The sequence below is a fragment of the Pseudomonas sp. R38(2017) genome, assembly GCF_002112395.1.
Classification (GTDB): Bacteria; Pseudomonadota; Gammaproteobacteria; order Pseudomonadales; family Pseudomonadaceae; genus Aquipseudomonas.
Genome location: NZ_NEHN01000015.1, coordinates 1 through 55,426, shown reverse-complemented (window position 1 = coordinate 55,426; position 55,426 = coordinate 1). Strand labels below are relative to the sequence as shown.

General features: G+C 61.6%; 57 protein-coding genes and 1 tRNA gene (1 of these 58 cut by a window edge). 26 read left to right on the top strand and 32 right to left on the bottom strand.

The features are described 5' to 3' along the window. The 3 genes in view from CAF87_RS28170 to CAF87_RS28160 are tightly spaced (each overlapping or abutting the next) and all read left to right on the top strand, a layout consistent with a single transcriptional unit that may run on beyond the window. Window positions 1-470, top strand: partial view of a MetQ/NlpA family ABC transporter substrate-binding protein gene (locus CAF87_RS28170; RefSeq protein WP_085733992.1) — the 3' portion only. It extends 340 nt beyond the left edge of the window; the window shows 470 of its 810 coding nt (coding positions 341-810); the start codon falls outside the window, past its left edge; its stop codon occupies window positions 468-470. Next, a complete protein-coding gene (locus CAF87_RS28165) occupies window positions 467-1,267 on the top strand; it encodes a methionine ABC transporter ATP-binding protein (RefSeq protein ID WP_085733993.1) in 801 nt (266 codons plus the stop codon). Before CAF87_RS28170 ends, CAF87_RS28165 begins: the two co-directional genes overlap by 4 nt. Further along, window positions 1,264-1,935: a methionine ABC transporter permease gene (locus CAF87_RS28160; protein WP_085733994.1), complete on the top strand. Its 672-nt coding sequence runs from the start codon at window positions 1,264-1,266 to the stop codon at window positions 1,933-1,935. The genes CAF87_RS28165 and CAF87_RS28160 overlap by 4 nt, the downstream gene beginning before the upstream one ends. A 15-nt stretch (window positions 1,936-1,950) precedes the next feature. On the opposite strand, the gene CAF87_RS28155 is transcribed toward CAF87_RS28160, so the two are convergent. After that, the gene (locus tag CAF87_RS28155) at window positions 1,951-2,364 is read right to left on the bottom strand and encodes a cupin domain-containing protein (protein WP_085733995.1); all 414 of its coding nucleotides are present in this window, start codon (window positions 2,362-2,364) and stop codon (window positions 1,951-1,953) included. Window positions 2,365-2,407: 43 nt separating this feature from the next. Continuing rightward, window positions 2,408-3,160, bottom strand: a complete 753-nt coding sequence (locus tag CAF87_RS28150) for an SDR family oxidoreductase (protein WP_085733996.1) — start codon at window positions 3,158-3,160, stop codon at window positions 2,408-2,410. Between the two features lie 242 nt (window positions 3,161-3,402). Between CAF87_RS28150 and CAF87_RS28145 the strand changes: the two genes are divergently transcribed. The 7 genes from CAF87_RS28145 (at window position 3,403) to CAF87_RS28115 (ending at window position 13,750) form a co-directional block, all read left to right on the top strand. Further along, a complete protein-coding gene (locus tag CAF87_RS28145) occupies window positions 3,403-4,971 on the top strand; it encodes a winged helix-turn-helix domain-containing protein (RefSeq protein WP_085734041.1) in 1,569 nt (522 codons plus the stop codon). Between the two features lie 242 nt (window positions 4,972-5,213). Then, complete coding sequence (locus CAF87_RS28140) at window positions 5,214-6,770, top strand: sugar ABC transporter ATP-binding protein (RefSeq protein ID WP_085733997.1); 1,557 nt, start codon at window positions 5,214-5,216, stop codon at window positions 6,768-6,770. Further along, window positions 6,763-7,788, top strand: a complete 1,026-nt coding sequence (locus tag CAF87_RS28135; RefSeq protein ID WP_085733998.1) for an ABC transporter permease — start codon at window positions 6,763-6,765, stop codon at window positions 7,786-7,788. The genes CAF87_RS28140 and CAF87_RS28135 overlap by 8 nt, the downstream gene beginning before the upstream one ends. A gap of 31 nt (window positions 7,789-7,819) precedes the next feature. Next, complete coding sequence (locus tag CAF87_RS28130) at window positions 7,820-8,875, top strand: substrate-binding domain-containing protein (RefSeq protein WP_085733999.1); 1,056 nt, start codon at window positions 7,820-7,822, stop codon at window positions 8,873-8,875. 9 nt (window positions 8,876-8,884) lie between these two features. Further along, window positions 8,885-9,550: a sulfite oxidase-like oxidoreductase gene (locus tag CAF87_RS28125; protein WP_085734000.1), complete on the top strand. Its 666-nt coding sequence runs from the start codon at window positions 8,885-8,887 to the stop codon at window positions 9,548-9,550. Between the two features lie 390 nt (window positions 9,551-9,940). Further along, a complete protein-coding gene (locus tag CAF87_RS28120) occupies window positions 9,941-12,328 on the top strand; it encodes a TonB-dependent siderophore receptor (protein WP_085734001.1) in 2,388 nt (795 codons plus the stop codon). A gap of 57 nt (window positions 12,329-12,385) precedes the next feature. Next, window positions 12,386-13,750 carry an APC family permease gene (locus CAF87_RS28115; RefSeq protein ID WP_085734002.1) on the top strand — a complete coding sequence of 455 codons (1,365 nt, stop codon included), beginning with the start codon at window positions 12,386-12,388 and terminating at the stop codon, window positions 13,748-13,750. Here CAF87_RS28115 and CAF87_RS28110 read toward each other — a convergent pair. Further along, window positions 13,747-14,208 carry a DUF3574 domain-containing protein gene (locus CAF87_RS28110; RefSeq protein WP_085734003.1) on the bottom strand — a complete coding sequence of 154 codons (462 nt, stop codon included), beginning with the start codon at window positions 14,206-14,208 and terminating at the stop codon, window positions 13,747-13,749. The two genes, CAF87_RS28115 and CAF87_RS28110, sit on opposite strands and share 4 nt — an antisense overlap. A 391-nt stretch (window positions 14,209-14,599) precedes the next feature. On the opposite strand from CAF87_RS28110, the gene CAF87_RS29580 reads away from it, so the two are divergent. Then, window positions 14,600-15,109, top strand: a complete 510-nt coding sequence (locus CAF87_RS29580; protein WP_085734004.1) for a hypothetical protein — start codon at window positions 14,600-14,602, stop codon at window positions 15,107-15,109. Window positions 15,110-15,175: 66 nt separating this feature from the next. Here CAF87_RS29580 and CAF87_RS28100 read toward each other — a convergent pair whose 3' ends face one another. The 3 genes from CAF87_RS28100 to CAF87_RS28095 form a co-directional block, all read right to left on the bottom strand. Beyond that, entirely contained in the window at window positions 15,176-15,766 is a 591-nt protein-coding gene (locus CAF87_RS28100) for a helix-turn-helix domain-containing protein (protein WP_170929571.1), read from the bottom strand. A 53-nt stretch (window positions 15,767-15,819) separates the two neighbouring features. Continuing rightward, entirely contained in the window at window positions 15,820-15,981 is a 162-nt protein-coding gene (locus CAF87_RS29370; RefSeq protein WP_170929559.1) for a hypothetical protein, read from the bottom strand. Between the two features lie 105 nt (window positions 15,982-16,086). Beyond that, on the bottom strand, window positions 16,087-16,998 hold the full coding sequence (locus CAF87_RS28095) for an AraC family transcriptional regulator (RefSeq protein ID WP_085734006.1): 912 nt from the start codon (window positions 16,996-16,998) through the stop codon (window positions 16,087-16,089). Window positions 16,999-17,102: 104 nt separating this feature from the next. Between CAF87_RS28095 and CAF87_RS28090 the strand changes: the two genes are divergently transcribed. The 5 genes from CAF87_RS28090 to CAF87_RS28070 all read left to right on the top strand — a co-directional run bounded on the left by CAF87_RS28090 (window position 17,103) and on the right by CAF87_RS28070 (window position 21,549). Continuing rightward, window positions 17,103-17,648, top strand: a complete 546-nt coding sequence (locus CAF87_RS28090) for a carboxymuconolactone decarboxylase family protein (RefSeq protein ID WP_085734007.1) — start codon at window positions 17,103-17,105, stop codon at window positions 17,646-17,648. A gap of 62 nt (window positions 17,649-17,710) precedes the next feature. After that, the gene (locus CAF87_RS28085) at window positions 17,711-18,781 is read left to right on the top strand and encodes an acyl-CoA dehydrogenase family protein (protein ID WP_085734008.1); all 1,071 of its coding nucleotides are present in this window, start codon (window positions 17,711-17,713) and stop codon (window positions 18,779-18,781) included. Further along, window positions 18,778-19,620 carry an ABC transporter ATP-binding protein gene (locus CAF87_RS28080; protein WP_085734009.1) on the top strand — a complete coding sequence of 281 codons (843 nt, stop codon included), beginning with the start codon at window positions 18,778-18,780 and terminating at the stop codon, window positions 19,618-19,620. The genes CAF87_RS28085 and CAF87_RS28080 overlap by 4 nt, the downstream gene beginning before the upstream one ends. Then, window positions 19,586-20,788, top strand: a complete 1,203-nt coding sequence (locus CAF87_RS28075) for an ABC transporter substrate-binding protein (protein WP_085734010.1) — start codon at window positions 19,586-19,588, stop codon at window positions 20,786-20,788. The genes CAF87_RS28080 and CAF87_RS28075 overlap by 35 nt, the downstream gene beginning before the upstream one ends. Beyond that, a complete protein-coding gene (locus CAF87_RS28070) occupies window positions 20,785-21,549 on the top strand; it encodes an ABC transporter permease (protein WP_085734011.1) in 765 nt (254 codons plus the stop codon). The genes CAF87_RS28075 and CAF87_RS28070 overlap by 4 nt, the downstream gene beginning before the upstream one ends. 2 nt (window positions 21,550-21,551) lie before the next feature. Here CAF87_RS28070 and CAF87_RS28065 read toward each other — a convergent pair whose 3' ends face one another. From CAF87_RS28065 to CAF87_RS28050, 4 genes are all read right to left on the bottom strand, one after another. Continuing rightward, entirely contained in the window at window positions 21,552-22,439 is an 888-nt protein-coding gene (locus CAF87_RS28065) for a LysR family transcriptional regulator (RefSeq protein WP_085734012.1), read from the bottom strand. 103 nt (window positions 22,440-22,542) lie between these two features. Continuing rightward, window positions 22,543-23,730 (bottom strand): MFS transporter, encoded by a 1,188-nt coding sequence (locus CAF87_RS28060; RefSeq protein WP_085734013.1) that lies wholly within the window; start codon window positions 23,728-23,730, stop codon window positions 22,543-22,545. 150 nt (window positions 23,731-23,880) lie between these two features. Beyond that, window positions 23,881-24,912: an NAD(P)-dependent alcohol dehydrogenase gene (locus CAF87_RS28055; protein ID WP_085734014.1), complete on the bottom strand. Its 1,032-nt coding sequence runs from the start codon at window positions 24,910-24,912 to the stop codon at window positions 23,881-23,883. A gap of 51 nt (window positions 24,913-24,963) precedes the next feature. Next, on the bottom strand, window positions 24,964-25,209 hold the full coding sequence (locus tag CAF87_RS28050) for a hypothetical protein (RefSeq protein WP_085734015.1): 246 nt from the start codon (window positions 25,207-25,209) through the stop codon (window positions 24,964-24,966). Between the two features lie 163 nt (window positions 25,210-25,372). Between CAF87_RS28050 and CAF87_RS28045 the strand changes: the two genes are divergently transcribed. The 3 genes from CAF87_RS28045 to CAF87_RS28035 all read left to right on the top strand — a co-directional run bounded on the left by CAF87_RS28045 (window position 25,373) and on the right by CAF87_RS28035 (window position 26,991). Then, on the top strand, window positions 25,373-26,017 hold the full coding sequence (locus CAF87_RS28045; protein ID WP_085734016.1) for an ATPase: 645 nt from the start codon (window positions 25,373-25,375) through the stop codon (window positions 26,015-26,017). An 85-nt stretch (window positions 26,018-26,102) separates the two neighbouring features. Further along, window positions 26,103-26,444 carry a hypothetical protein gene (locus CAF87_RS28040; RefSeq protein ID WP_085734017.1) on the top strand — a complete coding sequence of 114 codons (342 nt, stop codon included), beginning with the start codon at window positions 26,103-26,105 and terminating at the stop codon, window positions 26,442-26,444. Window positions 26,445-26,598: 154 nt separating this feature from the next. Continuing rightward, window positions 26,599-26,991, top strand: coding sequence for a DUF1801 domain-containing protein (locus CAF87_RS28035; protein WP_085734018.1), 393 nt, complete (start codon window positions 26,599-26,601; stop codon window positions 26,989-26,991). A gap of 50 nt (window positions 26,992-27,041) precedes the next feature. Here the strand turns inward: CAF87_RS28035 and CAF87_RS28030 are convergent. The 5 genes from CAF87_RS28030 to CAF87_RS28010 form a co-directional block, all read right to left on the bottom strand. After that, window positions 27,042-27,116: transfer RNA gene (locus CAF87_RS28030), tRNA-Gln, on the bottom strand. Window positions 27,117-27,317: 201 nt separating this feature from the next. After that, window positions 27,318-28,781, bottom strand: coding sequence for a GDL motif peptide-associated radical SAM/SPASM maturase (locus tag CAF87_RS28025; protein ID WP_085734019.1), 1,464 nt, complete (start codon window positions 28,779-28,781; stop codon window positions 27,318-27,320). A gap of 102 nt (window positions 28,782-28,883) precedes the next feature. Further along, entirely contained in the window at window positions 28,884-29,462 is a 579-nt protein-coding gene (locus CAF87_RS28020) for a DUF1842 domain-containing protein (protein WP_085734020.1), read from the bottom strand. 42 nt (window positions 29,463-29,504) lie between these two features. Then, window positions 29,505-30,137 carry a DUF1842 domain-containing protein gene (locus CAF87_RS28015; RefSeq protein ID WP_085708430.1) on the bottom strand — a complete coding sequence of 211 codons (633 nt, stop codon included), beginning with the start codon at window positions 30,135-30,137 and terminating at the stop codon, window positions 29,505-29,507. A gap of 34 nt (window positions 30,138-30,171) precedes the next feature. Further along, window positions 30,172-30,357 carry a DUF1843 domain-containing protein gene (locus CAF87_RS28010; RefSeq protein ID WP_085708738.1) on the bottom strand — a complete coding sequence of 62 codons (186 nt, stop codon included), beginning with the start codon at window positions 30,355-30,357 and terminating at the stop codon, window positions 30,172-30,174. Window positions 30,358-30,916: 559 nt separating this feature from the next. Here CAF87_RS28010 and CAF87_RS28005 point away from each other — a divergent pair. Further along, window positions 30,917-31,834, top strand: a complete 918-nt coding sequence (locus CAF87_RS28005; RefSeq protein WP_085734021.1) for a LysR substrate-binding domain-containing protein — start codon at window positions 30,917-30,919, stop codon at window positions 31,832-31,834. 39 nt (window positions 31,835-31,873) lie between these two features. On the opposite strand, the gene leuD is transcribed toward CAF87_RS28005, so the two are convergent. The 10 genes from leuD to CAF87_RS27960 all read right to left on the bottom strand — a co-directional run bounded on the left by leuD (window position 31,874) and on the right by CAF87_RS27960 (window position 41,696). Continuing rightward, the gene (leuD, locus tag CAF87_RS28000) at window positions 31,874-32,482 is read right to left on the bottom strand and encodes a 3-isopropylmalate dehydratase small subunit (protein ID WP_085734022.1); all 609 of its coding nucleotides are present in this window, start codon (window positions 32,480-32,482) and stop codon (window positions 31,874-31,876) included. A gap of 3 nt (window positions 32,483-32,485) precedes the next feature. Continuing rightward, entirely contained in the window at window positions 32,486-33,907 is a 1,422-nt protein-coding gene (gene leuC / locus CAF87_RS27995) for a 3-isopropylmalate dehydratase large subunit (protein ID WP_085734023.1), read from the bottom strand. Window positions 33,908-34,023: 116 nt separating this feature from the next. Beyond that, a complete protein-coding gene (locus CAF87_RS29145) occupies window positions 34,024-34,149 on the bottom strand; it encodes a hypothetical protein (RefSeq protein WP_256576072.1) in 126 nt (41 codons plus the stop codon). A gap of 136 nt (window positions 34,150-34,285) precedes the next feature. Further along, window positions 34,286-35,926 (bottom strand): BatD family protein, encoded by a 1,641-nt coding sequence (locus CAF87_RS27990; RefSeq protein WP_085734024.1) that lies wholly within the window; start codon window positions 35,924-35,926, stop codon window positions 34,286-34,288. Then, window positions 35,923-37,659, bottom strand: a complete 1,737-nt coding sequence (locus CAF87_RS27985) for a tetratricopeptide repeat protein (RefSeq protein WP_085734025.1) — start codon at window positions 37,657-37,659, stop codon at window positions 35,923-35,925. The genes CAF87_RS27990 and CAF87_RS27985 overlap by 4 nt, the downstream gene beginning before the upstream one ends. Continuing rightward, window positions 37,656-38,735 carry a VWA domain-containing protein gene (locus tag CAF87_RS27980; protein WP_085734026.1) on the bottom strand — a complete coding sequence of 360 codons (1,080 nt, stop codon included), beginning with the start codon at window positions 38,733-38,735 and terminating at the stop codon, window positions 37,656-37,658. Before CAF87_RS27980 ends, CAF87_RS27985 begins: the two co-directional genes overlap by 4 nt. Then, complete coding sequence (locus tag CAF87_RS27975; RefSeq protein WP_085734027.1) at window positions 38,728-39,225, bottom strand: DUF4381 domain-containing protein; 498 nt, start codon at window positions 39,223-39,225, stop codon at window positions 38,728-38,730. Before CAF87_RS27975 ends, CAF87_RS27980 begins: the two co-directional genes overlap by 8 nt. Further along, the gene (locus tag CAF87_RS27970) at window positions 39,222-40,166 is read right to left on the bottom strand and encodes a DUF58 domain-containing protein (protein ID WP_085734028.1); all 945 of its coding nucleotides are present in this window, start codon (window positions 40,164-40,166) and stop codon (window positions 39,222-39,224) included. Before CAF87_RS27970 ends, CAF87_RS27975 begins: the two co-directional genes overlap by 4 nt. Before the next feature lie 5 nt (window positions 40,167-40,171). Then, window positions 40,172-41,131, bottom strand: a complete 960-nt coding sequence (locus CAF87_RS27965) for a MoxR family ATPase (RefSeq protein ID WP_007913915.1) — start codon at window positions 41,129-41,131, stop codon at window positions 40,172-40,174. Between the two features lie 211 nt (window positions 41,132-41,342). Beyond that, a complete protein-coding gene (locus tag CAF87_RS27960) occupies window positions 41,343-41,696 on the bottom strand; it encodes a hypothetical protein (protein ID WP_085711311.1) in 354 nt (117 codons plus the stop codon). 504 nt (window positions 41,697-42,200) lie between these two features. On the opposite strand from CAF87_RS27960, the gene CAF87_RS27955 reads away from it, so the two are divergent. After that, entirely contained in the window at window positions 42,201-47,087 is a 4,887-nt protein-coding gene (locus tag CAF87_RS27955) for an NAD-glutamate dehydrogenase (protein WP_085734029.1), read from the top strand. 70 nt (window positions 47,088-47,157) lie between these two features. On the opposite strand, the gene CAF87_RS27950 is transcribed toward CAF87_RS27955, so the two are convergent. The 4 genes from CAF87_RS27950 to CAF87_RS27935 form a co-directional block, all read right to left on the bottom strand. After that, window positions 47,158-47,871: an ATPase gene (locus tag CAF87_RS27950; protein ID WP_085734030.1), complete on the bottom strand. Its 714-nt coding sequence runs from the start codon at window positions 47,869-47,871 to the stop codon at window positions 47,158-47,160. A gap of 241 nt (window positions 47,872-48,112) precedes the next feature. Further along, a complete protein-coding gene (locus CAF87_RS27945) occupies window positions 48,113-48,514 on the bottom strand; it encodes a cupin domain-containing protein (protein WP_085734031.1) in 402 nt (133 codons plus the stop codon). 184 nt (window positions 48,515-48,698) lie between these two features. Next, a complete protein-coding gene (locus tag CAF87_RS27940; RefSeq protein WP_085711307.1) occupies window positions 48,699-48,992 on the bottom strand; it encodes a putative quinol monooxygenase in 294 nt (97 codons plus the stop codon). Window positions 48,993-49,115: 123 nt separating this feature from the next. Next, complete coding sequence (locus CAF87_RS27935) at window positions 49,116-50,549, bottom strand: PLP-dependent aminotransferase family protein (protein ID WP_085734032.1); 1,434 nt, start codon at window positions 50,547-50,549, stop codon at window positions 49,116-49,118. Between the two features lie 205 nt (window positions 50,550-50,754). Between CAF87_RS27935 and CAF87_RS27930 the strand changes: the two genes are divergently transcribed. After that, window positions 50,755-51,195 carry a carboxymuconolactone decarboxylase family protein gene (locus CAF87_RS27930; protein WP_085734033.1) on the top strand — a complete coding sequence of 147 codons (441 nt, stop codon included), beginning with the start codon at window positions 50,755-50,757 and terminating at the stop codon, window positions 51,193-51,195. A gap of 9 nt (window positions 51,196-51,204) precedes the next feature. On the opposite strand, the gene CAF87_RS27925 is transcribed toward CAF87_RS27930, so the two are convergent. Next, window positions 51,205-51,519, bottom strand: a complete 315-nt coding sequence (locus CAF87_RS27925; protein ID WP_085734034.1) for a hypothetical protein — start codon at window positions 51,517-51,519, stop codon at window positions 51,205-51,207. Between the two features lie 123 nt (window positions 51,520-51,642). Between CAF87_RS27925 and CAF87_RS27920 the strand changes: the two genes are divergently transcribed. From CAF87_RS27920 to CAF87_RS27910, 3 genes are read left to right on the top strand one after another with little or no spacing between them, the layout of a single operon-like run. Further along, complete coding sequence (locus CAF87_RS27920; protein ID WP_170929560.1) at window positions 51,643-52,389, top strand: STN domain-containing protein; 747 nt, start codon at window positions 51,643-51,645, stop codon at window positions 52,387-52,389. Beyond that, on the top strand, window positions 52,386-52,937 hold the full coding sequence (locus tag CAF87_RS27915; RefSeq protein ID WP_065260555.1) for an RNA polymerase sigma factor: 552 nt from the start codon (window positions 52,386-52,388) through the stop codon (window positions 52,935-52,937). The genes CAF87_RS27920 and CAF87_RS27915 overlap by 4 nt, the downstream gene beginning before the upstream one ends. Window positions 52,938-52,970: 33 nt before the next feature. After that, window positions 52,971-53,909 (top strand): DUF4880 domain-containing protein, encoded by a 939-nt coding sequence (locus CAF87_RS27910; RefSeq protein WP_085734042.1) that lies wholly within the window; start codon window positions 52,971-52,973, stop codon window positions 53,907-53,909. Here CAF87_RS27910 and CAF87_RS27905 read toward each other — a convergent pair whose 3' ends face one another. Continuing rightward, window positions 53,910-54,518 (bottom strand): prepilin-type N-terminal cleavage/methylation domain-containing protein, encoded by a 609-nt coding sequence (locus CAF87_RS27905; RefSeq protein ID WP_085734036.1) that lies wholly within the window; start codon window positions 54,516-54,518, stop codon window positions 53,910-53,912. After that, window positions 54,515-54,967, bottom strand: a complete 453-nt coding sequence (gene gspH / locus CAF87_RS27900; RefSeq protein WP_085734037.1) for a type II secretion system minor pseudopilin GspH — start codon at window positions 54,965-54,967, stop codon at window positions 54,515-54,517. Before gspH ends, CAF87_RS27905 begins: the two co-directional genes overlap by 4 nt. Window positions 54,968-55,100: 133 nt before the next feature. Between gspH and CAF87_RS27895 the strand changes: the two genes are divergently transcribed. Beyond that, window positions 55,101-55,426 (top strand): general secretion pathway protein GspC (locus CAF87_RS27895; RefSeq protein ID WP_085748634.1); only part of this gene is annotated, 326 nt, incomplete at its 3' end.

The following is a 55,426-nucleotide window of genomic DNA, read 5'->3' as shown; positions in this document are numbered from 1 at the left end:
CCTTCGCCCAAGTGCCGGACAAAGGCACCGTCGCCGTGCCGAACAACGTCACCAACCTGAGCCGCGCGTTGTACCTGTTGCAGGACAACGGCCTGATTAAACTCAAGCCCGGCTTCAATGACCCGGCGGCCGATCAGGCAACGCCCAAGGACATCGCCGAAAACCCGAAACACCTGAAGATCCTTGAAATCGAATCGCCGCAACTGCCCCGCGCACTGGATGACGTGGACCTGGCGGTGATCAACGGCAACTACGCGCTGGAAGCCGGGCTGGTGCCGGCCAGGGATGCGCTGGGGCTGGAGAAGGCTGAGCACAACCCTTATGCCAACATTCTGGTGACGACGCCGAAACTGGAGAGCGATCCGCGTATCCAGCAACTGGCCAAGGACCTGACTTCGCCGCAAGTGGCCAAGTACATCGCCGAGAACTTCAAGGGCTCGGTTATTCCGGTAGCGGACGCCAAGCCATGATCGTCGTCGAGCAGTTGAGCAAAACCTATCTGTCATCGCCAACACCGGCGTTGGATCGGGTGTCGCTGAGTATTCCCGATGGAGCGATCTACGGGATTCTCGGGCGTAGCGGCGCGGGGAAATCGACGCTGCTTCGCTGCCTCAATCTGCTCGAACGCCCGGACTCCGGGCGGATAATGCTGGACGGCGAAGACCTCACCGCGCTGTCCGATAGCGAACTGCGTCGTCAGCGTCAGCGCATCGGCATGATCTTCCAAGGCTTCAATCTGCTGCATTCGCGCAACGTGTTCGACAACGTTGCGGTACCGCTGGAAATCGCCAAAGTTGCCAAACCACAGCGTCATGAAAGGGTTCGGGAACTGCTTGATCTGGTGGGTCTGAGCGACAAGGCCGAAGCCTTTCCTTCGCAATTGTCTGGTGGGCAGAAACAGCGGGTGGGCATCGCCCGGGCCTTGGCGGCGCGTCCGGCGTATCTACTGTCGGACGAAGCGACCAGCGCCCTCGACCCGGAAACTACGGCTTCGATTCTGGAGCTGCTGCGTGACATCAATCGCCAGCTCGGACTGACCATCGTACTGATCACTCATGAACTCGACGTGGTGCGTTCGATCTGCGATCACGCCGCGTCGTTGGCCAATGGACGATTGGTGGAGGCGGGATCGGTCACCAGATTGCTGGCGACTCCGGATTCCGCGCTCGGTGCCTCGCTGAGGCCCAGTTGCGGATTGCCGTTGGGACACGACGCACCGGGTCTGAGTTTTCTACGGCAATACGGCGTACGGGCGGCCCACTCATGAACCGCGTGATCGACTGGAATGAAATCCTGCAACTGGTGCTCAACGCCACCGGCGAAACCCTGTACATGGTGCTGCTCGCCGGGCTGTTCACGCTGTTGATCGGCCTGCCGCTGGGGGTGTTGCTGTTCATCAGTCGCCGTCAGGGTCTGTACCCGTTGCCCCGGATCAATCAGGCACTGGGCGCGATCATCAACCTCGGGCGTTCGCTGCCGTTTGTGGTGATGCTGATTGCCCTGATCCCGCTGACCCGTCTGGTGGTTGGCACCACGTTGGGCAGCACCGCCGCCGTGGTACCGATCACCATCGGTGCCTTTCCGTTTTTTGCACGGATCGTCGAGAACGCCCTGGACGAAGTGGAAAAGGGTCGCATCGAAGCGATCCTCGCCATGGGCGGCGACATCCGTCATGTGATTTTCAAAGTGCTATTGCCCGAAGCGCTGCCGGCCCTGCTGGCGGGCGTGACCCTGACGCTGGTGATGCTGATCGGTTTTTCCTCCATGGCCGGGGTCATCGGTGGCGGCGGGCTCGGCGATCTGGCCATCCGTTACGGCTATCAGCGGTTCAACAATGAAGTGATGGTCGCCACTGTGGTGGTGCTGGTCATCCTCGTCCAGGGCGTGCAGAGCCTGGGCGATCGGCTGGTGCGATCGCTGGCTCATCGACGCTGAGTGTCGGTTGCTGGTTTACTTTTTGAGGGGCGTGACGAGCACCGTTTCGTCGGTGTCGAGCACGAACACCGCCAGCAGGCGCGCGGGCTGGGTGTCGCTGGCGTTGGCACTCACCAGATGCACGGAGCCCGGCTCCTCGACGAAGTTTTCGCCGACGTGGTAGATCTTCTCCGGCTCGCCTTTTACTTTTATGCGGAATGAGCCTTCCAGAACCGTGGCGTAGATGAAGGCGGTTTTCGGATGGGTGTGGGACGGTGATGCCGCTCCCGGCCCGTATTCGACGACCACGCCTCTCATGCTTTTGCCGGGGATGTTGGGAATCGGCCGATCAAAGACTACCGAGACCTTGCCGGCGGGTGGCTCGGCGGCCGACACGGCGCTGATCGACAGCGCTGCGAATAGGGCAGTCAGCAAAAATCGGATAACCATGATTTGTCTCCTTGGCAGACAGGGAAGGGAATGGCGCGAATGACTATCGCGCGGTCGACCGAGCAATCCAGTCTTCAAAACGGATGGCCCCCAGACGCGAGTGCTTGCCGGTGACCAGCGATTGATCGTCGAGCAACGTCCCGTAGTAGCGCGCGTGCACGTCCGGCACTACCTTGCGGTTATCCTGGCTCGCTTGCAGAAAGCGTCGGACCAGTTCGTCCAGCGGCAGCGCTTCAGGCCCGCCGACATCCACTGAGCCGTTGAGCGGAGCGGCCAGGACGATGTCTACCAGCGCCGCCACCACGTCATCAGAAGCAATCGGCTGAATTAGCGCTGGTGGCACATGAAGTTCATCGGCGACAGCAAAGGACTCAGCGATGCCGCCGACAAATTCGAAAAACTGCGTGGCCCGCAGGATCGAGTAAGGCATGCCGGACGCCTTGATCAGGTTTTCCTGGGCTACCTTGGCGCGCATATAGCCGGCCTCGGGCAAGCGCTCACACCCGACAATCGACAGTGCAACATGATGACGCACCCCGGCAGCCGCCTCGGCCGCCAGCAGGTTACGGCTCGAGGTCTCGAAAAAATCGAGGACGGCTTGATCCTCCCACGACGGAGCATTGGCCACGTCGACCACCACATCGGTACCGTCCATGGCGGCTGCCAGTCCTTCGCGGGTGATGCTGTTGACGCCCGTGCTGGGGCTGGCGGCGAGTACGTCATGGCCGCGCTCGCGAAGAAGGGGCACCAGTTTCGAGCCGATGAGGCCGGAGCCTCCGATAACGACGATCTTCATGGGTCTCTCTCCTCGATGACGCCAACTATTGGCGTCGGTGGGATAGAGATTGCCGATGCGAAGGAGCGAAGTCCTTGCGGCGACCTTGGGTTTGCCTTGTCGACCCCTTGCATTTTTGTCCAGCCAGCACCCCGCAATGGACGCAGTGGCGTGTTCAAGTCAGGCGTATTATCGTTCTCGACTTCTCACCACCTGCCGCCGGGAACACGGAGTTGAAGGCGCGTCGCAAAGGGACGTTCGCTGTGCCATTCACGTTTGAAGACTATGTACTTGATCAGGAGCGTCGCGAGCTGACCTTGCGCGGGCAGGTCGTGTCCGTCGGCCCGCAGGTCTTCGATCTGTTGCTGCTGTTCGTCAGCAACCCCGAACGCGTGTTGAGCAAGGACGAGTTGCTCGGCACGGTATGGAGCGGGCGCATCGTTTCCGAATCGACGATCACCAGCCACATCAACGCCGTGCGCAAGGCCATCGGTGATACCGGCGATGAGCAGCGTCTGCTGCGCACGGTCGCCCGCAAGGGCTATCGTTTCATTGGCCGGGTCAGTGCCGATATGACCGAGCCGGTGCCTGAAACCGACGAGGGCTCAACTGCAGCGCCCCACGCACTGGTGCTGCCGGACAAACCCTCGATCACCGTCCTGCCTTTCTATAATCTGAGCGGCGATCCCGAACAGGACTACTTTGCCGACGGCGTTGTGGAGGACATCATCGCGGCCTTGTCGCGTTTGCGCTGGTTGTTCGTCATCGCACGCAATTCGAGCTTCACGTTCAAGGGGCGCACGGTGGATGCCCAGGGGGTCGGGCAGGAACTGGGCGTGCGCTATGTGCTGGAAGGCAGCGTGCGCAAATGCGGAAACCGGGTGCGCATCACCGGGCAACTGATCGACGCCACGAACGGCGCGCACATCTGGGCCGAGCGTTTCGAAGGCACCCTCGACGACATCTTCAAGCTACAGGATCAAATCACCGAAAGTGTCGTCGGGGCCATTGCGCCACAACTGGAACGCGCGGAGATCGAGCGCGCCAAACGCAAGCCGACGGAAAGCCTGGATGCCTACGATTACTACCTGCGCGCCATGGCAAAGCTTCACAACGGTACCCAGGAGGCCATCGAGCAAGCGCTGCCGATGTTCTACAAGACCCTCGAACTCGATCCGGAATTCGCATCGGCCTATGGCATGGCCGCCTGGTGTCACTTCTGGCGCAAGCTCAATGGCTGGATGACGGATCGGCCGGCCGAGATCGCCGAAGGCATTCGTCTGGCGCGTCTGGCGGTCACGCTGGGGCGCGATGACGCGGTGGCGTTGACGCGGGGTGGACATGCGCTTGCGCACCTGGCCGGTGATGTGGACGCCGGCATCGCCTTGCTCGACCGCGCGCGCCTGCTCAATCCCAATCTCGCACCCGCGTGGTTTCTTGGTGGAATCCTGCGTGCGCTTCGCGGTGAAACCGCGTCCGCCATCAAGGACTTGAACCATGCCGCTCGCTTGAGCCCGCTGGATCCGGAAATGTTCAGAATGCACGTCGGCATGGCCCTGGCGCATTACTTCGCCGGGGACTTCGAGGCCTCGGCAGATTTCGCCGAAAAAGCCTTGGGCAACCTGCCGACGCTGTTGGTGGGGGCGGCGCTGGTGGCGGCCAGCCACGCGCTGGGCGGGCGTCCGGATAAAGCCCGCTGGGCGATGCAGCGCTTGCAGACGCTGAACCCGGCGTTGCGCCTGGGCCACCTCAAGGACTGGCTGCCGATTCAACGGCCCGAGGATTTTGTCCGGTTCATTGAAGGGCTTCGACTGGCGGGGTTGCCGGAGTGATTGCTTGATTGCACCTATTCCGATCCCGCGGACAGCACGGCTGTACCGGGCCTAAGCTAATACCAAAACGGTATTTGTTTGTTGTTTTTAAGATCGTTTAGCTTTTACTGACTCACCAATCAGACTTTCAAATAATAGAACCCTCGATTGCCATGACGGCACGCGCTGAATCGATCAAAGGCTCTGCAGAATTTTCTTGCTGATGGGCGCCACAATCTGGCCCATCGACTTTAAGGATTTGTATGAGTGCGCCTGTCGCCGTGGCTTGCGAGCCGCTGATTCGTGTACGTGACCTGAGCAAGACCTTTGGCTCGAACCGCGCGCTGGATCGGGTCAGCCTGGAGATTTTTCCCGCCGAAGTGGTGGCGCTGCTCGGCGCCAACGGTGCGGGCAAATCGACGCTGGTAAAGATCCTCGCCGGCAGTCAGTCGGCCGACAGTGGCGAGATTCAGGTCGATGGTCAGCCCCGGCAATTCAACTCGCCGTTGTCCGCGCGGCGGGTCGGCATCGTTGCGGTTCATCAACAGATCAACGAGGGCATCGCGCCCGGATTGAGCGTGGCGGAAAACCTGCTGCTCGATGAACTGTGCCGGCCGGACGGCGACTTCTGGCTCAACCGCAAACGCCTGCTGGAGCGCGCCGCGAACATCGCCGCCGGGCTCGGTCTGGTGTTGCCGCTGGAACAACCGATCGAACATCTCGGCCAGGCCGAACGGCAACTGGTGGTGCTGGCCCGCGCTTTCGCCCTGCAGCCACGGTTGCTGATTCTCGATGAGCCCACGGCGGCGCTCTCGGATGCCGAAGCGCAGCGCCTGTTCGGCCTGATCGACACGCTGCGCAGCCGGGGCGTGGCGATCATTTATATCTCCCATCGCCTGTCGGATCTGCAACGGGTGGCGGATCGCGCCATCGTCCTGCGTGACGGGCAACTGGCCGGCGAATTCAGTGCCCGGCAATTGCCTCAGGCGCTGGAAGCCATGCTCGGTCAGGCGCTGGAGGCGCATGTTTACACGTCGCGAGCAGCGGGACGCGAAGTGCTGAAGCTGCGCGACGTGAAGCTGCTGCCGCGCACCCGTGCCTTTAACCTGACCCTTCACGATGGCGAAGTAGTGGTGCTGACTGGATTGCTCGGCGCCGGCAAAAGCGAAATCGCCGAAGTGCTGTTCGGTCTGCGCAATCCGTTGTCCGGCTCTCTGCAACTGGACGGCCTCGACTGGCAACCGGGCTCGCCCCGACAGGCGATCCAGAGCGGCGTGTTCTTCGTCGCCGAAGACCGCGCCAGTCAATCGTTGGTGCCGGATTTTTCATTGCGCCGAACCCTGACCTTGCCGTTTCTCGAACGCTTCACCCGTGGCGGTTTCATCCGCAACCGAGCCGAGGCGACGGCGGTGGAGGCGCAAGTCGCGGCGCTGGGAATCAAGACCGCCGGCATCGATGTGCCGATGAGTGCGTTGTCCGGCGGCAATCAACAGAAGGTCGTGCTCGGTCGCTGGCTACTCGGCGAGGGCAGGGTGTTGATTCTCGATGAGCCGTTTCAGGGCGTTGATGTCCGTGCCCGACGCGAGATCGGTCAGTTGCTGCGCGATAGCGCCAACGTTCGCGCGACGCTGGTGATCTGTTCGGATGTCGATGAAGCCCTGGAGATCGCTGACCGGATTCTGCTGGTACGCGATCACGCGGTGGTCGCCGAATACCCGCGTGCCGGCCTGGATCGCTCCACCCTGGTTGCCGCGTTAGCCGGCACCGATCCGCAAAGTTCTTTTGTTCAAGCCGCGCCAAGGAGTAGAGCGAGTGCCTGATTCGAGTTCCCTGTTGTCATCCGTCCCGGCGACATCCGAGCGCTTCGTGCAGGCGCTGATTCGCTACGGCCTGCTGTGGGTGCTGGCATTGATCGTGGTGTTTTTCAGTGTCGCGGAACCGGCGTTCCTGCGGGTCGGCAACCTGTTCAGCATCCTGCAGTCGGTGTCGATTGTTGCGCTGCTGGCGTTGGGCGTGACGCTGACCATGGCTGTCGGCGGGCTGGATCTGTCGATCGGTGCGGTGGCGGCCATGAGTCTGATGATTGCCAGTTACGTGATGGTGGTGCTCGGCTGGGGCGCGGTGCCGGCAGTGCTGATCAGCCTCGCGGGCGGTGCGCTGGTCGGGCTGCTCAACGGCTGGCTGATCGTGAAGATGCGCGTGCCGGACATTCTCGCGACGCTCGGCAGCATGTTTCTTGTGATCGGTGTGCAACTGATTCCCACGGGCGGACGCTCGATTGCGGTGGGCATGACCCTGCCCAATGGCGATGAAGCCGAGGGCGCGTTCAGTGCGCTGTTTCTCGCGCTTGGGCGCGGGCGGCTTTGGGACGTTGTGCCGATTCCGGTGTTGATAACGGCGGTTGTCGCGGTAGCGGTGTGGCTGTTTCTCGAACGCACGCGTATCGGTCGGTTGTTCTATGCGATTGGCGGTAACGAGCAGGCGGCGCGTCTGGCTGGTGCGCCGGTGCAACGCTTCAAGTTGCTCGCTTACGTGCTCTCGGCGCTGCTGGCATCGCTCGGTGGTTTGTTGCTGGCGGCGCGGTTGGGACGCGGTGACGTCAGCTCCGGCAATGGCCTGGTGCTCGACGCGCTGGGCGCTGCGCTGATCGGTTTTGCCGTGCTCGGGGCGAAGAAGCCCAACGCGTTCGGTACGCTGGTCGGCGCATTGCTGGTGGCCTCGTTGCTCAACGGCCTGACCATGCTCAACGCGCCGTATTACGCGCAGGATTTCGTCAAGGGACTGGTACTGGTGCTGGCCCTGATGTTCACCTTCGGCCTCGCGCATCGGGCGCGCTGAGCCGGTTCATTGATGCTTCAAGGAAAGATCCATGCACGGTTCAATCAAGCAGTTCGCACGTCATTGCCTCGCGGGGGCGTTGCTCTCGGCCCTGGCCCTCAATGCGCAGGCCAAGGCCTTGCCGGGGGCACCGGCACCGTTCGACAAGGGGCAGGTCCAGATCGCGCTGGTGGGCTATTTATTTTCCGGGGATTTCCCTGAAGCCTATCTGCGCGGCGTGGAGAAACAGACCGAAGCGCTGGGCGCCAACCTGCGGGTGTTCGACGCGCGGCAACAGGCAGCCAGTCAGGGTGAAATGATCGATCAGGCCGCCGACCTTGGCGTCGACGGCATCATCGTCCAGTTGGGGCTAGCGGAAACCCTCAAAGGCCCGATCGACCGGGCACTCGCCAAAGGCATCAAGGTCGTTGCCTTCGACGTCGATCTGAACACGCCGCAGGTAACTCAGGTCGAGCAGGACCACCACGCACTGGCGCGTCTGGCACTCGATCAAGCGGTGAAGGACAACGGCACCCGCTTCGACGCCGGGTATGTCTACATCAGCGGCTTCACACCGATGGAGCGCCGCGACGAGATCTGGCGCCAGGTCAAGACGAGTAATCCGGGGATCATCGAAAAGGCGCGCTTCGGCACGCTCAATCCGCCGATTGCCAATTCGGTGGCCGATCAGGCCAGCGCCGTGCTGCGGGCCAATCCGGGGATCAGCGTGATCTTCGCGCCGTTCGACGAGTTCGCCAAAGGCGCGAAGATCGCCGTGGACGAGGCCGGTCTGAGCCGCAAGGTGAAGATCTACAGCGCCGATATTTCCACCGCCGACATCCAGATCATGAAAGAGCCGGACAGCGCCTGGGCCGCCACCGCCGCGGTCAATCCACAAGTGGCCGGGGCGATCAGTGTGCGCAGTCTGGCGATGCTGATCGCCGGGGAAAATCCGGGGCACAAGGTGCTGGTGCCGCCGACCCTGATCACCCGTCAGCAGCTGCTGGATCTGGACGTGAAAAACGTGCGGGACCTGGGGCAGAAGCTGCCGGCGTTCGGTGACTCCGCCAATGTCGCGCGGGCACCGTGGATTCCCGTGGCGAACTGAGGAGCCGACATGCACGACAAGGCTGCGCGCCTGCGCAAGAGCCGTTCGCCAAAAGCCGATGTGGCGCTGGGCGAACGGCTGCCACCGGGGCAGGTGCTGACGGAGCGTTTTCCGATCCTGCACGAAGGCGAGGTGCCAGCGTATGACCTGGCGACGTGGTCGCTGCGTCTGTTCGGCGCCATGGCCAACCCGGTCGAGCTGAGCTACACCGATCTGCAAGCGCTGCCACAACGCTCGTTGCAATGCGACATTCATTGCGTGACACGCTGGTCGAAGTTCGACACCCGCTGGAGCGGGGTGCACCTGCAAGACCTGTTGCAGACCCTGGACATCCGCCCGACGTCGACCTTCGTCATGGCTAATGCCGATCACGATTACCAGACCAACCTGCGTCTCGATGACCTGTTGCACCCGGAGAGCTTGCTGGCCACCCATTACGACGGTCAGCCGCTGACCGCGCAACATGGTTGGCCACTGCGTCTGGTAGTGGCGGGGCGGTACTTCTGGAAGAGCGCGAAATGGCTGCGCGGGCTCGAATTCGTCGATCGGGAACACCCGGGCTTCTGGGAGCGCAACGGCTTTCATTTGCACGCCGATCCATTCATTGAACAGCGTTTCAGCGGCGATGCGTTGGACATTGCCGAAGATGCCTGGCGGGAAAAGGACTTCGACTGACGACATTTAACTTCGCACCGGAAAAACACAGATAAATAACGTTCTCTACAACAACGTGGAGTGCGTTTTTTTTGTGCGTGATTAGTTATTCGTTAGTTGGGTGCTCATGTTGTTTGGTCAACACAAGTGTTGCTCGGACAACACTCCGTTCGTCGGGTATAACCTAAGCGTTATTGGTTCTTTTGCGGCAGGCGACCGCTCGTCTAGCATCGGTAAACAGGGGGTTCTACTAACTTTGGGGTTCTTGCGCTCTAACAGTCGATAGTTGTTCAACGCACTTCGCTACCTTTCTGTATATCAAAACTACAGCAGAAATTGCCGTGCACTGATTGCCGACACTTCATGATTCGGCAGCGGCCGGTTATTAACTGCGATTCAAGGAGCTGTCGCATGATTCACCGTTCGCGTTCATTACTCGCCATCGCTGTTGTCAGTGCAATCTGGCAACTTCCTGCGCAAGCCGAAGAGACTTCCGCGCGCGTCGACGATGACACACGGCTGGGTACCGTGCTGGTCACCGGGACCCGGGGCACCGCGCGCACGGTGCTGGATTCGCCGGTGCCGGTGGATGTGTTGACCGCCGAGGACCTGAAGACCGCCGGCGCCAGTGGCGGCGAGCTGGGCCAGGCATTGCAGACGCTGTTGCCGTCGTTCAGTTTTCCGCGTCAGTCCAACTCCGGCGGTGCCGACCACGTGCGCGCCGCTCAACTGCGTGGCATGAGCCCGGATCAAGTGCTGGTGCTGGTCAACGGCAAGCGCCGCCACACCTCGGCAGTGGTCAATGACTCGTCGAAAATCGGTCGCGGCACGGCGCCGGTGGATTTCAACTCGATCCCGATCAGCGCGATCAAACGCATTGAAGTACTGCGCGACGGCGCGGGGGCGCAGTACGGCTCGGACGCGATTGCCGGGGTCATCAATATCATCCTCGACGACGCGCCGGAAGGCGGCGAAGTCTCCACCAGCTACGGCGCCTACCACACCCATCAGGACGCTATTGGCAAAACCACCACCGATGGCCAGAACAGCGTGACCACCGCCAAGATCGGTACGCGGCTGGGCGAGGAGGGCGGTTTCATTCGCGGCGGTACCGAGTACAAGGATCGCAATCCGACCAACCGTGCCGGGTTCGACGGTTTTGCCGATACCCCAGGCCAGCGCAACTACGTGATGGGCGATGGCGTGGCGCGAGACGTCAACGCCTGGTTCAACGGCGAATTGCCGCTGGCCGGGGGCAAGGCCTACAGCTTCGGCACCTACAACCAGCGCCACACCACCGGCGCCGAGTTCTATCGTTACCCGTCCGAGCAACCGCAGTTCTACCCCAATGGCTACCTGCCGCAATCCCTTGGCGACAACACCGACATTTCTGCCACCGCCGGTTTCAAAGGCCTGATCGGTGAGAACTGGGACTTCGACAGCAGCCTGACCCATGGTCGCAACCGTTTCGAATCAGCGACCCGTCGCACCCTCAACGTCAGCCTCGGCGCGGACTCGCCGACCCGCTTCGACACGGGTGATTATGAGTTGCGCCAGACCACGGCCAACCTGGATTTCAGTCGCGAACTGCGCCTCGGCGGTCGCTCGTTTGTGCTGGCGGTGGGCGGTGAGTATCGCTACGAGAACTACCTGACGTTTGCCGGGGACGAGGCCTCCTGGATTGGCTCCGGGGCCGATGGCGCCAACGGTCTGCGCCCGAGTGAAGAGTCGGATCTGGATCGCAACGTGTTCGGCACCTACGCCGAATTGTCCGGTGATCTCACCGACCGCTTTTTCGTCGACGCCGCCACGCGCTGGGAACATTACGACGACGCCGGCAGTAAACTCACCGGCAAGCTCAGCGGTCGCTACAAGTTGACCGATCAATGGGCGTTGCGCGGTGCGGTGTCGAACAACTTCCGCGCGCCATCGCTGGCTCAGAGCGGTTTCCAGCACACCACCAGCAACTTCGGCGACGGTGGCACGCTCACCGACATCCGTGTGCTGTCGGTCAATGACCCGATTGCCCGCGCATTGGGCGCGGAGAAACTCGATCCGGAGACCTCGAAGAACTTCAGCCTCGGCCTGACGTTCCAGTTGAACGAACGCTTCGATGCGTCGCTCGACGTGTTCCGCATCGACGTCAAAGACCGCATCACTCTGTCCCAGCGCATCGGCAGCGACGCGCTGGAAAACTACATCAACGACAATTTCGGCGTGCCGGGCGTCCACGACGTCAACTTTTTCACCAACGCCGCCGACACCCGCACCGACGGTGCCGAACTGGTGCTCAACTATCATCAGCCGTTCTACGAAGGGCAACTGGGCCTGACCACCGCGTACACCTACAACCACACCAAGGTCACCAGTACCAAAGGCACGCCGTCGCAACTGACCGCACTGGGGATCGGCAACGACGCGCTGGTCGGCGTCGAGGAACGCAATACCCTGACCGACGCCGCGCCCAAGGATCGCTTCGTGTTCTCCGCCAACTGGGCCAGCGAGCACTGGGGCCTGCTCGGCCGTCTGACCCGTCAGGGCGAGACCACTCGGGTGTTCGATTTTGGCGACTCGCAGCCTGAACAAACCTACGGCGCGGTGTGGCAACTGGACGCCGAGGTGACCTACAAAATCACCCCGAAATTCAGCATCGCCCTGGGCGGCAACAACCTGACCGACAACTACCCGGAACGCTCCGGCTCGGCCATCAACTACGGTGGCAACCTGCCGTACGACGTGCTGTCGCCGATCGGCACCAACGGCGCTTATTACTACGCCACCGCCACTTACGGCTTCTGAGCCTTGCCGCCATGGATGGCGGACCCCTATGCAGGATTGAAGCATGCAGGATGAACCATGAGCAAAACCAACGGCCCCCAACGCCATCTGCCGGTGTTTCAGGCGTTGCTGATCACGCTCGGCATGGTCATCACCACCGACATTCTCAAAACCGCGCCGACCGTTGCCTTGAACGTCGGGCCTGAACATTTCTATTGGGTCTGGGTACTCGGCGCACTGGCGTCGATGGCCGGGGCCTTGTGCTTTGCCGAGATGGCGACCGCGTTTCCGCATCCGGGCGGTGACTATCATTTCCTGCGCACCGCTTATGGAGAGCGCATGGGTTTCCTGTTTGCCTGGTCGCGATTTTCGGTGATGCACACCGGGTGGATCGCGTTGTCGGCATTCATGTTTGCCGACTACTTCAATGCGGTCGTACCGTTGGGGCATTACGGATCGGGGGTGTTTGCCGGTGCGATCATCGCCGCGTTGATGCTGCTGAATCTGACGGGCAAACGCATTGGTTTCATTACTCAGTCTGTGTTGGTCGGGCTGCTTTCCGTAGGCTTTCTGAGCATCGCCAGTGCCGGGGTCTGGCTGGCGTGGCAAGGGATCGAACCAACGCTGTCCGGCGATCCGGTCGTGCCCGAACACACGGGCGCGACAGGGTTTTCTGCGGCGATGATCTTCGTGTTTCTGGCGTTCGGCGGCTGGAGCGATGCGGCGACTTTGTCCGCCGAAGTGCGCGATGGTCGACGCGGCATTTTCATCGCCATGCTCGGTGCACTGACGGTGCTGATGGCGATCTATCTGGCGCTGAATTGGGCGTTCGTCCAAGGTCTTGGATTCGAAGGCCTGGCAGCAAGCAATGCGCCGGCGGTGGAACTGTTGAACCGCGCCTTTGGGGCCCCCGGCGTGCTACTGATTCTGCTGATGGTCGGTATCGCGGCTATCGCTACCATCAACTCGACCTTGCTGGTCGGCGCCCGCACTACCTACGCCGCCGCCCGCGATGTGCCGCAATTGCACCGCTTCGGTGAATGGGACGAGCGTGATGGCGTACCGCGCAAGGCGTTGCTGGCGGAAGGGGCGGTGGCGTTGTTGCTGGTGCTGTTCGGCAGTTTTACTCAAAGCGGTTTCAATACCATGGTCGAGTACCTGACGCCGGTGTACTGGTTGTTCCTGAGTTTGAGCAGCCTGGCGTTGATTATTCTGCGGCGGCGCTTTCCCGAGGTGCCCCGGCCGGTCAGGGTGCCGCTTTATCCGCTGCTGCCGCTGCTGTTTTTTGGGTTGTGCTTGTACATGCTGTATTCCAGCGTGACGGTGGTGGGGGTGGGGGCATTTTTGGGGATCGGGGTGTTGGTGGTTGGCGCGTTGTTGCTGGCCGGATTGAGCCGCCTGGTGTCGACACCTCGGCAGGCTCTTCAACACACCACCGATTAGAACGATACCGCCGCCGGCTGAGACAAACGCAATACCGACAAATCACCCGTAATGCGCTTGTACGCCAAGCGAATCGCCTCGATGTCGCTCTCACGCTTCGGGCTGCTTTCGTGCAGGATAACGATGACCTTGGTCGCAAGCCGTTCGGGCACTTTCGCGCCGTGATCCTTCCACTGTCCATAAGCGTCGAACACGGTGAAGCCGTCCGGGAACCGCGACGTCACTTCCTGATCGAGAAACTCACGCCAGCGCGCCGGGCTCACCACACTGTCCTTGCCTTCCAGCGGCCCCACCGAGAAGTACAACTCGGTGCGCACCCACTGCGCCTGCGCCGGCCGCGTGGCGTCGCCTTGCAGGGTGGAACTGACGGGATCTTTGGTATGCACGGAAACCGGAGAAGGGCTGGCACACCCGGCGATCGCCAGAAACAGTGCTGCCAATAGAAAACGTTGCGGCATGGAACTTCCTTATTGTTAAGAACTGTCCCGAATTATAGAGGGGGCGGTTAATAGCGATAAAAGATTAAAAAGTGAATCGCTGTTGCACTAATGGAATAAGCAGGCAAGGTAAAAATAATGCCCGCTGGTTAGAACGATTATTTCTTTGAGTTATTTGCTTGGTGTTGGATCGAATATCTATGACATGCAAAAAACTGCTGACGCATTTTCCGGATCTGTCATTGCTTCTGATCTGATGCTGCAACGGTTCAAGTCGCACGGAACGCTGCACTTGAAGCGTTTGAACAGCTCTTTTTGCTGTTCGATGGACAGCTTGTTGCGGATTTTCCAACCCTTAGAATCCGTTCCATCAACTTCTCATTCAGTTCTTGAATCCTCAGGGAGCTTCACCATGATGAACGCCATGCAGATGCCAATGCCGATGAATGCCAACATGCCAATGATGCCGATGACAGGCATGCCGATGATGATGGCAACCATGTCCTGCGAAATGAAGGACGACGGCATGATGTGCAAGATGATGCCGGCCGCTGGCATGGACATGGCCATGTTCAAGAACAGCGCTGAAATGATGCAGATGATGATGGACTGCGGCATGCCGATGATGATGCATTGCGGCAACATGAGCATGATGTGCATGTCCCCGGCGGCCATGGCCATGCCGATGATGAACATGATGATGCCAATGCCGATGATGAGCATGCCGATGCCATCGATGAAGTGCGTGATGGAATGCACCATGATGGCTGACAGCATGATGTGCAAGATCATGCCGATGCCGGGCATGAACATGGACATGATGAAAAACTGCTGTGCCTTGATGATGAAAATGATGAACGATTGCAGCATGCCCATGATGATGAGCTGCAACGGCATGCCGATGATGTGCTGCACCTGCTGATTCTTTAGGCATGAAAAAGCCCGACCGGGATGATCCCGGTCGGGCTTTTTGCTGTCTGTCTGTTTGTCAGTCCAGGCGTTCGGGGTAGGTCACCACCAGATACGCCACTGCTTCACTGTCGGCAGGGTTGCGATAACGGTGGGGCTGGTCGGCGTAAAACAGGATCGAGTCGCCAGTCGAAAGCAGATAGCGCTCGTCGTTGACGCTGATTTCCAGTACGCCCTGGGCCACCACCAGATTTTCCTGCACACCGGGGGCGTGGCCGTCGCAGTGGTCCTCGCCCAGCGGGCTCAGACGCAATTCGTAGAATTCCGATTGGCGCGCCATGTCGAAGGGGAACAGTGCACGACTGACGAACGCACCATTGGCACTGACCAGTCGCTTGCTCTGCCTCGCCGACAAAACGGCCACACCTTCGAATGCGCGGTGCTCCAGAAACGCTGCTACCGACACCTTCAAGCCTTTGGCAATTTTGCACAGAACCTTGATCGACGGCACGCTGCGGCCGGACTCGATCTGCGCCAGCATCGCCCGGCTCACGCCGCACTGGCGGGCGAGGGCATCCAGCGACAGATGCCGCTTGCCACGCAGGCGTTGCAGGTTCTGCGCGACGCGCTCGCAGATCGGGTCTTCTTCCAGTGATTCGAGGTTGTTCAGATCCAGCACGGGTTCGTCGGCGCTCGCCAGAAAGCGCGAGGGTTCACGTGCGTTCACGCTTGACGCGGCTCGTCGGAACGAGCGGCCTGCACCCACTGAAAAGCCTGGTAGCCGGCGTTGCGCGCATACATTTCCCACATGGCCCGAGCCCGTTGCTGGGCTTGACGGCGTTTGCGGTAGGCGGCGAAGTCGATCAGGTTGTCGGTTGGATTCATGGCGCACTTCACTGTGATCAATGACGGGATGAACTGAGAGTACGCCGATATTTTTATAACTATAAATACTGATTTTGTATTTATTAATTCTTTTAAGTTATTTAATCAGCGCCCCTCATGCTGTTTGCGATAAGCCCCCGGTTGCACCCCCACCGACTTGGCAAACGCCCGTGTGAACGCGGCAATCGATTGATAGCCCACGGCAGCGCAAGCCTGCTCGACCGTGTGATTGTTCTTCAGCAACTGGCAGGCATGGCGGATGCGCAGTGCCAGCAATACCTGTCCTGGCGACTGGCCTGCGAGTTCGTTGAAGCGTTTGAAAAACGCCGAGCGTGAGAGTCCGATGCAGGCCGCCATGCTTTCCAGTGACCACGGCAGTTGCGGTTGCTCGATCAGTCGGTCCAGCAGCGGCGCGAATTGCGGATTGCGCGCCAGCGCTACCAGACCGCCGAGTGACGGGTTGTCGGCCATCTGCTGGCGCAGCACATACAGAAACAGCAGATGACTCAGCCGCTCCAGCAGCGCCGAAGAGGGCGTCGGCTGGCGTTCGCATTCTTCCAGGATCAACTCGAACAAGGCCCGCGCCGCACTGGAAGAAGGATCTCCCGGTCGCAGGACGATCCAGTGCGGCAGGCCTTCGATGATCAGCGACGACAGCCCCGACTTGAAGTGGAAGAACCCACAGACCAGCCCGACGCCATCCACTGCCTGGCTGTCCAGAGCCGTCATGGTCATGCGCGGCAAGGTCCGCGCGATGCCTGAGTCTTCAGCGCTGGATAGCCGATAGTTGAGGTCGCGCAGCAGGAACACCGCATCGCCGGCATTCAGGCGTAAGGCCTGAGTCTCGCCCTCGATGTGTAGCCAGCAATGGCCCTGAACGATGAGGTGAAAACTGGCCCGCGCCAGGCCATGCGTGCTGGCGTGCCAGGCGCCGCAATAGCGTCCGACGTGAAACAGGCTGGCGTCGAGTTCGAGGCTCTCTAATAACCAATCAACCAGTGGGCTGGGCGAAATCATCTAATGGAAACACTCAGGAGCAAGTAATCGCTACTTTAGAATATGGATCGGAATTCTTATAACCAACAGACTGGCCAGACACCCCGACTACAGGAGTCCAGCCCATGTCACGCGTCACACTACACACCTTGCAAAGCGCGCCCGAAGCGGCCCGGCCGTTTCTTGAGAATGCGCAGAAGAATTCCGGTTTCATTCCGAACCTGCTGGCCGTTCTGGCCAACGCGCCGGCCGCGCTGGAAACCTACGTTACGGTATCGGCGCTCAATGGCAAGGCCGGGTTGAGCCTGGCCGAGCGCGAAGTGGTGCAATTGATCGCCGCGACTAATCATGGATGCGATTTCTGTGTCGCAGGTCATACCGCCGTTGCACTCAACAAGGCAAAACTGCCGCAGGAAGTGGTCAGCGCCTTGCGCGAGCGGGTGACCGTTCCCGAGCAAAAGCTTGAGACGCTGGCGGCGTTCACCCGTGAAGTTATCGCCACCCGTGGCAACGTCAGTGAGCAGACCTACAACCAGTTCAAGGCCGCCGGTTACACCGAAGGCAACGCGCTGGAAGTGATTCTCGGCGTGAGCCTGGCGACCCTGTGCAACTTCGCCAACGTGTTCGCCGATACGCCGCTCAACCCGGAGCTGGCGCCGTACCGCGCGTGACCGGCGGATCGATTCAGGCAGCGTGGTCTATGGTTGACGCTGCGTACAAGGAGAGAAACGACATGCTCGATCCGGCATTGAGTCAATGGCTGGACACTCACGCCCAGGCCCTGGACCTGGGCGAAAGCGATCCGCAGCAAGTGCTGACACAACTGGCGGCGGCCGATGTGCTGCGAGTCGGTATCAGTCCGTCATTGGGCGGCAGCGGCGGCGACATCAGCGACGCCGTGGAAGTGCTGGCCGAAGTGGCCAGCCATTCGCTGGCAGCGGCTTTTGTGTTCTGGGGCCAGCGGGCGTTTATCGAATACCTGCTGCAGAGCCCGAACGTGGCACTGCGCGAGCGGCTGTTGCCCTCGTTGATCAGCGGAGAACTGGCCGGCGCGACTGGGCTGTCGAACGCGATGAAATTCCTCTCAGGCATCGAAGCCCTGCAAGTGCGCGCTCGCACCGAAGGCAACGGCTGGAGCCTCGACGGTCGGTTGCATTGGGTGACCAATCTGCGCAAAAGCGGGTTTGTCGTCGCCGCTGCGATTGAGCACGAGGAGGGCGGCTCACCGTTTGTCCTGGCGATTCCCGGCGAGGCCTCAGGCGTGTTGCGTTCGGCGGATCTGCAACTGATGGGCTTGCAGTCGAGCAACACCGCGGCCATCGATTTTGCCCAGGTGCAGGTCGGTCGCGAGTGGTTGTTGCATGACGATGCGCGGGCGTTTCTGCCGGCGGTGCGTCCGGCGTTTCTCGGCTTGCAATGTGGTCTGGCCATTGGTCTGGCACGGCGCGCCTTGAGCGAAGTGCAAAGCCATTTGCAGGACGGTCGCTCGATCCTGCTGGAGCCGCTGCACGAACAGCGCGAACAGTTGCAACAAACGGTGGAGCAACTCAAACAGGGCCTGCTCGATGGCCGCTTCCTGGCAAGGCCCGCTGCGTTGTTTCAACTGCGCATTGCCCTTGCCGAATCGGCGGCCAGCGCTGTGCATCTGGAGTTGCAGGCCAGTGGCGGCAAAGCCTATCTGACCGAACACGGCAGCGGGTTCGCCCGGCGCTGGCGCGAGTCGGCATTCGTGCCCATCGTCACGCCGAGCCTGGTGCAGTTGCGCGCCGAACTGCAACGGCAGAAACGGGAAGCGGCGGTATGACTCAGCCGTTGCTGCATGCCCGCGACATCAGTCTCGGCTATCCGCGCGCCGAAGGCTGGCACACGGTGCTGGAGGCGTTCGACTTGCAGTTGCAGCCGGGTGAAGTGGTGTCGATCCTCGGCCCCAGCGGCGTCGGCAAGTCCAGTCTGTTGCGGGTGCTGGCGGGGTTGCAACCGGCGCAGCACGGCAGCGTCAGCGTGCTCGGTGAACCGCTGAGCGGTCCGCATCCACGGGTGGCGGTGGCGTTTCAAGACCCGAGCCTGTTGCCCTGGCTGACGCTGGAAAAGAACGTGGCGTTCGGCCTCGACTTCGCCCGTCAACCGCACCTGAGTGCCGAGCAGCGCAAGGCACGGGTCGACCACGCCATCGCCGCTGTCGGCCTGGAACATGCCCGGCAGTTTCACCCGGCGCAGTTGTCCGGCGGCATGGCCCAGCGCACCGCACTGGCCCGGTGCCTGGCACGGCAGCCGCAAGTTCTGTTGCTCGACGAACCGTTCGGTGCGCTGGATGAAATCACCCGCGCCGACATGCAACAGCTGTTGCTGCAACTGATCGCCGAGCACAACACTGCAGCGCTGCTGATCACTCACGACATTGACGAAGCCCTGCTGCTTTCCGAGCGGATTCTGCTACTGGGTAACAGCCCGGCGCGGATCCTCGGCGAATGGCGCGTCGACCTGCCTCAGCCCCGCGCCGAGCTGGTGGACGAACTGGGTGCACTGCGTATCGATATCCTCAAAACCCTTCGGCGGGCGAGCCGCAATCCACTTACCCAACCTTTGCCCGAACCGTCGGAGATTGATCATGTGCCTGGACGACTTCACTCACACACGTCGTGACTTCCTCAAACTCAGCGCCTTACTGACCGCAGGCGGCGCACTGCCGCTGCTCAACAGCCTCAATGCCCGGGCTGCGTCGGAGCCGAATGCGCCGGTGCGCATCGGCTACCTGCCGATCACGGACGCCACGCCATTGCTGGTGGCGCACAACAATGGGCTGTTCGAAGCCGAAGGCATCCAGGCCGAGCGCCCGGTGCTGTTGCGCAGTTGGGCGCAGGTGATCGAGGCGTTCCTGTCGGGGCAGGTCAACGTAATTCACCTGCTGTCGCCAATGACAGTCTGGGCCCGTTACGGCAGTAAGGTGCCGGCCAAGGTTGTGGCCTGGAACCATGTCGGCGGCTCCGGCCTGACCGTGGCGCCGGAGATCACCGAAGTCAGGCAACTGGGCGGGCAGTCGGTGGCGATTCCGTTCTGGTACTCGATCCACAACGTGGTGGTACAGCAACTGTTCCGCGATCACGGGTTGCAGCCAGTGAGCAAACCGGCGAACGCTGTGCTGTCCGCCAACGAGGTCAACCTGCTGGTATTGCCACCTTCGGACATGCCGCCGGCACTCGCCAGCAAACGCATCGCCGGGTACATCGTCGCCGAGCCGTTCAATGCGCTGGCCGAAGAACTCAAGGTCGGGCGGGTGCAGCGTTTTACCGGCGACGTCTGGCGCAATCACGCCTGCTGCGTGGTGTTCATGCACGAGCAGGATCTGAACAACCGCCCCGAGTGGTCGCAGAAAGTGGTCAACGCCATCGTCAAGGCGCAACTCTGGACCCGCGACAACCGCGCCGAAGCCGCGAAGCTGTTATCCCGGGACGGCGACAACCGCTACACGCCCCATGCCCAGACCGTGTTGAACCGCGTACTGGCGCCAGACGCCGCAGATCGCGAGCAATACCTGGCCAGCGGTGCGATCCAGCACAGCCATTGGGACGAGCAGCGCATCGACTTTCAGCCGTACCCGTTTCCCAGCTACACCGAAGAACTGGTCAAGCGCCTCAAGGACACGCTGATCGAGGGCGACAAAGGCTTCCTCTCCAGCCTCGACCCGCAGCACACGGCCAAGGATCTGGTGGACGACCGCTTCGTGCGCAACGCCATTGCAGCGGTCGGCGGGATGCAGGCGTTCGGCTTGCCCGAAGGCTTTGAGCGCAGCGAGGAGTTCAGTCTCCGATGAGCAAGTCGAGTTCACCCATCGTCCACGGGTTGCTGGGCGCGGTAGGATTGCTGGGGTTGTTGCTGCTGTGGTGGCTGGGGGTGCATCTGGCCGGTGGAGGCGATGGTCTGGCGGCGCGGTTTTCGCCGCAGGCGACGTTGGTCAGCCTCGTTGAGTTATTGGGGCGGGCCGAGCTCTACGAACATGTGCTGGTCAGTTTGAAACGGATCATGGTCGGCTTGCTGCTGGCCCTGCTGATTGGCGTGCCGCTGGGACTGATGATCGGCAGTTACCGGCATCTTGAGTCGGCGACCACGCCAGCCTTTCAGTTTCTGCGGATGATCTCGCCGCTGTCGTGGATGCCGGTGGTGGTCATGCTGATGGGCGTGGGCGATCAACCGATCTATTTCCTGCTGACCTTCGCCGCGATCTGGCCGATCCTGCTGAACACCGCCGCCGGGGTACGCCAGCTCGATCCACGCTGGCTGCAATTGAGCCGCAGCCTCAGTGCCACGCGCTGGGAAACCTTGCGCAAAGTCATCCTGCCCGGCGTGCTCGGCCACGTGTTGACCGGGGTTCGGCTGTCGATCGGGATTCTGTGGATCGTGCTGGTGCCGTGCGAAATGCTCGGTGTCAGCGCAGGGCTGGGCTACTTCATTCTCGATACGCGGGATCGGTTGGCGTACTCGGAATTGATGGCGATGGTGCTGATGATCGGTGTACTCGGATTTGCCCTTGATGCGCTGGCTCGAGGACTGCACCGGCGCTGGGCACCGGCCTGAGGTCAGGGAGTGGACGAGAATGCGTTCAGCAGATAATCGCGCACATACACCAGGCTCGGACTCTGCAACGCGCTCTTGCGCCACACCAGATACAACACGTTGACCGGTGCTTCGCCGGGCACGGTCGGAGAAATCAGCCGGCCGTCGGCAATCGCCTCGGCACACTGGTAGTCCGGCAGGACTGTCCAGCCGTGGCCACCGAGCGCCAGGTCTTTGATGATCCGCAGGTCCGGAATGGTCAGCGCCGCTTGTAGTTGCGGGGCGATCTGGAACATCGACGACCACAGCGGACGCACCAGGGCCAGGTCTTCGTCGAAGGCAATCAGCGGCACCTGCGTCAATTGTTCTTGGGTCGGGTGTTTCCCCAGTCGATCCAGCAGGCTCGGCGAGTAGACCAGCAGCATGCGTTCGGTCAGCAGATGGGCAAAACCGTGGGTCTGCTCATCGGGCAGGGAAGCGGTGATCGCAAAATCGATCTGTTTTGATTCGAGCATCTCGTAGATGCGTTTTTTTGCGCCGGTGTGAAAGCGCAGAAGGAAACCCTCGTCCATCAGCGGCGCCAGTCGGGCGGCGACTTGCGAGTGAATGAAGTCCGAAGGCCCGACCAGATGAATCGTGCCGCCCTTGAGCAGCCCGGGGCGCAGCGAGGCGATCTTGTTTTCCAGTCCATCCAGAAAAGGCGCCACCGAGCGGGCCAGTTCATCTGCGGCGTCGGTCGGTTCGACGCCTCTCGGCAGGCGATGGAACAGTGGTTTGCCCACCAGCGCTTCCACAGCCTGGACATGCATCGAAGCCGCCGGCTGGGTGATGCCCAGATGTTCAGCAGCTTTGGAAAACGACTTGGCGCGGTAGGCTTCAAGGAAGGTTCGCAGGTGAGTGAGGTGGCTCATGGGGGGGGAAGTCCGGGGGCTGAATCTGGTTTTTACCACGGCAGGCGACCGATGTGCTCGCCTCGGGAAATCGCCATTGCAGCGATTCTCGAGGCGAGACCGGTCAGGCGTTATCGACCGGGCGATAACGCGGCGCGGAGTTCGCCGACATCTGGCCGAGAATCAGCAGCAGGCCAAGTGCTGAAACCACAGCGCCGGTGAGGCCGACGTAGCTCAGGCCGATCTGGCTGATGGTCACGCCACCCGCGACCGAACCGAGGGCAATCCCGGAGTTGAAACCGGCAATGTTCAAGCCTGCGGCGACGCCGTGGGCATGAGGTGCGTGTTGTTCGGCAATCCCGATCAGTCGTGCCTGCAAGGCCGGCACGGCGGCGAAGCTGAACATCCCCAGCAAAGCCACCAGCACCCCCATCAGCACTGGCGAACCGGAGAACGCCCACATGCCGGCGGTGACCAGGGCGATCCCGGCGATCAACGTGGCGCTGGCGCGGTCGACGCCCCAGGCATCGGTGAGTTTGCCGCCGAGCACGTTGCCGATGGCGGCCATCACGCCGTACAGCAACATGAACACGCCGACGGTGGTCGAGGTGGTGCCGGTGACATCCGTCAGCACCGGAGCGATGTAGGTGTAGGCCACAAACGAACCGGCGTAACCGAGCACGGTGACGAGCGCGCCGGCCAGCAGTTTACGGTTGAACAATGCTTTTAGGCTGTCGACTGCCGAGCCGCTGTTGGTGGCGGTCGGCAACGGGTCGCGCATGCCGACCAGCAGCCCGAAGAAGCCGATCGCACCGAACACAGCGATGGCGGCCAGCACCAGACGCCACGACATTACGCCACCCAGATATGTACTGATCGGCACGCCGATGGCCATGGCCAGGGTAAAACCACCAAACACCACGGCGACAGCGCTGCCGGCCCGACCGGGTCCCGCCAGACGTGCAGCAGTGCTCGACGCCACGGCCAGGAACAGGCCATGGCCCATGCCGGCGATGAAGCGGGCGACGAGCATCAACGTCAGGGTGCTGGAAAACGCTGCCGCCAGACTGCCCGCACTGAACACCAGCGCCGTGGCGAGCATCACGTTCTTGCGTGACCAACTGGCGGTCAGTGCACTGAAAATCGGCGCGGCAACGGTAGCGCCCAAGGCATAGGCGGTAATGTTCGCGCCGGTGGCCTCGACGTTGACCCCAAGGCTTTGCGCCATGACTCCGGTCAGGCCGATCGGTACGAATTCAGCGAGCCCGAGGGCAAAGGCGCTGAGGGTGAAGATGTAGATGACAAATGGCATGGGAGCCTCTCGCAAGTGGAAGATGGCGAGAGGCTAGAGTGTGCGTATCTATAAATGAAATTCTGTTTTTGCTGTGCAGGTATAAAAATATTGATGGGTCATTCGCAAGGCAAAAAAAGACGCGTGAGTGTTGGACTCACGCGTCCTTGTTCATTTGCTGGCGTTCAACACAATCCGATACCGCGCCTTGCCGCTGCGTAGATGGTCGACAGCTTCATTGACCTTGCTCATTGGGAATTCCTCGACCTGCGGCAGGATTTGATGCCGTGCGCAGAACTCCAGCATGGTCGCTGCCGTGCCGGGCGATCCAACCGGCGAGGCGGACAAGGATTTCTGCTGGGGAATCAGGTTGAATACATGCACCGGAATTGCATCGGGCACGATGCCGACGAAGTGCAACCGACCTTTGCCCCGCAGGGTGGCGAGCATGGCCGTCCAGTCGAGGTTGGCATTGGCAGTAATCAGCAGGAAGTCCAGAGTACCGGCAATCGCTTTCAAGGCATTGCTGTCGGTGGAAGCGACGACCTTGTGGGCGCCGAGGCGCTTGGCTTCATCCTGTTTGCTCAGCGATGAGGTGAACGCTGTGACATCGCAACCCCAGGCGTTGAGGAAGCGCAGTGCCAGATGGCCGAGGCCGCCGATCCCGACGACACCCACCCTGTCCGTGGGTTTGATGTCAAATTCGACGAGCGGGTTGAATACTGTGGAGCCTGCACAGAACAGCGGGCCGGCCAATGCCGGGTCGAGGTCTTTGGGCAGTGGCAGTGCCCAGGCCCAATGGGTGCGCAGGCGGTCGGCAAACCCGCCGTGACTGCCGATGATCGTGGGTTTGGCCGTGGCGCAAAGGTGATGCGAGCCTCCCATGCAGGAAGAGCAATGCATGCAGCTGCCCTTGTACCAGCCGATGCCGACCCGCTGGCCGACTTCGAGGCCGCGGACCTGCGGGCCTGCACGCACGATGCGGCCAACCACTTCGTGACCGGGAATGAACGGGTATTGGCTGATGCCCCAATCGTTGTCGATCAGCGACTGGTCGGAGTGACAGACGCCGCAGTATTCCACGGCGACTTCGACTTCTTCATCCCCGAGCGGGCCGGGATCGTAACTGTAACGCTCCAGCGGAGCGCCGGCCGAGGTGGCGGCCCAGCCGGTGAACGTCGTCGGTTCGGTGTTATTGCTCACAGGACACCTCCAAGTCTGGCGCTGCGGACGCAGCCTGAAGAGTCTAGCGTGTCATCGAGCGGGCGCTATCCAGGTGTCCAGCACGCGCCGGTCCAGTTCTTCCCAATCCGCCATGCCCAGCACGCGTGTGGTGTTGAGCCCGCGCAGATAACCACGTAACTGATAGGCCACGGCCCGCACGGTTTCGGAGTCGGCCGCGTCCTGACCCAGCACAGTCTCGTATTCGATGAGGTATTCAGCTACACGGTCGCGGAATTCGGGCAGGACGGCATCGCGGATCAGATCAAAGGTTCGCACGGAAAATCCTCATTTGTTTTCGTTGTGTTCGAGTGTGCAGCAGTCTGCACGGTGGGCAACTATTGGTTCAAGTAATAGTGACCATCAAGAAACGCAAGTTCTGCTTTGTGGCCGACAGGCGGAAAATCGCCTTCATCGAAACGCAGCTCAAGGAATTTGCGCGATGAAGACTTTGACCCGACTGGCTTTGGTCGCCCTGCTGATGGGCGGGGTAGCCACCACTGCACCGACTTACGCAGCCGACGCCGGTACGTGCCATTTTCTTCCCATCGGCGGCGCCAGCAGCGGGCTGCAGCACTCGCAAACCGTGGGCGTGCTGTACAGCGAAAATACGCTGGAGAACCAGCAATACCTGGAGCGCTACCACGACGTGGCGGTGAACGGTGCCAAGGATGCGCTCGATGCGCGGATCCGCGAGGCCTTCGTCAACAGTTCCGACCCGGAACTGGCCATCGACTGGTTGATGAGCTCGCTGCAACAGCAGTTTCTCTCGGTGACGGTCTACGACAGCCTGGATCAACTGGTGCAGGCCCATCCGGACGTGGTGGTGATGCTCGACACCCACAACCGTCTGCTGACCCAGCGCAACAGTCAGGTCGAAGCGCGCTTCGCCGCACGTTTCTACGACGCCAACTTGCAATACATCGGCAAGGCCGAAGGTGCGGTGGAAAAACAGATGCCATCGGTGTGGGTTCACAACAAGGCAGTGCCCGAGATTGCAGCCCAGATCGAAAAACAACGCGACCTGCAATTCAGCGCCTTGAAGCAGTTCGATGATTCGCTCAAGGCCCTGGTGAGTGCGGGCTGAACACTTTTATTAAAACCGCAACGGCCGCGCTCGTGACGCTGAACGTTGCTTGAGAACCGAACCTTTTATTTTCAGGATTTTATCCATGCGTGCCTTTTTTATCCCTGCCATGGCTTCTGCCACTTTGCTGCTGACCGCCTGCGCCTCCGCGCCGAATGACCCGACGCTGACCTTGCAGACGCACAAGACCCCGGCCCAGTACGCCGAATGCGTCGTGCCGAAATTGCAGGGTCATGCGATGAACCCGACGGTCTCCCAGACCCAGCGCAGCTACCGGATCGTGGTGCCGAGCAAGGTGTCGGCCGACAACGTGCTGGAAGCCTACAAGGCACAGGACGGTGGCAAGGTGTTTTTGTACGAGCGCCACTTGCTGGCTTCCAGTTTCATGCCGTCGAGTTTTGAACGGGCAGCCCAGGATTGTCTGTAACGCCTGACAGTCAACGTTTTTGACGATGCTCCTTTGGTTGGCCGCAACCAACCAATTTCTTTGCCCCGCACCTTGCGGGGCTTTTTTTGCCCGGCGTTTAGCTCATTCGGCGCTACGCTGGAAAGCGAACAAGGTTTCTCGGGAGTAAGGGCCTATGAAGAAAAACAGCATCGACACAGAGGCGGAACAGCCTTCTGCGCTGATCGACGCCAGAATCGCTGAACTGAACGACTGGCGTGGCCAAAAACTGGCCGAGATTCGCGCGATCATTCACGAGGCCGACCCGCAGGTTGTCGAGGAGTGGAAGTGGCGGGGCGTTCCGGTCTGGTCCCACGGTGGCATCATTTGCACAGGGGAGACCTACAAGGCTGTAGTGAAAATGACCTTTGCCAAAGGTGCTGCGCTGGAGGACCCCTCGGGGTTGTTCAATGCCAGTCTGGACGGCAATACCCGGCGGGCGATTGATGTTCACGAACACGACGAGATCGATGCAAAGGCACTGAAAGCACTGGTGTGTTCGGCGATTACGTTGAATACAAGAAAATGATTTGCCGTTGAGGCAGAGATGAAACGGAGGAGGGTGAAACGAGGAAAAAATGGCAGGGGCGGCTGGATTCGAACCAACGCATGGCAGGATCAAAACCTGCTGCCTTACCGCTTGGCGACGCCCCTGTAGCTATTGTGTTCAGTCCCGAGAGGACCTCTGCAACAGTGGGCGGCACTTTACCAGCGCTCTTGCGTTCTGGGAACCCCTCAGACAAATAAATTTCATGGAAAACAGCCACTTATTTCCCGGAGTAGCTGAAAGGGCCGGATTTTCGAGCCATCTTGGCGGTCCAGGCGCCCGAATCCTGCAGGCGCCTGGACCCGATTTCACACCAACGTACTCGGCGCCACCCCCAACAAACCCGTCAACGTGTTCATGATCGCCTGCTGACGGGCGCGGTCCGTCTGGTGCCTGGCCTCGGCGGCCGCGACATCGGCGTGGCAGTGCGGACAGATCGATTCGTGAGGGTGGATGTATTGCAGGCAGCTGCGGCACAGCGCCAGTTGCACAGGGATGCGTCCTTCCTCAGGCGCTTTCTGGCCCTGATTGACCCAGGCCAGCTTGATCACCTGGCCACTGTCGCTGACGCTGCTGACCTGCTCGCCGGTGTCGATGCGTTCGGTGATCAGGTCAAAGCGCCCGACAGCAAAAGAGCGCTGCGCCGCGTCTTCGATCTTGACGATGCGCTCGCGCAGTCCGCGTTTCTGCAATTCCAGGGTGCGGTAATGGCAGTATGGGTTGTTGCCGGGTTTGCCCAGCAGCGAGTGCGATGTCCAGGTGCAGCCGCCCCGGCACACGTCGTTGTAATAGCAGCTGCGGCAATAGCCCCACAGGTCGTCGATCGAGCGCAGACGGCCGAAGTGAATGCCTTCGCTGTAATGCCAGATATCGTGCAGGCTCATGTTGCGCACGTTGCCGCCGGAGAAACCGACGGTCGCCAGTGACGGGCAGCCTTTCACCGTGCCGTCGGCTTCGAGCGCCAGTACGGTCTGACCCGCCGCGCAGCCGCTCCAGTGCACGCGTTCGTCACCGAAGCCACGCCACAAATGTTCGTAAGGGCCGTAGTAGCCGATGTTGTTGCCGACGTTCATCAACAGGCCGCGATCCACGCCTTCGCGGTACAGGCGCGCGAGCAGCGGCATCACTTCCAGCAATTGATAGGGTTGCAGCAGCAGTTCCGGGTGATCCACGGCATTGCCCATGGCCACGGTGATCTGGATCTGCCAGTGGGTGGCGCCGAGTTCGATGATGGTGTCCATCAACTCCGGCAAGTCAGGCAAGGTGGCCGCACCGATCTGGGTGTTGACGCTCACCGCCAGCCCGGACGCCTTGGCCCGGCGCAGGGTGTCGACCGCCTTGTCGAACGAACCGGGCACGTTACGCACCTTGTCGTGCAACGGTGCGAGTCCGTCCAGAGAGATCCCGACCCCGTTAAGGCCCGCATCGACAGCGGCCTGCATCTTCGCCGGCGTCAGATTGCGTCCGCCGGTCTGGATCGCGCAGTACATGCCGTGGTCGTGAATGGCCTGGATCAGTTGCGTCCAGTCCTTGCGCAAATAGGCTTCGCCGCCGATCAGGGTGATCTCGCGGGTGCCGAGGGTGGCGAGGGAATCGATGACATCGAGGCATTCACGGGTGTTGAGTTCATCGGGGCGTCGATGCCCGGCGCGTGAGCCGCAATGCAGGCATTTGAGGTCGCAGGCCAGGGTGATTTCCCAGACCACGTGCACCGGCACGTAGCGTTTGAGATCGGTGTCACTGAGGTAGCGGGCAGGGCGGATGTCTGTCATGGGAGATCCTTGCGCACGATCCTGTGCGCGGCACGATTGGACTGACCTCGATTCGCCGCAGACCGGGCGAGGCCAGCAGTGACCTCGCCCGGGGCCTGCGGTTTAGCGTGCTTCCAGACGCGCGATTTCTGCGTTCAGTTGCTCAAGGGCACTGCGCAATGCGCCCTGATGGGCCAGTTGCTGTTCGCCCTGTTGCACCACGGTTTTCAGCTGCGCCAGATCGCCACTGGTTTGCGCCTGCTGCACGGCCACGGCGTAGAGCGGCTGGAAGTGACGCTCGTGGGGTTGCGGCTCGATGGTCGGCGCCTGATGCACGGCAACGTGCCTCACGTAATGCCACTGGCCGCCCTCGTTGTAACGGTAATCGACAAAGCCGCTGGTCCAGTCGTCGAGGATGCCCTTGAGGCTGAAGGTCTGCGCAATCTGGCTCAGCGGACCGCTTGGGCTGCCATCGAGGGTGAGAATGATGTAATTCTCGGTCGATGGGGTCAGCCGGGCTTCGGAATAGTCGCCCCAGACCCGGGCATGGAAATTGACCGGCGGCCAGGTGCTTTGAAAGACGCTGGCAGCGCCGCTGACTTTTTTACGCACGGTATCGACCACAAGGTCGAGGGTCAGGACCGGTGCGCCGAGCAAGGAATTACTGGCGATGAGGCGGGTATGAAAAAGTCCAATCGACATGGTGCTTACTCCCTTAAGTGAATGGCGGACTCAGTGGTCGAATCAGCGGGCCTGCAACTTGCTGATTTCGCTCTTGGCGGCGTCCAGTGCCTTTTGCAGTTGGGGTTGCTGATCCAGTTGCTGCTGGGCGAGCTTCGCCAGGTTTTTCATCTGGGCCAGGTCGCCGCTGGCGATGGCGCTCTGGATCGGTGCGGCATACAGCGGCAGGATCGGCGGATGCGGAAGAATCACCGGGCCGGGATGGAACGGCTGGAAGACATTCGAGGGCACCTCGACCAGATGGGCCGGCACGTTGTTCAGTTCGTGCCAGCGTTGCCCGTCGAAATACTCGTAATTGGCCACGCCTTCACGCCAGTCGGTGCCGACCACCAGCTGAATCTTGAAGTTCACGATGGAGTTGGAGCCGGGGCCGCCTTCATTGCCCTCGGCGGTAATCAGGATTTTACTGACACCGGGCTTCATGACCGTCAAGTAGGTGTATTCGCCCCAGACATCCGAATCGATGTCCAGCGGAGGATTGGTTGCCTGAGTGATGGCGGAGGTGCCGCTGACTTCATGCTGCGGTGTGGAAACCAGCAGGTTGAGCGCAAGGCTTTGGGCCCCCGGCTGACCCGTTCCGATCCGATAGCTCACGGGGAACAAGCCGACATTTTGTTGCTGAACTGAACCAGACATGTGAATTGCCTCCATTGCAATGTGGTTGATGGCCTTAGTGTTTTTCCAGACGGGAAACTTCTTTGGCCAGTTTTTCGTACGCGGTTTGCAGCTCCTTCGCTTCCGGCTTCGTTGAATCGCGCTGCTTCAACAAAGTCTTCATCTGTTGCAGATCGCCTCCCGTGATGGCGCTCTGGATGGCGACGCCGTAAGGCGGCATGTTGTGTTTTGAGCCAGTCATATCGAGGGTTTCCTCGTGGTGGTTGCCGAACATCCCCTTCAGGCGAGGGGCGTCTTTCCTGACAGGCAGGCGACAGCCAGCGGCAGGAAACACTGGCGACAGTGGTGCCTGGCGAGGTGAAGGCCTGATCCGTCCGGATCCGTCAAATCGTGGTGATTGAATGGGCGCCGATGCGACGCCGTGGGCGTCAGCCGAAACCGTCCGGTCTGCTGTCCGGCCTGCTGCTCGGAGTCGGGAGGCGCGTCTGCCGTGGCAGAGGGCAAGAGAAGTTCGCCTGTACGTTGGTCATCTTTCTGTCCTTGATAGAAAGCAACGAAACACAGGGATAGGTTGTTCACTCATCAAGAGTGCATTAACCCGCAAGCACAAAAACCATCCCTGATTTTTCTTCCAGTGCTGCTGATGGCGTTCGTCGAGAGACGATTGCCCAGTGGCCAGCATATCGCCAGCCACGCAACCCTAGCCCTGTTTACCGGGGCCTGCCAGAAAAAGCGCCGAACGGTCGTGGCCGCTGCTATCCTGCGCGAATCATGAAGCAGGCAGTGGATAAGCGCGCTGTATGAACACGAATCGTGACCAGTTTCCCTTGCCCGAAGACCTAAAGGTCTTCCTCACCGTCATCCGCAAAAACAGCTTCGCCAGCGCCGCCGACGAGTTGGGCTATTCGCCGGCGTACGTCAGCAAGCGCGTCGCAGTGCTCGAAACCACGCTTTCGACAAAACTGTTGCACCGCACCACCCGACGCATTGCACTGACCGACGACGGCGAGCGGGTGCGGATCTGGGCGGAGAAACTGCTGGGTGATTTCGATGATTTTCTCGGCGAGATTGCCCAGGCCCGGCACCAGCCGGCGGGTTCGCTGCACATTTGCAGCAGCTTCGGTTTCGGCCGCAATCACGTCGCGCCGGCGATCAGTGAACTGTCCCGAACGTGCCCGAAACTCGACATTCGGCTCGACGTGTTCGACCGCGTGGTCGATCTGGTGGGCGAGGGCTTTGATCTGGAAATTCTCGTCGGCGATGATCTGCCGGGCCAGCATCTGGCGCGCAAACTGGTGAGCAACCGGCGGGTGCTGTGCGCCACGCCGGGGTACCTCGAACGCCGGGGCACACCGCAATCGCTTGAAGACCTGAAAGACCACGATTGCCTGGTGCTCAAGGAGCGCAACAATTCATTCGGCATCTGGAACCTGACCCGCGACGGGCAAGAAGAATCGGTGCGGGTCAGCGGCCCGTTGTCCTCCAACAGTGGCGAAATCGTGATGGAGTGGGCCTTGAGCGGCGGCGGAATTCTGTTGCGCTCGATGTGGGACGTCAAACCGATGCTCGAACAGGGGCGGCTGGTGCAGGTGCTGGCGGATTACACCCAGAGCGCCAATGTCTGGGCGGTGTACCCCACACGGCTCAGCGAGTCGGCCAAGTTGCGGGTGTGTGTGGAGTTTCTCGAAGAGTATTTCCGCGACTTGTCCGTCGAATGAGAAACCGGGTGGTTCAGTGAGCCACCCGGTTTTTTGTGTTCAGCCCAGCCAGGGATTTTCCGCGAGATGGCGCGCTTCAAACGCGCGAATCTGCCCGGCCCGCTGCAGCGTCGTGCCGATGGCGTCCAGCCCCAGCAACAGTGACTGTTTGCGCAGTTCATCAATCTCGAAAGCGATCCGTGTTCCGTCTGCCAGTTCGATGGTCTGCTCGGGCAGGTTCACACGGACATGCGCGGTCGCCGGAACGCTGATGATGTCGGCAACTTTCTTGAACTGCGCGGCATCGAGCTGAATCGCCAACACGCCGTTGCGTTGACAGTTGTCGTAGAAGATCCCGGCAAACGTGGTGCCGATCAGTGCCCGGATCCCGACCTGCTTCAAACCCCACACCGCGTGCTCACGGCTGGAGCCGCAACCAAAATTGGGGCCGGTCACCAGAAACGTGGCGTCCTGCCAGGCCGGTTGATTGAGTACGAAGTCAGGGTTGGGTTCGCCGGAGGCGAGAAAACGCACATCGAAAAACAGCCCCCGATCCAGACCCTGGCGATCAATACCCTTGAGGAACTGCTTGGGCATGATCACATCGGTGTCGATGTTGGCCGCCAGAAACGGCGCGGCGCTGCCGCTGATGGTGGTGAACGGTTGCATGGCTCAAACTCCTGGCGCGAAGGCGCGAACGTCAGTCAAATGTCCGGTAATGGCGGCTGCGGCGACCATTGCCGGGCTCATCAGGTGCGTGCGCGCCCCGGCGCCCTGACGACCTTCGAAGTTGCGATTGGTGCTGGACGCGCAGCGATCACCGGGCGCGAGCACGTCGTCGTTCATCGCCAGGCACATCGAGCAACCCGATTGCCGCCATTCGAAACCGGCGTCGCGAAAGATCTGCGCCAGCCCTTCGTCTTCCGCCTGATCGCGAACCTGCGTCGAGCCGGGCACGATCATCGCCCGCACGTGGGGCGCCACGTGCTTGCCGCGCACCACGCGGGCAACGTCACGCAAGTCTTCGATCCGCGCATTGGTGCAGGAGCCGATAAAGGCGTGGCTGATGACCACTTCGCTCAGCGGCGTGCCGGGTGTCAGGCCCATGTAATCGAGGGCGCGTTGCAGGCCCTGGCGCAGAATCGGGTCGGGCTGGCTGGCCGGGTCCGGCACTCGTCCGCCGACCGGAGCGGCCTGATCCGGGCTGGTGCCCCAGGTGACCATCGGTTCCAGAGCCGAGACATCCAGGCTGACTTCACTGTCGAACACCGCGCCATAGTCGCTGTGCAGGCCTTTCCAGCGCTCGACCGCTTGCTCCCAGATTTCGCCCTTGGGCGCTCGCGGCTTGAGTTGCAGATAGGCGAAGACCTTGTCGTCCGGTGCCATGAACGCCCCACGGGCGCCGGCCTCCACGGCCATGTTGCAGATGGTCATGCGTGCTTCGACACTGAGATCGCTGATCGCCGGGCCGGTGAATTCGATGGCATAACCGGTGGCCCCTGAAGCACCGATCTGCTCGATCAGCGCCATGATGATGTCTTTCGACGTGACGCCCGCACCCATCTCGCCGTTCACCGTCACCCGCATGGTCTTCAGGCGTTTGTAGACCAGGGTCTGCGTCGCCAGCAGGTGCTCGATTTCCGAGGTGCCGATGCCAAAACCGAAAGCGCCCAGTGCGCCGTAAGTGGTGGTGTGGCTGTCACCGGCCGCCACCACCATGCCCGGCAAAATGAAACCCTGTTCCGGCGCCACGACGTGTTCGATACCCTGGCGCTTGTCCAGCACATCGAACAGCTCGATGCCAAAGTCGCGGCAGTTCTCTTCGAAATACGACACCTGCCGCGCACCGCCGGCGTCGGGCATGGTCGCGATGCGCATCGGCGCCGTGGGGTTCACATGATCGACCACCGCCAATGTCGCAGCGGGCCGCCAGACTTTGCGTCCGGCGTCGCGCAATCCGCTGAAGGCTTGCGGGCTGGTGTATTCGTTGGCGACCTGGCGGTCGATGTAAAGCAGCACGTGGCCCTGATCGTCGAGATCGCAGACGGTGTGGCTGTCGATGTGTTTCTGGTACAGGGTTCTGGGGCTGGGCATGGCGTTGGCTCTTTTCTGTCAGGGGCAAAAAACGGCTACTGACAGAATATTGATCGCAGAAACGGCATCAAGAGCGCTTTGGTTAAGTGGTTGAACACGGAATGTGAGTAATTGCCTCAAGCCTTGGCGCGCATTCCGCGCATCGGGTCGTCGAGCAATTCGAACTGTTCGGCCATGAAGTCCATCAGCATGCGCAGTGACGGCAGCATGCCGTGGTGGCTGGCGAACACTGTGTAGGTCATTTTTCCGTGCGCGGCGCCCGGTCCGGTTAATGGCGCGTTGGTTGTCGCGGTGAGGTCGATGTCTGCCAGCTCCGGAGCGGAGGGACGGATATCCGCGCCCTCTGCACTTCAGTGCAGACACTGACGATCAGCAGGCCTACTTCGGATAAAGCGGCGGCAACCCGCTATCGCCCACCGGATCCTGCACCCGCTCCGCCGTCGGAATCGTGCGAATCGCGCGCCACAAATCCTCACCCTGCCAATGCTGGCCGGTCTCGCTGTACAGCGCGCCGTTCAAACCGTCGAGTGCGTCGGACAGTGGCACGAAGCGGGCGGCCATGTCGGCCAGGGTTTCCGGTTGCTGGCGGGCCCAGGCGTCGAGGGCCTGGCGGGTGGCCTGGGGGTCGTTGGCCTGGCTGGCACGTTTGATGTCGTCGAGCAGGGTGCGCGGACTCGGGCCGGTTTGCGCGGCGCGCAGGATTGCCGGTTGCCAGCGGGCACGCCACCAGAGGCCGAAGCCGAGCAGGGTGGTGCAGGCCAGGATCAGTGTGCTGAGTTTCCACCACCACAGCGCTTCGCTGTCGGCGGCGTTGAAGGATTGTGCGCTGCCGGCCGGGGTGTCGACCTGCAGGCTCGGGTTGGTCACCACTTGCAGGGTGCGGGCCGGCAGGCTGGTGTGTTCCAGGTGATCTTCGAAGGTGTTCCACCACACCACGTCCACGGTCGGCAGTTCGATCGAACCGCTGCGGCTCGGCACCAGGGCTTCGCGCTCTTCACGGCTGCCGATCAAACCACGCTCGCTGCTCTGGTTGTTGAGCACCGGTTGGTCCGGGTAGCGACGCAGGCCGTTGGCCTCGGTGGCCGGCAGGGCGGGCAGTTGCGAACTGGCCAGGCCTTCGACCTTGAGGGTCAGGCTGCGGGTCAGGGAGTCGCCGACCTGGGTGTGATCCGGTTCCGGGTTCCAGCTTTCGCTCAGGCTCAGGCTGCGGGCCGGCAGCCAAGGCGCGTCGGCTGGATAAGTGATCGGTTTGGGTTTGACCGTCAGCGGGATTTCCGTCGAGGTCACTCGTAACACTTTGCCCGGTTTCGGACCCTGTGCGTTGGCGTCCTTGGCAGGCTGGGTGTCCACCCGCGTGGCACTGAAGGTTTGCGGGGTGATGGTCAGCAAACCGCTGTGCTGCGGGAAGATCGCATAGCGCATTTCGATCACGCCGTGACGCACGCCGTTGATGTCTTTTTCGTAGGTGCGTGTATCGCCCAACTGCTCAACCCGTGCATCGGTGATCTGCAACGGGGTAACGCTGCTGTCATCGTACAGCGACACCGAATGGTAGATGCGCAGGGTCAGGACGGCCTGGGCCTGAACATAGACGCTGGACTGGTCGAGGCTGGACTCGATGAACACCGGGTCGAGCACGTTCTTTTCTTCGGTGACGTCGCTTTCCACCACCTGCACGGTGATCGGCTGGCTCTGGGTTTCACCCAGTTTCAATGATGGAATCTCAACGCTGCCGTTCTGTTTCGGCAGCAGGGTGATGATCCAGCGGGTGGTGGCGCGGTTCTCGTTGTTGAGCGTGTTCAGTTGGTTGACCTGACGCGTGCCGCGCACTTCGAACAGCGGTTCGAGCGGGGTTAGATCAGGCTTGCCGAACTGCGTGACGTCGTTGGATTCGAGGGTGAGCTCCACCGTCTCGCCGGAGTTCAGGCGACTGCGATCCACACTGGCCGTCAGCTCGGCAGCCTGAGCGGTGGCCGTGCAGATCAGCAGGGGTAGCAAGAGAGCGGTGAAACGGGTCATCGAGTGTTTTCCTGATCCTGATGTTGTTGCTGTTCGTACCAGAATTTGCGTCGCAGCAGTTCGCCCGGATCGTCCGGGATCTTGCCCAGCCATTGCTCCAGTGCCTGGCGCTGCTCGCCTTCGAGGTTGTCCTCGCCGGGGCTCAGCGTCGGGGCCGTGTTCTGTTCCGCGTCCGGTGCGCTGTCCGGCAATTCATCGGGGCCCGGTTGCGGCGGGGTAGTCGGCGGCGGTTCGCTGGCTGACTCCGCAGGCTGGGCCTCACTTTGCGCGTCATTCTTGATCGCCGGTGGCGGCGCGGTCGCGGGCGGTGGTTCGTCGCCCGGCACGTTTTGCTGCGTCGGTTGTTTCTCGGGCTCGGCTGGCGGCGGAGTGTTTTTCTGCTTGAGCAGGTTTTCCACCAGCGCCTTGTTGGTCAGCGCCGGGCGCAAGTCCGGCTGCAGCTCCAGGGCCTGTTCGTAGGCGTCGATGGCCGCTTCCAGCTCGCCGCTTTTCGCCAGTGCGTTACCACGATTGTAGTGGGCGCGGGCATCGCTGCCTTCGGCGAAACGCTGGGCGGCGCCACTGTAATCGCCGGCCTCGTACAACGCCAGCCCTTGCCATTGGTGGTCTTCGAAGTGTTGCGCAGCCTCGGCCGGACGCTTCTGTTTCAGCAGATGCAAACCCTGTTGGTCGGGGCGCAGCCACAGGTCTTCGAAATTGAAAGCGTAGCTCGGTTGCGGCAGGCAGAAGAGCAGCGGCAGACAGAACAACCAGCCACGGCGCCCGGCGCACGCGGCCAGCAGCAACAACGGCAACAGCAGCCAGTAACCCTGATCGGCCCAAGTGTCGAGACGCAGGGTCTGGCCGTCATTGCGCAGGCTGCGCGGACCATCGAGCAGGCCGAGGCTGCGCAAGTCCGATTCATCCAGCCGCGCGCTGTGATACTCGCCACCTACGGAATTGAGGAATGCACCGAGGCCGGGGCTGTCGAGTTGCGGCACGCGGATCGCACCCTGGGCGTCCTTGAGGAAACTGCCGTCCTCCTGAGCAATCGGCGCGCCCTCGGCGGTGCCGATGCCAAGCATCAGCAATTGCGCCGATTGCCCGCTCAACGCATGACGAATGCCCTGGCGTTCTTCATCGGACAACGAAGAGCCGATCAGCAGAATACGTCCCTGGCCCAGCGCGCCTTGTTCCAGCAGCGCCAGCGCCTTGCTCACTGCAAGATCGGCACGGTGGCCGCTTTCCGGCATCAGCGATGGTTTGAGGGCGTCGAGCAGATTGCGACTGGTGGCCAAGTCATCCGACAGCGGCACCAGCGTGTGGGCGCTGCCGGCATAAACGACGATGGCGGTCTGCGCATCGCTGCGCGCTTTCAGCAGGTCGAACAGCTTGCGCCGAGCTTGCTCCAGGCGTGTCGGCGGCGAGTCGGTGGCGAGCATTTCCGGGGTCAGCTCCAGCACCACCACCAGCGGATCCGCCGGCTTCTGGCTGGTTTGTTCGACCCGCTCCCAGCTCGGCCCGAGCAGCGCCAGAATGGTCAGCAACCACGCGACACCCAATGCAACCCACGGCAACTTGCTGTCGCGACCGCTGCCGCCACTGAGCAATGCGGCATGGAACGCCGGCGGCAGAATCATCTGCCAGCGTCCGGCGCGTTTCTGCCGGTGCCAGAGCTGCCAGATCAACCAGCCGAGCAGCGGCAACAGCAGCAACCACCAAGGACGGAACCAGTGCGGCCAGAGGGCGATCATCGGCGCCTCCGCAGACGCAAACGCTTGAGGCGCTCGCGCCAGTCAGGCAGGGGGCTTTGCAGATACAGCTCCTTGGTGAACAGGCGTTGCAGCGGGTTGTCCGGCCACAATTCGCGGGCGACCAGCAACATGCTCAACAGCAACGCCAATGCCAGCGGCCATTGATACAACGCCTGGGCCGGGCGCGCCTGGGTCGGTTGCTGGGCCACCGGTTCCAGTTGGTCGAGGGTGTCCTTGATCGCTTGCAGTTCCTTGCCGTCGCGGGCGCGGAAGTAGCGGCCGCCGGTAGCGTCGGCAATGGCCTTGAGCGCCGGCTCGTCGAGGTCGAGGGTCGGGTTACCGCCAAGCAGTGCCGTGGCACCGCTTTCTTCCGGGTCGGCGCCGATGCCGATCGGATAGATTTTCACGCCTTCGTTGGCCGCCAGTTTTGCGGCGGTCAGCGGTTCGATCTCCCCGCCGTTGTTGGCGCCGTCGGTGACCAGAATCAGCACGCGGCTCTGCGCCGGGCGCATGCGCAGGCGTTTGAGCGCCAGACCGATGGCGTCGCCAATCGCGGTGTTCTTGCCCGCGATGCCGATCCGCGCTTCGTCGAGCCACACGCGCACGGTGCGCCGGTCAAACGTCAGCGGTGCTTGCAGGTAAGCCTGGCTGCCGAACAGGATCAAACCGACCCGGTCGCCGTCGCGGCTTTCCAGGAAGTCACCGAGCAAATGCTGGACCAGCGACAGGCGACTGACATCTTCGTCGTTCCATTGCATGTCGGGGAAATCCATCGAGCCGGACACGTCCACCGCCACCAGCAGATCGCGACCGCTGGCGGCAATCGGCAGCGGCTCACCGAGCCATTGCGGGCGGGCGGCGGCGATCAGCAGCAACAACCACAGCAGCATGTACGGTGCTTGCTGACGCCAGGCCGGCAGATTGGCCCGGGCGCGGCGGCGGGCGAGGCCTTCGAGGTCACCGAGGAAACTCACCTTCAGCGCCGGCTCGCCGCTGTCCGCCACGGGCAGCACAAGGCGCATCAGCCACGGCAGTGGCAACAGCACAAAGATCCACGGCCAGGCGAACTCAAACATGCTTGCGGATCCACGTGTCGACGGCTTGCGTCAGGCCGGCGATGGCCTTGTCGTCGAGTTTGCATTCGGGCTTGTAGGCGCCTTCCACCAGCACCATCCAGCGAGTCAGGCCGGCGGCAGGGCAACGGTTGTCGAGGAACGCCAGCCATTTGCGCCCGTTGAGCGTATGGCTCTGGCTGTAGGGGTAATGGTTGCGGCACAGGCGTTTTAGCAGGCCGTTCAGTTGTTGCAGCCAGGCGCCAGCCGGCGCGCCGTCATAGGGTTTGACCATTTGCGCCAGTTCGGCAAGTGCAGCGATGCGCACTGGATCGAGTGGAATCTCGGCGCGCACGACGGGTTTTTTCTTGATCGGAATGAAACGGCGCAGACGCCACAACGCGTAGCCGATCAGCGGCAGCAGCAAAAGCAGCAGCCACCAGCCCGGCGCTGGCGGCCAGAAGGCAATCGGTGGCGGGGAAATCAGCGGTTGCAGTTGTTCGAGGCCGTTCATCGAACTTTCCCCGGGCGCTGCGGATTAAGGAATTCGCGCATCTGCTCGACCATTTCGCTCTGGGTGCTCAACGGCATCAGCAACACACGCAGCTTCTGCGCGAGCAATTCCCAGCGGGCGATGCGTGCTTCGGCCTGGGCGCGATAGGTCTGGCGCAGGTCGAAGTTGAGGGTGTCGAGTTCCAGTTGCGCGCCGCGTTCGGCAAATCTCAGCAGCCCGGCGGCGGGCAGGGCGTGATCCAGTGGATCGGACAGCGGCAGCATCAGCAGGTCGCAATGACGCGACAGCAGACTCAGTTGCTGCTCGGCGCTGTCGCTCAAGGCGCGCTCGTCACAGATGACGATCACCAGACTGCCCGGACGCAATACTTCACGGGCCCGGCGCAACGCGACACCAAACGCATCGCGATCCGGCTCCCGCTCGCTGTGCAGCGATTGATTGACCTTCACCAGCCGGTTGAGCAGTTGCAGCAGGCTCTGCTTGCTGCGGCGCGGCTTGATCTCGTAATGCTCGTTGTCGCCGAACACCAGTCCGCCGACCCGGTCGTTGTGGCCCAGCGCGGCCCAGCCGATCAGCGCCGCGGCTTGCGCCGCTAGCACCGATTTGAACATCAGCCCGGAACCGAAGAACAGCCGCGTGCTTTGTTCGACCATGATGAAAATCGGCCGCTCGCGTTCTTCATGGAACAGCTTGGTGTGCGGCTCCTGAGTCCGCGCAGTCACGCGCCAGTCGATGGTGCGCACGTCGTCGCCGGCCTGATAGACCCGCACCTGATCGAAGTCGACGCCACGGCCGCGGAATTTCGAGTGATGCAGGCCGATCAGCGGGCTGCGCTGGCTCGGCGTGGAAAACAGCTGCACTTCGCGTACGCGGTGGCGCATCTCGATCAATTCGGCGAGGGAGATGCGGATACCGGGTTCGGACGGCAGGGAGGCGTTCATCGGGGTCAAGCGACGGCTACGACGTCGAGAATCCGTTGCACCACCCGATCCTGATCGATGCCGGCAGCTTCGGCCTCGAACGACAGAATGATGCGGTGACGCAACACGTCGAACAGCACAGCCTGGATGTCTTCCGGGCTGACGAAGTCGCGACCGGCCAGCCACGCGTGGGCGCGGGCGCAACGGTCGAGGGCGATGGAGCCGCGCGGGCTGGCGCCATAGGCGATCCACTCGGCCATTTCCGGGTCGAACTTGGCCGGGTTGCGTGTGGCCATGACCAATTGCACGAGGTATTCCTCCACGGCGTCCGCCATGTACAGACCGAGGATTTCCTTGCGTGCGGCGAAGATCGCCTGCTGGCTGACCCGGCGCTCGGGTTTGGTTTCGCCGTTCAGGGCTTCGCCCCGGGCCTGTTGCAGGATCCGCCGTTCGACGGCGGCGTCCGGGAAACCGATCTTCACGTGCATCAGGAAGCGGTCGAGCTGCGCTTCCGGCAGCGGATAGGTGCCTTCCTGCTCAATCGGGTTCTGCGTGGCCATTACCAGAAACAGCGGCGACAGCTCGTAGGTGCTGCGCCCGACACTGACCTGACGCTCGGCCATGGCTTCGAGCAAGGCCGACTGGACCTTGGCCGGGGCACGGTTGATTTCGTCCGCCAGCACCAGGTTGTGGAAGATCGGGCCTTGCTGGAACACGAAACTGCCGGTTTCCGGGCGATAGATCTCGGTGCCGGTGATGTCGGCAGGCAAAAGGTCCGGGGTGAACTGGATGCGATGGAACTGGGCTTCGATGCCCTCGGCGAGCTCTTTGATCGCTTTGGTCTTGGCCAGGCCCGGAGCGCCCTCGACCAGCATGTGGCCGTCGGCGAGCAGGGCAATGAGCAAGCGCTCGATGAGTTTTTCCTGGCCGAGAATCTGCGTTGAAAGAAAGGTTCGCAGCGCCAGCAGCGCTTCACGATGTTCCATCGATGACTGTTCCTGGAAAGGGTGGCCACAGGCGTTCGGATAACGCCGGGGCTGGGGGCGTTACTTTAATCCATCGCAGGGGGTGGCGACTAACGGCATTTTGCGCAAAGTGCGGGAAATGACCGGGGCAATTGTTGGAATTTTGTAGGGTGGGGGAGGTGCGGTGTTCTTTCGGGCCCTTTCGTACGCGAAAGGGCCGGCCCAGAGACCCTCAAATCTGGCTGATAAAGGTGCCAGTACCGTCAAGAATGTTCTTCAGGGTTTCCTCGACCTCGGCCAGATCCACCATGTCCGGGTTATAGGTGATTTCCAGCACATCGTCGCCATTCAGCGCATCGGCATCCGCCGCGGCGATTTCGATCTTCAGCAGGGTTTTGGTCAGGGTGACTTTCACGCCGTCGAGGGTGGACGGTTCGCCATCCAGGGTGATCTCCAGCTCATCCTCGTCCGGATAGCGGCTCATCAGAAACATTTCGCCCTTGTCGCTGTGGCAGCAGAGCATGGCCATGTTGTCTTCTTCGTCGTCGCACGGGTTGACGATCAAAAGGGCGGTGGTCATTTGCATGGGAATTCCTGCCTCGGCGGGCTTGTTGGTCGCAATTGGGCGCGATTCTGCCAGCCTCCGGGAATTTCTGCATGTGAGAGTGTCAGAGGACGTGTCGTGAACGCGACGCAGGTCAATGGTCCATTCCTGGCACGCCTGTACCGTAAAACCGGGGATTCAGACCGGCGTTCTGCCCCATGAATGCTAGTGTTTACCGATGCGCCTGCCCGGGTTTACGTGCCAATGACCGAATATGTCGCAGCACCGCAAGCAGACACATTGTCGCACCCATTAAGCTGCGCAACGGATGAGCACCCGTAAAGACATTGTCGGTATGCCGCACAGTCGTTTTTGCAGATGCCCATTCATGGAAGGTGAATGTGACCTGAGTGTCTCGTCCAGCTTCACCCACCTGTCACCCTGTTTCCTCTGCCCGAGATTCAGGAACAGGGCGACGGAACGCCCCGAAAGGGGTTTTGTACGCGACGCTTTCCATCAATAACAAGCCCAAGCGGAGTACCACAGATGGCGTTCTTCACCGCAGCCAGCAAAGCCGACTTCCAGCACCAACTGCAAGCGGCACTGGCGCAGCACATCAGTGAACAGGCACTGCCACAAGTGGCGCTGTTCGCTGAACAATTCTTCGGCATCATTTCCCTGGACGAGCTGACCCAACGTCGCCTCTCCGACCTCGCTGGCTGTACTCTTTCTGCCTGGCGCCTGCTTGAGCGCTTCGATCACGCGCAACCGCAAGTGCGCGTCTACAACCCCGATTACGAACGTCACGGCTGGCAGTCGACTCACACCGCGGTCGAAGTGCTGCACCACGACCTGCCATTTCTGGTGGACTCGGTGCGCACCGAGCTGAACCGCCGCGGCTACAGCATCCACACCCTGCAGACCACCGTGCTCAGCGTACGTCGTGGCAGCAAGGGCGAGTTGCTGGAAATCCTGCCGAAGGGCACCACCGGCGAAGGCATCCTGCACGAGTCGCTGATGTACCTGGAAATCGACCGCTGCGCCAACGCGGCCGAACTGAATGTGCTGAGCAAGGAACTGGAACAGGTTCTGGGTGAAGTCCGCGTCGCGGTCGCCGATTTCGAGCCGATGAAGGCCAAGGTGCAGGAAATCCTCACCAAGCTCGATAACAGCGCATTCGCCGTCGATGCCGGCGAGAAGAACGAAATCAAGAGCTTCCTGGAATGGCTGGTGGGCAACCACTTCACCTTCCTCGGCTACGAAGAATTCACCGTGGTCGATCAGGCCGATGGCGGCCACATCGAATACGACCAGAATTCGTTCCTCGGCCTGACCAGGATGCTGCGCACCGGTCTGACCAACGAAGACCGCCACATCGAAGACTACGCCGTGAACTACCTGCGCGAACCGACGCTGCTGTCGTTCGCCAAGGCTGCACATCCGAGCCGCGTACACCGTCCGGCCTACCCGGATTACGTGTCGATCCGTGAAATCGACGCCGACGGCAAAGTCATCAAGGAACACCGCTTCATGGGCCTGTACACCTCGTCGGTGTATGGCGAAAGCGTACGTGTCATCCCGTTCATCCGCCGCAAGGTCGAGGAAATCGAGCGTCGCTCCGGCTTCCAGGCCAAGGCTCACCTGGGCAAGGAACTGGCCCAGGTTCTGGAAGTGCTGCCGCGTGACGACCTGTTCCAGACCCCGGTCGACGAACTGTTCAGCACCGTGATGTCGATCGTGCAGATCCAGGAACGCAACAAGATCCGCGTGTTCCTGCGCAAAGACCCTTACGGTCGCTTCTGCTACTGCCTGGCCTACGTGCCGCGCGACATCTACTCCACCGAAGTCCGCCAGAAAATCCAGCAAGTGCTGATGGAGCGCCTGAAGGCGACCGACTGCGAGTTCTGGACCTTCTTCTCCGAGTCCGTGCTGGCCCGCGTGCAACTGATCCTGCGCGTCGATCCGAAAAACCGCATCGACATCGACCCGCTGCAACTGGAAAACGAAGTCATCCAGGCCTGCCGCAGCTGGCAGGACGACTACAACTCGCTGATCATCGAAAACTTTGGCGAAGCCAACGGCACCAACGTGCTGGCTGACTTCCCGAAAGGCTTCCCGGCTGGCTACCGCGAGCGTTTCGCTGCGCATTCGGCCGTGGTCGACATGCAGCACCTGCTCAACCTGAGCGAGAAGAAGCCGCTGGCCATGAGCTTCTACCAGCCGCTGGCCGCCGGCCCGCGCGAGCTGCACTGCAAGCTGTATCACGCCGATACCCCGCTGGCACTGTCCGACGTGCTGCCGATCCTGGAAAACCTCGGCCTGCGCGTGCTGGGTGAGTTCCCTTACCGCCTGCGTCACAACAACGGTCGCGAGTTCTGGATCCACGACTTCGCGTTCACCGCTGCCGAAGGCATGGACCTGGACATCCAGCAGCTCAATGACACCCTGCAGGACGCGTTCGTCCATATCGTGCGCGGCGATGCCGAGAACGATGCGTTCAACCGTCTGGTGCTGACCGCCGGCCTGCCATGGCGCGACGTCGCTCTGCTGCGTGCCTACGCGCGCTACCTGAAGCAGATTCGCCTGGGCTTCGACCTTGGCTACATCGCCAGCACCCTGAACAACCACACCGACATCGCTCGCGAACTGACCCGGTTGTTCAAGACCCGCTTCTACCTGGCGCGCAAGCTGGGCAGCGATGATCTGGACGACAAGCAACTGCGTCTGGAACAGGCAATCCTGACTGCACTGGACGACGTTCAAGTCCTCAACGAAGACCGCATCCTGCGTCGTTACCTGGACCTGATCAAAGCGACCCTGCGTACCAACTTCTACCAGACCGACGCAAACGGCCAGAACAAGTCGTACTTCAGCTTCAAGTTCAACCCGCACTTGATCCCTGAACTGCCGAAGCCGGTTCCGAAGTTCGAAATCTTCGTTTATTCGCCTCGTGTCGAAGGCGTGCACCTGCGCTTCGGCAACGTTGCTCGTGGTGGCCTGCGCTGGTCCGACCGTGAAGAAGACTTCCGTACCGAAGTCCTGGGCCTGGTAAAAGCCCAGCAAGTGAAGAACTCGGTCATCGTGCCGGTGGGTGCGAAGGGCGGCTTCCTGCCGCGTCGCCTGCCACTGGGCGGCAGCCGTGACGAGATCGCGGCCGAGGGCATCGCCTGCTACCGCATCTTCATCTCGGGCCTGCTGGACATCACCGACAACCTGAAGGACGGCAAACTGGTACCGCCGGTCAACGTCGTGCGTCATGACGACGATGACCCGTACCTGGTGGTCGCGGCGGACAAGGGCACTGCAACCTTCTCCGACATCGCCAACGGCATTGCCATCGACTACGGCTTCTGGCTGGGTGACGCGTTCGCGTCCGGTGGTTCGGCCGGTTACGACCACAAGAAGATGGGCATCACCGCCAAGGGCGCGTGGGTCGGCGTACAGCGCCACTTCCGCGAGCGCGGCATCAATGTCCAGGAAGACAGCGTGACTGTGGTCGGCATCGGCGACATGGCCGGCGACGTATTCGGTAACGGCCTGTTGATGTCCGACAAGCTGCAACTGGTTGCCGCGTTCAACCACATGCACATCTTTATCGATCCAAACCCGAACCCGGCGACCAGCTTCGTCGAGCGTCAGCGCATGTTCGACCTGCCGCGTTCGGCATGGTCCGACTACGACACCAGCATCATGTCCGAAGGCGGCGGTATCTTCTCGCGCAGCGCGAAGAGCATTGCCATCTCGCCACAGATGAAAGAGCGCTTCGACATCCAGGCCGACAAACTGACCCCGACCGAACTGCTGAACGCCTTGCTCAAGGCGCCGGTGGACCTGCTGTGGAACGGCGGTATCGGTACCTACGTCAAAGCCAGTAGCGAAAGCCACGCCGATGTCGGCGACAAGGCCAACGATGCACTGCGCGTGAACGGCAACGAGCTGCGCTGCAAGGTTGTGGGCGAGGGCGGTAACCTCGGCATGACTCAACTGGGTCGTGTGGAGTTCGGCCTGAATGGCGGCGGTTCCAACACCGACTTCATCGACAACGCCGGTGGCGTGGACTGCTCCGACCACGAAGTGAACATCAAGATCCTGCTGAACGAAGTGGTTCAGGCCGGCGACATGACCGGCAAGCAACGCGATCAGTTGCTGGCGAGCATGACCGACGAAGTCGGTGGTCTGGTGCTGGGCAACAACTACAAGCAGACCCAGGCCCTGTCCCTGGCGGCCCGCCGTGCCTACGAGCGTGCCGCCGAGTACAAGCGCCTGATGAGCGATCTGGAAGGCCGTGGCAAGCTGGACCGCGCCATCGAGTATCTGCCGACCGAGGAGCAGCTCACCGAGCGCGCCGCGACCGGCAAGGGCCTGACGCGTCCGGAGCTATCGGTGCTGATTTCGTACAGCAAGATCGACCTCAAGCAACAGCTGCTGGATTCGCTGGTGCCGGACGACGACTACCTGACCCGCGACATGGAAACCGCGTTCCCGCCGAGTCTGGTCAGCAAGTTCGCCGATGCCATGCGTCGTCACCGTCTGAAGCGCGAGATCGTCAGCACCCAGATCGCCAACGATCTGGTCAACCACATGGGCATCACCTTCGTTCAGCGACTCAAAGAGTCCACCGGCATGACCCCGGCGAACGTGGCGGGCGCTTACGTGATCGTGCGCGACATCTTCCACCTCCCGCACTGGTTCCGTCAGATCGAAGCGCTGGACTATCAGGTCTCCGCTGACGTGCAACTGGAGCTGATGGACGAACTGATGCGTCTGGGCCGTCGCGCTACGCGCTGGTTCCTGCGTGCCCGTCGCAACGAGCAGAACGCTGCCCGTGACGTCGCGCATTTCGGTCCGCACCTGAAGGAGCTGGGCCTGAAACTGGACGAACTGCTGAGCGGCGAAATCCGCGAGAACTGGCAGGAGCGTTATCAGGCTTACGTGGCTGCCGGTGTACCGGAACTGCTGGCGCGTATGGTGGCGGGGACTACCCACCTCTACACGCTGCTGCCGATCATCGAAGCGGCCGACGTGACTGGCCAGGACCCGGCCGAAGTGGCCAAGGCGTACTTCGCCGTGGGCAGCGCGCTGGACATCACCTGGTACATCTCGCAGATCAGCGCCTTGCCGGTTGAAAACAACTGGCAGGCCCTGGCCCGTGAAGCGTTCCGCGACGACGTCGACTGGCAGCAACGCGCGATCACCATCGCCGTTCTGCAAGCGGGCGGCGGCAACCTGGACGTCGAAGAGCGTCTGGCACTGTGGATGGCGCAACACGACGCGATGATCCAGCGCTGGCGCGCCATGCTGGTGGAAATCCGTGCCGCCAGCGGCACCGACTACGCCATGTACGCGGTGGCCAACCGTGAGCTGAACGACGTGGCGCTGAGCGGTCAGGCGGTTGTGCCTGCTGCGGCGACTGCGGAGCTTGAGCTTGCTTGAGTAGCCGTTGAATGAAAAAGCCCCTGCATTGTGAGATGCGGGGGCTTTTTTTTGCCTGATGGTTTTATCGTTACTGCAAGTTATGTCCTTGTTTGTTATCAAGCATCGACACTTTATCTACCGGCCTGGTCAGCAAATTACTGAGCGACTGGTCAAACTTCTGCAGCGCCCTAACCTGAACTTCCTGCTGCTGATTAATATCCGCAACAATCTCCTCCGAACGCTTGAAGTCCGCCCACACCGGCGTCAACTCTTTCGCCTCGGACCCTTTGGCCGTCCCAACATAGTTGAACTTGCCGTCATAGAAGTCCGCACTCACATCCGCCTTGATGTCCGAACTGCGCGAGGTAATCAACTGGCTGTGAGTATCGACGATCGCTACTACATCGGGATTCGCCGCACGCAGGCTCTGCATGTCCGGGTACACCGTCACCGAGCCGAACTGGCGTTGCAGCGAGGCTTTCACCCAGTCCACGGCCATGTCCGGTTTCGAAGTGGCGACGTAGGCGTCATGGATCGGCTGCACCAATAAACTCTGGCCGAAACCGGTGCCGGCGTTGGCCTGATACTCACGCAGGTATTCGCGGTTGGTCTGGGTGCTCGGGCTGTAGACCACGCCCAGCGAGACACCGGGACCGCTTTTTACCTGAGTGGCGCTGCTGCGGCCGACAGGTTGGGTGAACAGTGTGTCGAGAGAGGAAACCGCTTTGGGGGCGGTAGGAACTGAACAGGCGGACAACGCTAAAACCGATATCGCCAAGGTACTGGCAAAGGCAAGTTTCATGGTGAGTCTCCCGTGAAGCAACTTCAGTCGGAAAGTCAGAGGTGTCGGGGTTGATTAAATGGAACCGGCGACAGTTGCCTCAGACTACTCCCGCGAAGCTGAAAACAACCTGACAATTTGCTGAATGACTGTCATGCAATAGTTTTATTGGCTGTAAGCGTTTTTGATTAATTGCCGCAAGAAATAAAAAAGGCGCAAATCAATAATTTGCGCCTTTTATTTATGGCTGGTTAAACAATCATCAGTTTTTCAATGGGATCAACACTTGCTCGTCCGGCGACAGCACCATGAACACCAGCAACTTGGCGGGTTTGGTTTTGCTGGCGTTTTTCGACACCAGATGTTCGGAACCGGCAGGTTCGTACCAGAACTGGCCCTTCTTGTAGGTGATCGCTTGTTCACCCTTGACCTGGGAAGTCACTTCACCTTCGAGTACATAGGCCATGGCCGTGCCGTCGTGTTTGTGGGCGATGGAGGACTGGCCGGGTTTGTAGTCGACTTCGATCATCATGGCTTTTTTGCCGGGGACGTTTTTCAGCATCTGGTCTTGCAGGACCGAGACTTTCTCGGACGCGTCGTGGGCCATAGTGGCGGCAGAAACAGACAGGGCGAGGGCGGCGGCGAAAATGGGCAGGAGTTTCATGGCGGGTCACCTGTGAAGTGGGGAGTCGGCCTTCACAGTAGTCCGCGAAGTGATGCATTCAAACGGCCAATATTCGGGAAGATCGGGTGACCAATCCGGATTCCCCACAAGCCAGAAAAACCACAGCCTTCGACAGCCTCACAGGTTTCCCCGAGGCTGCCGAAGGCTGCATTTTTCTTGAGTTTTAAACGATAGGAAATGAGTTGAAGTCGACGCTGTTAGCCAGCCGACTATCGATCAAGTCAATAAACCCCTGCGCCTCAGGCCGGTTGAAGTGCGCCTGCATCGCCGCCTCGGATTGCCAGCGAGCACTGACGGTCCAGCGGTGGCTGTCGTCAGGGCAGCGGTCGACCAGATAGGAATCGCAGCCCGGCGTTTCGCGAAGGGTTTCGACGATCTTCTGCAACTGCCTGCCCAGTTCCTCGGAGCGGCCGGCCGCAGCCTGCACCTGTACGGTGTTGATCACTTCGTTGGACATTGCTCACACTCCTGAATCAGGCCGGACGAATCCTGCTCATTGAGGGATAACGCCTGTGCAGAATAGGCCTGCACCTCCGGATCACCAATAACCAATCGGCGGGTAATCCGTTAGACCAATCTATCAGGCGACCTGTTGCAGAATGTCGCGCAGGCGGTCCAGCGCAATATCGATATCCAGCGTCTCGATGGCGCCAAAACCGAAGTACATTCCGCTTCTGGCCGGCTGCTGGTAATAGAAGCCGTCGATGGCGTACAGCCCGACTTCGACCTTTTTCGCCAGTTCGATCACCAGCGGCAAGTCGATCGGCACGCGGCAAAACACTGCCATATGGAAGCCTGCGCTCGCCGGTACGGCCTCCAGCCACGGCGACAGGTCGGTGGCCATGCGCGCCAGGATCCGCTCGCGGCGCTGGGCGTAAACGGTGTGGCAGCGGCGGATGTGCTTGAGCAGGCAGCCCTCGGCGATGAACTTGGCCAGCGCCCATTGCGGCAGGGTGGAGGCGTGCAGGTCGGTGAGCTGCTTGGCGCGGATTACCGCTTCGAGGATGGCTGGCGGCAGGATCGCATAGCCGAGGCGCAGCTCTGGCAGCAGGGTTTTGGAGAAGGTGCCGACGTAAGCGACGATGCCGCGCTGATCGAGGTTGTGCAGCGAATCCGTCGGCCGACCCTCGTAGCGGAATTCGCTGTCATAGTCGTCCTCGATGATGATCGCGCCCAGCTCGTAGGCCCGGGCCAGCAAGGCCTCACGCCGCGCGTGGCTCATCGGCATGCCCAGCGGGAACTGGTGCGACGGCGTCACGTAGATCAACCGGGTGCCGTCGGGAATGTGCTGCACCTGAATCCCTTCCGCATCCACCGGCACCCCGACCACGGTGGCTCCATGGGTGCCGAACAGCAGCCGCGCCGGCGGATAACCCGGATCTTCCATCGCCACCAGGCTGCCGGGGCGCAGCAGCACCCGTGCGATCAGGTCCAGCGCCTGCTGCGCGCCGTTGCACACCACGATGTCCTCGTCCTGGCAGTTCACGCCACGAGAAAACGCGATGTGCCGGGCAATTGCATTGCGCAGCGCCGGCAAGCCTTCCGCCACGCTGTAAAAACCCTTGGAACCCGCCATTTGCCGCATGGCGTGGGAGACGCAGCGGCGCCAGTCATCGTGGGGGAACTGGCCCTTGCTGGTGGCGCCACCGATGAAGTCGTAGCGCAGCGAGCCTTCCAGCGTCGGGTGGCGCAGGAACACCGGCAGGTTGCACCAGCTCTCGATCACCTCGGAACTGGCCAGCTCGGAATGGCTTTGCTTGCGCTGCACCGGCGTCGAGCGGGCGTTGACGTAGGTGCCTTTGCCGATGACGCCGGTGAGGAAGTTTTCGTAAGTCAGCTGCGCGTAAGTATCGGAAATGGTCTTGCGCGAAATCCCCAGTTGCTCAGCGAGCAAGCGGCTGGGCGGCAGCTGCGTGCCCGCGGCCAGACGCCCGGATTCAATGGCGCCGCGCAGCTGCTGATACAACTGACCGGCCAGATCCTTGCGGCCGTTGATCACGACATGAAGTTCCATACCGACGGGGCTCCTGGGGCGAATGAGGCGGATTGTGCGCCCGCCAGATTACTCCCGAATGCACGCGGGGCAGAAGTTGCGCGGAGTAAAAACCGGAAATTGGTCAAGGATCAGTGGTCTGCCGGTTTTCCGTGCAATTGGGGCTGTAATGCTGGCCTGGCTGCGCTTACCGTGAAATCACTCTTCTGCTGCCCGAGACCCGCCCATGTCCCCGCGTCTGGATTACTACAGCGCTTCACCCAAAGCCATGAAAGCAATGATTGCCCTGGAAGCGCTGACCAGCAGCCTGAGCATCGAGGCGCCGTTGCTGCACCTGATCAAGATCCGCGCCTCGCAACTCAACGGCTGCGCGTTCTGCACCGACATGCATTCGGTGGAAGCGCGGCGGGCAGGGGAGACGGAACGGCGGCTGTACGCCATCGCGGTCTGGCGTGACAGCGGCTTCTTCAACCTGCGCGAGCGGGCGGCGCTGGCCTGGACCGACGCGGTAACGCTGCTGGCGGAAAGTCATGTGCCGGATGACGTCTATGAGCAAGCGCGAACACAGTTCAACGAAGGCGAACTGGTGGACCTGACCATGGCCGTCAGCACCATCAGCAGCTGGAATCGCCTGGCGGTGAGTTTTCGGCAAGTCCCCAGTGACTGATCTACGAAACTAGTTCGGCGGCCGCTGCGGTTTCACCGACGTGCCAAAGGTGTTGCCCATCCGCGTACTGGTAGCCGCCGGCGTTGCCAGTCCCACCTGATTCGGCGGGCGCTTGTTGACCGGCACGTTCATCGCTTCCTGATTCTTCTGCGCAGCCGCCGCGCCGTCGGGGTTGTTGCCCATCTGCTGGCTCAGGCAGTCGTAATTCGGCGCCTTGTAACCGCCCACGGTCACCTCGACGCAACCCACCGCCTGCTCGGCCTGCACGCCGCCCGACAGGGTCAACAACAGCCCGCTCAGCGCCAATGTCCACAGTGATTTCATGTGTGCCTCCTGGCCGGCCCGAAAGGGCCGCTCTGGCTCAAGAGTCTAGTGCAACGGGCGCGCCGATCCCGTGATGGTTTTTTTGCAGTGGCCGTCACACCAGATTCATAAACAGCCCTCAGGATGACGGTTTTCAGGGGTACATCAACTGTGCTGCGAGGCCGTGCCAGGGACGATGTTGTGCGCTCAGCGCTCGTGCGCCAGCTCGGTCTGGGGCTGCTGCTTGGCTTGTTGTTGAGCCGCGCCAGCGCCGATCCGGTACCGGCGACGATGCGCATGACGCTGCACATCCCGGCCCAGGAACTGGCCCGCGCACTCGATCAGTTCAGCCGCGCCACCGGCATGGCGGTGCTGGTCGACAGCCAGTTGAGTCGCGGTCGACGCTCGTTGGCGGTGGACGGTGAATTCACCGCCGCCGAAGCATTGCGCCGGATGCTCGGTGGCAGCGGGTTGATGGCCAAGTACAGCCGCGACGACGCGTTCACCTTGCAGGTGGCGCAAGTCGAGGACGTGCCGCTACCGGCGGAGAAACCGACCCCCGCCAGCGCAGCCGTCAACCGTAGCTACGCCACGGCGGTGCAGGCAGCCATCGAGCGCAACCTGTGCCGCTCGCCGTTGACCCGGCCCGGCAGTTTTCGCGCGGTATTGCAGCTGTGGATCGGTCGCGACGGCGTGGTGCAGCACAACCGGTTGGTGACCTCGACCGGTGATGTCCGGCGCGATGCCGCGCTGGTAGACAGTTTTCACACGCTCAGGATCGACCGGCCCACACCCGGCGCATTGCGCCAGCCAGTCACCTTGCTGTTGTTACCCGAATCGTCAGGAAAGCGCATGGAATGCACACAATGGGAAGGAGTTTCCGGGAGATGAAAGACGCCGGACAAAGTTCGATGGTCCAGCTGTTCCTGACGTCCTACGAGGACTTTCGGGTGCGCCTGCGACGCCGTCTTGGCTCGGAAGACCTGGCCAACGACGTGCTGCACGAAACCTATTTGCGGGTCGACCGCATGGAAGCGCCGCCGAACCTGCTGCGGCCCAACGCCTACCTCTATCGCATGGCCCTGAACATCGCCGCCGACCGCCGTCAGGCCGATGCGCGATTGCTCACCGGCAGCGAAGTCGAAGAACTGCTGCAAGTCAGCGACGAAGCGCTGGACCCGATGCGCGTGGTCGGCGGCCAGAAGGAAATCCAGTCGCTGCTCGGCGCCCTGTACGAACTGCCGGCCCGGCGCCGCCGGATCTTCATCGCCGCACGCCTGGAAGAAGCACCGCACCTTGAAATCTCCCAGCGTTTTGGCATCTCCACGCGCATGGTCGAGAAGGAAATCAAGGCTGCCCTCGGACACTGCGCGGCGAAACTGGAAAGAAAAGTGTTTCAGCGGTTCGGTCGCGGGGCCGGAAAACCGTCTAGTGAATGAAGCTCCCGATCAACCCGTCGAGTACCTGTGCGTTTGAACATCTTCCGTCTGACACCTGCCGAGCCCGCGCCTGCCGAGCGTCTGCAAAGCGAAGCCCGCGACTGGCTGATCCTGCTGACCTCCGGCCGCGCCACGGTCGCCGACGCCCGGGCGCTGCGCCAGTGGTGCGCGCAAAGCCCCGAACACGCCCGCGCCTTCGAAGAGTGCAAGGCGTTGTGGCATCTGCTGCAACCGGCGGCGGAAGAATTGCAGGCACCGCGACGGTTCGGGCGACGGGCCTTTCTCGGCGGCGCCATTGCCGCATCGGCGGCGTTCTTGCTGGTGCGCGGCACGATCCCGGGCGGCTTCTCCGGGCTTGGCGCCGATTACATCACTGAAGTCGGCCAGCAACGTCGAGTCGAACCGGCCGATGGCCTGAGCCTGGAACTGAACACCCAGACCCGCATCAACCAGCGTTCGGTGGATGAGGGCGTGCAGGGCTTTGAACTGGTCAGCGGCGAAGTCGAAGTGCAGACCGCACGGTTGCCGATGGCGATGCAGGCCGGTGGCGGCTGGCTACGGACGAGCAGGGCACGGTTCAACCTGCGCAACCTCGATCAACAGGTGTGCGTGACATGCCTCGATGGCGCGGTGGACGTGGAAGTCGAAGGCCGAAGTCTGCGTCTGGAACCGGGCCAGCAGTTGACCTACGACGCGCAACGGGTCGGCAATGTGCAAAGCGTCGACACCGCCGCGGTGAGCAACTGGCGTCAGCAGGTCCTGGTGTTCAACGGCACGACCCTCAGCCAGATGATCGACGAGATCAACCGCTATCGCCCAGGCATGTTGCTGCTGCTCAACCGCGAACTCGGCCAACGCCGGGTGCAGGCACGTTTCTCCCTCGATCAACTGGCCGGCGTAGGTGCGCTGATCCGCGATGCCTACGGCGTCAAATGCACCGAGTTGCCGGGCGGCGTAGTCGTCCTCAGCTAATCACTGCAAGGGTCCCATAACCTGCCGGTATTTCTCCGGCCCTTGCGGTGTTTGCCGAGTCAACCGCACCTCCAACCCCAACGGATCCTCCCGCCGATTCCCGCTCAACTGCCGCCACCCCTTGTCCATCTCCCAAACCCGCACCTGCAAATCACTCACCTCACCCAAAACCGCCACCCCAGCCGTCGGCGCTGGCAACGGATAGCGACTGCGCGCCGGGGCCACCGCGCGGTACAGCGTGTCCCCCTTGAGCCACCAGCGCACCCGCTGCAACGCCCCCGGCTGATCCGCCGCGCTACGAATTATGTCCAGCCGAAACCCCTTGCTGTCACTGCTGCGCACCGTAACGGCAGGCGGCGCCGTCGTCGGTTCATCCTCGGTGCCGACCTTCTTCGGCTCCGTCAGCTCGATCCCGGCGCGCATCTCCACATCCCGCTGCATCTGATTCAACGCCCGCAACAGGCTGTCGCTCTGCTCACCGCTGGCCTGCAAATGGCGGTCGGCGCGGGTGACACTGTCCAGCCCCTTCCAGGCAATCAGACTGACCACCGCCATCAGCAGAATCGCGACCATCACCTCGATCAGCGTAAAACCTTGTTGTCTGTTCATTGCACGCTGATCCGGCCCGAAGCATCGCGCAGCACACTCAACCGATTGAGCCCGTCAGACAGCGTCAACTGCAGCGGCGGATTGATCCACTCCGCGTTCAGCACCACCTTCTGCTTCGGCTCCACCCGCACCTCCAGCTTCGGACTCTGCCACGGGCGCGGCCGCAACTGCGGGTCCCGCTCGAAATGATCAAAGCCCTTGCTACTGTCACTGCGCCGACTGAACCGAAACCCCTTGCCATCGCTCAACCACGCAATCGGCCGGCCATCGGCGCGGGCCTCGGCCTGGGCAATCTGCAGCAACTGCGCCACGCGCTCGGCGTCCTTGCGCAACAACTGCAACGGATCGGGCTTGATACTCAGACTGATCGCCGCACTGGCGATGCCGATGATCACCAGCACCACCATCAGCTCGATCAATGTAAAACCCTGCTGCCTGCTCCGGCTCATTGAATGCGCACTCCCTTGCGTCCAGCCCCGTCCCAAAAAACCATCCTGCACGGCCAACATGTAAGGCGTGTGAAATAAAACCGTGAGAATTGCCGCGTAGTCTGGTCACCGGGACTAAAAGGAGATTCAGCCCATGAGATTCACCGCACGCTTTTCACCCCCCCAACTCATCCAGGCCGCCGCACTGCTGGCCGCCCTGGTCGGCATCGCCACCTGGTCATCCCTGCTCCTGACCACCGCCGAATCCCACACCCCGGCCGCCACGCCGCAACTGCTCGCTGCGCGCAGCGATAACCCGGCATTGCAGTGGTTTTCCAACCGAACGGCGCCGGTGGAGATCAAGGTCAGTGGGGTGATGGCGGGGAGCCGCGGGGCGGTGGCGATTTTGAGTTTGAACGACGGGCCGCCGAGGAGTTTTTTGCAGGGGGAGCGGGTGAGTCCGGGGGTGAGGTTGGTGGC

Bases quoted from the DNA above. Each gene is read 5' to 3' on its own strand.
- CAF87_RS28165 (WP_085733993.1), top strand. From the start codon at position 467: ATGATCGTCGTCGAGCAGTTGAGCAAAACCTATCTGTCATCGCCAACA.
- CAF87_RS28160 (WP_085733994.1), top strand. From the start codon at position 1,264: ATGAACCGCGTGATCGACTGGAATGAAATCCTGCAACTGGTGCTCAAC.
- CAF87_RS28155 (WP_085733995.1), bottom strand. From the start codon at position 2,364: ATGGTTATCCGATTTTTGCTGACTGCCCTATTCGCAGCGCTGTCGATC.
- CAF87_RS28150 (WP_085733996.1), bottom strand. From the start codon at position 3,160: ATGAAGATCGTCGTTATCGGAGGCTCCGGCCTCATCGGCTCGAAACTG.
- CAF87_RS28140 (WP_085733997.1), top strand. From the start codon at position 5,214: ATGAGTGCGCCTGTCGCCGTGGCTTGCGAGCCGCTGATTCGTGTACGT.
- CAF87_RS28130 (WP_085733999.1), top strand. From the start codon at position 7,820: ATGCACGGTTCAATCAAGCAGTTCGCACGTCATTGCCTCGCGGGGGCG.
- CAF87_RS28125 (WP_085734000.1), top strand. From the start codon at position 8,885: ATGCACGACAAGGCTGCGCGCCTGCGCAAGAGCCGTTCGCCAAAAGCC.
- CAF87_RS28120 (WP_085734001.1), top strand. From the start codon at position 9,941: ATGATTCACCGTTCGCGTTCATTACTCGCCATCGCTGTTGTCAGTGCA.
- CAF87_RS28115 (WP_085734002.1), top strand. From the start codon at position 12,386: ATGAGCAAAACCAACGGCCCCCAACGCCATCTGCCGGTGTTTCAGGCG.
- CAF87_RS28110 (WP_085734003.1), bottom strand. From the start codon at position 14,208: ATGCCGCAACGTTTTCTATTGGCAGCACTGTTTCTGGCGATCGCCGGG.
- CAF87_RS29580 (WP_085734004.1), top strand. From the start codon at position 14,600: ATGATGAACGCCATGCAGATGCCAATGCCGATGAATGCCAACATGCCA.
- CAF87_RS29370 (WP_170929559.1), bottom strand. From the start codon at position 15,981: ATGAATCCAACCGACAACCTGATCGACTTCGCCGCCTACCGCAAACGC.
- CAF87_RS28095 (WP_085734006.1), bottom strand. From the start codon at position 16,998: ATGATTTCGCCCAGCCCACTGGTTGATTGGTTATTAGAGAGCCTCGAA.
- CAF87_RS28090 (WP_085734007.1), top strand. From the start codon at position 17,103: ATGTCACGCGTCACACTACACACCTTGCAAAGCGCGCCCGAAGCGGCC.
- CAF87_RS28085 (WP_085734008.1), top strand. From the start codon at position 17,711: ATGCTCGATCCGGCATTGAGTCAATGGCTGGACACTCACGCCCAGGCC.
- CAF87_RS28080 (WP_085734009.1), top strand. From the start codon at position 18,778: ATGACTCAGCCGTTGCTGCATGCCCGCGACATCAGTCTCGGCTATCCG.
- CAF87_RS28075 (WP_085734010.1), top strand. From the start codon at position 19,586: ATGTGCCTGGACGACTTCACTCACACACGTCGTGACTTCCTCAAACTC.
- CAF87_RS28070 (WP_085734011.1), top strand. From the start codon at position 20,785: ATGAGCAAGTCGAGTTCACCCATCGTCCACGGGTTGCTGGGCGCGGTA.
- CAF87_RS28065 (WP_085734012.1), bottom strand. From the start codon at position 22,439: ATGAGCCACCTCACTCACCTGCGAACCTTCCTTGAAGCCTACCGCGCC.
- CAF87_RS28060 (WP_085734013.1), bottom strand. From the start codon at position 23,730: ATGCCATTTGTCATCTACATCTTCACCCTCAGCGCCTTTGCCCTCGGG.
- CAF87_RS28045 (WP_085734016.1), top strand. From the start codon at position 25,373: ATGAAGACTTTGACCCGACTGGCTTTGGTCGCCCTGCTGATGGGCGGG.
- CAF87_RS28040 (WP_085734017.1), top strand. From the start codon at position 26,103: ATGCGTGCCTTTTTTATCCCTGCCATGGCTTCTGCCACTTTGCTGCTG.
- CAF87_RS28035 (WP_085734018.1), top strand. From the start codon at position 26,599: ATGAAGAAAAACAGCATCGACACAGAGGCGGAACAGCCTTCTGCGCTG.
- CAF87_RS28025 (WP_085734019.1), bottom strand. From the start codon at position 28,781: ATGACAGACATCCGCCCTGCCCGCTACCTCAGTGACACCGATCTCAAA.
- CAF87_RS28020 (WP_085734020.1), bottom strand. From the start codon at position 29,462: ATGTCGATTGGACTTTTTCATACCCGCCTCATCGCCAGTAATTCCTTG.
- CAF87_RS28015 (WP_085708430.1), bottom strand. From the start codon at position 30,137: ATGTCTGGTTCAGTTCAGCAACAAAATGTCGGCTTGTTCCCCGTGAGC.
- CAF87_RS28010 (WP_085708738.1), bottom strand. From the start codon at position 30,357: ATGACTGGCTCAAAACACAACATGCCGCCTTACGGCGTCGCCATCCAG.
- CAF87_RS28005 (WP_085734021.1), top strand. From the start codon at position 30,917: ATGAACACGAATCGTGACCAGTTTCCCTTGCCCGAAGACCTAAAGGTC.
- leuD (WP_085734022.1), bottom strand. From the start codon at position 32,482: ATGCAACCGTTCACCACCATCAGCGGCAGCGCCGCGCCGTTTCTGGCG.
- leuC (WP_085734023.1), bottom strand. From the start codon at position 33,907: ATGCCCAGCCCCAGAACCCTGTACCAGAAACACATCGACAGCCACACC.
- CAF87_RS29145 (WP_256576072.1), bottom strand. From the start codon at position 34,149: ATGACCTACACAGTGTTCGCCAGCCACCACGGCATGCTGCCGTCACTG.
- CAF87_RS27990 (WP_085734024.1), bottom strand. From the start codon at position 35,926: ATGACCCGTTTCACCGCTCTCTTGCTACCCCTGCTGATCTGCACGGCC.
- CAF87_RS27985 (WP_085734025.1), bottom strand. From the start codon at position 37,659: ATGATCGCCCTCTGGCCGCACTGGTTCCGTCCTTGGTGGTTGCTGCTG.
- CAF87_RS27980 (WP_085734026.1), bottom strand. From the start codon at position 38,735: ATGTTTGAGTTCGCCTGGCCGTGGATCTTTGTGCTGTTGCCACTGCCG.
- CAF87_RS27975 (WP_085734027.1), bottom strand. From the start codon at position 39,225: ATGAACGGCCTCGAACAACTGCAACCGCTGATTTCCCCGCCACCGATT.
- CAF87_RS27970 (WP_085734028.1), bottom strand. From the start codon at position 40,166: ATGAACGCCTCCCTGCCGTCCGAACCCGGTATCCGCATCTCCCTCGCC.
- CAF87_RS27965 (WP_007913915.1), bottom strand. From the start codon at position 41,131: ATGGAACATCGTGAAGCGCTGCTGGCGCTGCGAACCTTTCTTTCAACG.
- CAF87_RS27960 (WP_085711311.1), bottom strand. From the start codon at position 41,696: ATGCAAATGACCACCGCCCTTTTGATCGTCAACCCGTGCGACGACGAA.
- CAF87_RS27955 (WP_085734029.1), top strand. From the start codon at position 42,201: ATGGCGTTCTTCACCGCAGCCAGCAAAGCCGACTTCCAGCACCAACTG.
- CAF87_RS27950 (WP_085734030.1), bottom strand. From the start codon at position 47,871: ATGAAACTTGCCTTTGCCAGTACCTTGGCGATATCGGTTTTAGCGTTG.
- CAF87_RS27945 (WP_085734031.1), bottom strand. From the start codon at position 48,514: ATGAAACTCCTGCCCATTTTCGCCGCCGCCCTCGCCCTGTCTGTTTCT.
- CAF87_RS27940 (WP_085711307.1), bottom strand. From the start codon at position 48,992: ATGTCCAACGAAGTGATCAACACCGTACAGGTGCAGGCTGCGGCCGGC.
- CAF87_RS27935 (WP_085734032.1), bottom strand. From the start codon at position 50,549: ATGGAACTTCATGTCGTGATCAACGGCCGCAAGGATCTGGCCGGTCAG.
- CAF87_RS27930 (WP_085734033.1), top strand. From the start codon at position 50,755: ATGTCCCCGCGTCTGGATTACTACAGCGCTTCACCCAAAGCCATGAAA.
- CAF87_RS27925 (WP_085734034.1), bottom strand. From the start codon at position 51,519: ATGAAATCACTGTGGACATTGGCGCTGAGCGGGCTGTTGTTGACCCTG.
- CAF87_RS27920 (WP_170929560.1), top strand. From the start codon at position 51,643: ATGACGGTTTTCAGGGGTACATCAACTGTGCTGCGAGGCCGTGCCAGG.
- CAF87_RS27915 (WP_065260555.1), top strand. From the start codon at position 52,386: ATGAAAGACGCCGGACAAAGTTCGATGGTCCAGCTGTTCCTGACGTCC.
- CAF87_RS27905 (WP_085734036.1), bottom strand. From the start codon at position 54,518: ATGAACAGACAACAAGGTTTTACGCTGATCGAGGTGATGGTCGCGATT.
- gspH (WP_085734037.1), bottom strand. From the start codon at position 54,967: ATGAGCCGGAGCAGGCAGCAGGGTTTTACATTGATCGAGCTGATGGTG.